44 protein-coding genes, 1 tRNA gene and 1 other RNA gene are annotated in these 44,334 nt (G+C 61.7%); 28 read left to right on the forward strand and 18 right to left on the reverse strand.

Annotated features, from left to right (window positions below; translation table 11 throughout):
- From WMO66_RS04975 to WMO66_RS04985, 3 genes are all read left to right on the forward strand, one after another.
- Positions 1-495: hypothetical protein (locus tag WMO66_RS04975; RefSeq protein ID WP_349135283.1), on the forward strand; the 495-nt coding region annotated here is incomplete at its 5' end.
- A gap of 65 nt (positions 496-560) precedes the next feature.
- Positions 561-2,837, forward strand: a complete 2,277-nt coding sequence (locus WMO66_RS04980) for an ATP-dependent Clp protease ATP-binding subunit (RefSeq protein WP_349135284.1) — start codon at positions 561-563, stop codon at positions 2,835-2,837.
- A 21-nt stretch (positions 2,838-2,858) separates the two neighbouring features.
- Positions 2,859-3,647 carry a Cof-type HAD-IIB family hydrolase gene (locus WMO66_RS04985; protein ID WP_349135285.1) on the forward strand — a complete coding sequence of 263 codons (789 nt, stop codon included), beginning with the start codon at positions 2,859-2,861 and terminating at the stop codon, positions 3,645-3,647.
- A gap of 266 nt (positions 3,648-3,913) precedes the next feature.
- Here the strand turns inward: WMO66_RS04985 and rnpB are convergent.
- An RNA gene (rnpB, locus tag WMO66_RS04990) (RNase P RNA component class A) lies at positions 3,914-4,260 on the reverse strand.
- A gap of 124 nt (positions 4,261-4,384) precedes the next feature.
- Here rnpB and murD point away from each other — a divergent pair.
- From murD to pcp, 4 genes are read left to right on the forward strand one after another with little or no spacing between them, the layout of a single operon-like run.
- Positions 4,385-5,740, forward strand: a complete 1,356-nt coding sequence (gene murD, locus WMO66_RS04995; protein WP_349135286.1) for a UDP-N-acetylmuramoyl-L-alanine--D-glutamate ligase — start codon at positions 4,385-4,387, stop codon at positions 5,738-5,740.
- Complete coding sequence (gene ispD / locus WMO66_RS05000) at positions 5,737-6,423, forward strand: 2-C-methyl-D-erythritol 4-phosphate cytidylyltransferase (RefSeq protein ID WP_349135287.1); 687 nt, start codon at positions 5,737-5,739, stop codon at positions 6,421-6,423. The genes murD and ispD overlap by 4 nt, the downstream gene beginning before the upstream one ends.
- On the forward strand, positions 6,420-6,890 hold the full coding sequence (ispF, locus tag WMO66_RS05005) for a 2-C-methyl-D-erythritol 2,4-cyclodiphosphate synthase (RefSeq protein WP_349135288.1): 471 nt from the start codon (positions 6,420-6,422) through the stop codon (positions 6,888-6,890). The genes ispD and ispF overlap by 4 nt, the downstream gene beginning before the upstream one ends.
- Positions 6,887-7,474, forward strand: a complete 588-nt coding sequence (gene pcp, locus WMO66_RS05010) for a pyroglutamyl-peptidase I (RefSeq protein ID WP_349135289.1) — start codon at positions 6,887-6,889, stop codon at positions 7,472-7,474. The genes ispF and pcp overlap by 4 nt, the downstream gene beginning before the upstream one ends.
- Before the next feature lie 6 nt (positions 7,475-7,480).
- Here pcp and WMO66_RS05015 read toward each other — a convergent pair whose 3' ends face one another.
- On the reverse strand, positions 7,481-7,912 hold the full coding sequence (locus WMO66_RS05015) for a hypothetical protein (protein ID WP_349135290.1): 432 nt from the start codon (positions 7,910-7,912) through the stop codon (positions 7,481-7,483).
- Between the two features lie 166 nt (positions 7,913-8,078).
- On the opposite strand from WMO66_RS05015, the gene WMO66_RS05020 reads away from it, so the two are divergent.
- Positions 8,079-8,633 carry a phosphoribosyltransferase family protein gene (locus WMO66_RS05020; protein ID WP_349135291.1) on the forward strand — a complete coding sequence of 185 codons (555 nt, stop codon included), beginning with the start codon at positions 8,079-8,081 and terminating at the stop codon, positions 8,631-8,633.
- 216 nt (positions 8,634-8,849) lie between these two features.
- On the opposite strand, the gene spoVAE is transcribed toward WMO66_RS05020, so the two are convergent.
- From spoVAE to WMO66_RS05040, 4 genes are all read right to left on the reverse strand, one after another.
- On the reverse strand, positions 8,850-9,203 hold the full coding sequence (gene spoVAE / locus WMO66_RS05025; RefSeq protein WP_349135292.1) for a stage V sporulation protein AE: 354 nt from the start codon (positions 9,201-9,203) through the stop codon (positions 8,850-8,852).
- 1 nt (position 9,204) lies between these two features.
- On the reverse strand, positions 9,205-10,212 hold the full coding sequence (gene spoVAD / locus WMO66_RS05030) for a stage V sporulation protein AD (RefSeq protein ID WP_349135293.1): 1,008 nt from the start codon (positions 10,210-10,212) through the stop codon (positions 9,205-9,207).
- A gap of 97 nt (positions 10,213-10,309) precedes the next feature.
- A complete protein-coding gene (locus WMO66_RS05035; RefSeq protein ID WP_349135294.1) occupies positions 10,310-11,167 on the reverse strand; it encodes a zinc ribbon domain-containing protein in 858 nt (285 codons plus the stop codon).
- Positions 11,164-11,766, reverse strand: coding sequence for a hypothetical protein (locus tag WMO66_RS05040; protein WP_349135295.1), 603 nt, complete (start codon positions 11,764-11,766; stop codon positions 11,164-11,166). Before WMO66_RS05040 ends, WMO66_RS05035 begins: the two co-directional genes overlap by 4 nt.
- Positions 11,767-11,935: 169 nt before the next feature.
- Between WMO66_RS05040 and WMO66_RS05045 the strand changes: the two genes are divergently transcribed.
- From WMO66_RS05045 to WMO66_RS05070, 6 genes are all read left to right on the forward strand, one after another.
- The gene (locus tag WMO66_RS05045) at positions 11,936-12,358 is read left to right on the forward strand and encodes a MarR family winged helix-turn-helix transcriptional regulator (protein ID WP_349135296.1); all 423 of its coding nucleotides are present in this window, start codon (positions 11,936-11,938) and stop codon (positions 12,356-12,358) included.
- A complete protein-coding gene (locus WMO66_RS05050) occupies positions 12,355-13,890 on the forward strand; it encodes a DUF1538 domain-containing protein (RefSeq protein WP_349135297.1) in 1,536 nt (511 codons plus the stop codon). Before WMO66_RS05045 ends, WMO66_RS05050 begins: the two co-directional genes overlap by 4 nt.
- The gene (locus tag WMO66_RS05055; RefSeq protein WP_349135298.1) at positions 13,887-14,549 is read left to right on the forward strand and encodes a P-II family nitrogen regulator; all 663 of its coding nucleotides are present in this window, start codon (positions 13,887-13,889) and stop codon (positions 14,547-14,549) included. The genes WMO66_RS05050 and WMO66_RS05055 overlap by 4 nt, the downstream gene beginning before the upstream one ends.
- Positions 14,550-14,658: 109 nt before the next feature.
- Entirely contained in the window at positions 14,659-16,155 is a 1,497-nt protein-coding gene (locus WMO66_RS05060) for a Y-family DNA polymerase (protein WP_349135299.1), read from the forward strand.
- Positions 16,156-16,165: 10 nt separating this feature from the next.
- Positions 16,166-16,588: a YolD-like family protein gene (locus tag WMO66_RS05065; RefSeq protein ID WP_349135300.1), complete on the forward strand. Its 423-nt coding sequence runs from the start codon at positions 16,166-16,168 to the stop codon at positions 16,586-16,588.
- Between the two features lie 15 nt (positions 16,589-16,603).
- Positions 16,604-17,017, forward strand: a complete 414-nt coding sequence (locus tag WMO66_RS05070) for a hypothetical protein (RefSeq protein ID WP_349135301.1) — start codon at positions 16,604-16,606, stop codon at positions 17,015-17,017.
- 273 nt (positions 17,018-17,290) lie between these two features.
- On the opposite strand, the gene WMO66_RS05075 is transcribed toward WMO66_RS05070, so the two are convergent.
- From WMO66_RS05075 to WMO66_RS05085, 3 genes are read right to left on the reverse strand one after another with little or no spacing between them, the layout of a single operon-like run.
- Positions 17,291-18,661, reverse strand: a complete 1,371-nt coding sequence (locus WMO66_RS05075) for a penicillin-binding transpeptidase domain-containing protein (RefSeq protein WP_349135302.1) — start codon at positions 18,659-18,661, stop codon at positions 17,291-17,293.
- Positions 18,654-20,390 (reverse strand): FtsW/RodA/SpoVE family cell cycle protein, encoded by a 1,737-nt coding sequence (locus WMO66_RS05080; protein WP_349135303.1) that lies wholly within the window; start codon positions 20,388-20,390, stop codon positions 18,654-18,656. The genes WMO66_RS05075 and WMO66_RS05080 overlap by 8 nt, the downstream gene beginning before the upstream one ends.
- A gap of 18 nt (positions 20,391-20,408) precedes the next feature.
- Complete coding sequence (locus tag WMO66_RS05085) at positions 20,409-21,734, reverse strand: AI-2E family transporter (RefSeq protein ID WP_349135304.1); 1,326 nt, start codon at positions 21,732-21,734, stop codon at positions 20,409-20,411.
- Positions 21,735-21,892: 158 nt separating this feature from the next.
- Here WMO66_RS05085 and WMO66_RS05090 point away from each other — a divergent pair, with 158 nt between their 5' ends.
- Both WMO66_RS05090 and WMO66_RS05095 read left to right on the forward strand, forming a co-directional pair.
- Positions 21,893-22,870 carry a helix-turn-helix transcriptional regulator gene (locus tag WMO66_RS05090; RefSeq protein WP_349135305.1) on the forward strand — a complete coding sequence of 326 codons (978 nt, stop codon included), beginning with the start codon at positions 21,893-21,895 and terminating at the stop codon, positions 22,868-22,870.
- A gap of 80 nt (positions 22,871-22,950) precedes the next feature.
- Entirely contained in the window at positions 22,951-23,607 is a 657-nt protein-coding gene (locus tag WMO66_RS05095; protein ID WP_349135306.1) for a hydrolase, read from the forward strand.
- Between the two features lie 102 nt (positions 23,608-23,709).
- On the opposite strand, the gene WMO66_RS05100 is transcribed toward WMO66_RS05095, so the two are convergent.
- From WMO66_RS05100 to WMO66_RS05120, 5 genes are all read right to left on the reverse strand, one after another.
- Complete coding sequence (locus WMO66_RS05100; protein ID WP_349135307.1) at positions 23,710-24,609, reverse strand: zf-HC2 domain-containing protein; 900 nt, start codon at positions 24,607-24,609, stop codon at positions 23,710-23,712.
- Positions 24,606-25,100: an RNA polymerase sigma factor gene (locus WMO66_RS05105; protein WP_349135308.1), complete on the reverse strand. Its 495-nt coding sequence runs from the start codon at positions 25,098-25,100 to the stop codon at positions 24,606-24,608. Before WMO66_RS05105 ends, WMO66_RS05100 begins: the two co-directional genes overlap by 4 nt.
- Before the next feature lie 172 nt (positions 25,101-25,272).
- A complete protein-coding gene (locus WMO66_RS05110; protein ID WP_349135309.1) occupies positions 25,273-25,566 on the reverse strand; it encodes a helix-turn-helix transcriptional regulator in 294 nt (97 codons plus the stop codon).
- A 276-nt stretch (positions 25,567-25,842) separates the two neighbouring features.
- A complete protein-coding gene (locus WMO66_RS05115) occupies positions 25,843-26,691 on the reverse strand; it encodes a DegV family protein (protein WP_349135310.1) in 849 nt (282 codons plus the stop codon).
- On the reverse strand, positions 26,688-27,140 hold the full coding sequence (locus WMO66_RS05120) for a MarR family winged helix-turn-helix transcriptional regulator (protein ID WP_349135311.1): 453 nt from the start codon (positions 27,138-27,140) through the stop codon (positions 26,688-26,690). The genes WMO66_RS05115 and WMO66_RS05120 overlap by 4 nt, the downstream gene beginning before the upstream one ends.
- A 231-nt stretch (positions 27,141-27,371) precedes the next feature.
- Between WMO66_RS05120 and WMO66_RS05125 the strand changes: the two genes are divergently transcribed.
- Both WMO66_RS05125 and WMO66_RS05130 read left to right on the forward strand, forming a co-directional pair.
- On the forward strand, positions 27,372-27,896 hold the full coding sequence (locus tag WMO66_RS05125; protein ID WP_349135312.1) for a spore coat protein CotJB: 525 nt from the start codon (positions 27,372-27,374) through the stop codon (positions 27,894-27,896).
- 2 nt (positions 27,897-27,898) lie between these two features.
- Positions 27,899-28,495: a manganese catalase family protein gene (locus WMO66_RS05130; RefSeq protein WP_349135313.1), complete on the forward strand. Its 597-nt coding sequence runs from the start codon at positions 27,899-27,901 to the stop codon at positions 28,493-28,495.
- A gap of 44 nt (positions 28,496-28,539) precedes the next feature.
- On the opposite strand, the gene WMO66_RS05135 is transcribed toward WMO66_RS05130, so the two are convergent.
- From WMO66_RS05135 to WMO66_RS05150, 4 genes are all read right to left on the reverse strand, one after another.
- Positions 28,540-30,276 (reverse strand): ABC transporter ATP-binding protein, encoded by a 1,737-nt coding sequence (locus WMO66_RS05135; protein ID WP_349135314.1) that lies wholly within the window; start codon positions 30,274-30,276, stop codon positions 28,540-28,542.
- The gene (locus WMO66_RS05140) at positions 30,273-32,006 is read right to left on the reverse strand and encodes an ABC transporter ATP-binding protein (RefSeq protein ID WP_349135315.1); all 1,734 of its coding nucleotides are present in this window, start codon (positions 32,004-32,006) and stop codon (positions 30,273-30,275) included. Before WMO66_RS05140 ends, WMO66_RS05135 begins: the two co-directional genes overlap by 4 nt.
- A gap of 356 nt (positions 32,007-32,362) precedes the next feature.
- Positions 32,363-32,438, reverse strand: a tRNA-Ala gene (locus WMO66_RS05145).
- Between the two features lie 159 nt (positions 32,439-32,597).
- Complete coding sequence (locus WMO66_RS05150) at positions 32,598-33,434, reverse strand: YihY/virulence factor BrkB family protein (RefSeq protein WP_349135316.1); 837 nt, start codon at positions 33,432-33,434, stop codon at positions 32,598-32,600.
- A gap of 97 nt (positions 33,435-33,531) precedes the next feature.
- Between WMO66_RS05150 and WMO66_RS05155 the strand changes: the two genes are divergently transcribed.
- The 10 genes from WMO66_RS05155 (at position 33,532) to WMO66_RS05200 (ending at position 44,223) form a co-directional block, all read left to right on the forward strand.
- A complete protein-coding gene (locus WMO66_RS05155) occupies positions 33,532-34,422 on the forward strand; it encodes a sugar phosphate isomerase/epimerase family protein (RefSeq protein ID WP_349135317.1) in 891 nt (296 codons plus the stop codon).
- Between the two features lie 60 nt (positions 34,423-34,482).
- Positions 34,483-34,962, forward strand: a complete 480-nt coding sequence (locus WMO66_RS05160) for a S24/S26 family peptidase (RefSeq protein ID WP_349135319.1) — start codon at positions 34,483-34,485, stop codon at positions 34,960-34,962.
- A gap of 10 nt (positions 34,963-34,972) precedes the next feature.
- On the forward strand, positions 34,973-36,865 hold the full coding sequence (locus WMO66_RS05165; RefSeq protein WP_349135320.1) for a polysaccharide biosynthesis protein: 1,893 nt from the start codon (positions 34,973-34,975) through the stop codon (positions 36,863-36,865).
- Between the two features lie 83 nt (positions 36,866-36,948).
- Complete coding sequence (gene rfbA / locus WMO66_RS05170; RefSeq protein ID WP_349135322.1) at positions 36,949-37,812, forward strand: glucose-1-phosphate thymidylyltransferase RfbA; 864 nt, start codon at positions 36,949-36,951, stop codon at positions 37,810-37,812.
- 9 nt (positions 37,813-37,821) lie between these two features.
- Entirely contained in the window at positions 37,822-39,657 is a 1,836-nt protein-coding gene (locus WMO66_RS05175) for a TIGR03960 family B12-binding radical SAM protein (RefSeq protein ID WP_349135323.1), read from the forward strand.
- A complete protein-coding gene (locus WMO66_RS05180) occupies positions 39,650-40,291 on the forward strand; it encodes a TIGR03936 family radical SAM-associated protein (protein WP_349135324.1) in 642 nt (213 codons plus the stop codon). Before WMO66_RS05175 ends, WMO66_RS05180 begins: the two co-directional genes overlap by 8 nt.
- Positions 40,292-40,313: 22 nt before the next feature.
- Positions 40,314-41,339 carry a tRNA preQ1(34) S-adenosylmethionine ribosyltransferase-isomerase QueA gene (queA, locus tag WMO66_RS05185; RefSeq protein WP_349135325.1) on the forward strand — a complete coding sequence of 342 codons (1,026 nt, stop codon included), beginning with the start codon at positions 40,314-40,316 and terminating at the stop codon, positions 41,337-41,339.
- 54 nt (positions 41,340-41,393) lie between these two features.
- Positions 41,394-42,524 carry a tRNA guanosine(34) transglycosylase Tgt gene (gene tgt, locus WMO66_RS05190; protein WP_349135326.1) on the forward strand — a complete coding sequence of 377 codons (1,131 nt, stop codon included), beginning with the start codon at positions 41,394-41,396 and terminating at the stop codon, positions 42,522-42,524.
- Positions 42,525-42,605: 81 nt separating this feature from the next.
- On the forward strand, positions 42,606-42,977 hold the full coding sequence (yajC, locus tag WMO66_RS05195) for a preprotein translocase subunit YajC (protein ID WP_349135327.1): 372 nt from the start codon (positions 42,606-42,608) through the stop codon (positions 42,975-42,977).
- 79 nt (positions 42,978-43,056) lie between these two features.
- Positions 43,057-44,223, forward strand: a complete 1,167-nt coding sequence (locus tag WMO66_RS05200; RefSeq protein ID WP_349135328.1) for a hypothetical protein — start codon at positions 43,057-43,059, stop codon at positions 44,221-44,223.
- The last annotated feature ends 111 nt before the right edge of the window (positions 44,224-44,334 follow it).

Consider the following 44,334-nt stretch of genomic DNA (forward strand, 5'->3'; position numbering starts at 1 on the left):
TATCGCACAGACAGCGAGGAAATTGCCGCCGAGTGCGCACTCGGCTCGGAAATGCCCTATGATATCGCCTTCGTGACGGACAGCGTCGTCTGCGCCGTTTCGGAGGACAGGGTCCGATTCTTTGCGGCAGACGGCACAGAGCGCGGCGCTTATGTCGCGGAGAACGGCCGCATCGCCGACTATCACTTTGGCGGAGACGGCTTTGTGACCGTGCTGGTCGATCCCTATGAGACCTCCAGCCGCGCAGAGCTCATCACGCTACAGCCGGACGGCAGCGTTCTGGCGCAGTTGTCGCTGAGCTTCATGCCGGTCAGCCTTTCGGCCTGCGGCAGCTATGTCGGCATTCTGACGGCTGAAAAAGCGCTGCTCTACACGAGCGCGCTGGAGCCCGTCGCCCAGACGGAGCAGGACGGCACGGCCGTCTGCATTCTTGCCCGTTCGGACGGAACGGCCCTGCTGGCCGGTACCGGAACGGCAAGCCTGTTCCTGCCGTAAGCAGGAAAACGCCCGCAATGCGGGACTTTTACGGAGGCGCGACTGCTTCCGGGAGGAGTGAGCTTATGAAACCTACCATCTGCAGCCGATGCAAGAAGAACATCGCTGTGATTTTTATTACGAAGGTCGAAAACGGCGTGAGCACGAACGAGGGCCTGTGCCTGAAGTGCGCCCGCGAGCTGAAGATCAAGCAAGTCGACGACATCGTCGAGCGCATGGGCATCACGGATGAGGATCTGGACAATCTCAACGGCGAGATGATGGCCATGATGCAGCCGGAGCCGGACGAGACCGACGAGGACGACATCGGCAGCCGCACGGCGACATTCCCGCACATGAACCGCCTGTTCGGCAATCAGGGCGAGGTCGCCCCGCGCGAGGAGCCGAAGGAGACGCAGAACGGCAAGACGGAAAAGCCCAAGGTGAAGAAGCACAAGTTCCTCGACACTTACTGTCTGAGCCTCACGGGCCGTGCCCGCGCCGGTGAGCTGGACAAGGTCGTCGGCCGCGAGGTCGAAACGGAGCGTGTGGTGCAGATCCTCAACCGCCGTCAGAAGAACAATCCCTGCCTCATCGGTGAGCCGGGCGTCGGCAAGACGGCCATCGCCGAGGGTCTGGCGCAGCGCATCGTCGCGGGCGATGTCCCGTTCAAGCTGCGCGACAAAGAGGTCTATCTGCTCGACCTGACGTCGCTCGTCGCCGGAACGCAGTTCCGTGGCCAGTTTGAGAGCCGCATGAAGAGCCTCATCGCCGAGATTAAGGCCTGCGGCAACATCATTCTTGTCATCGATGAGGTTCACAACCTTGTCGGCGCGGGCGATGCCGAAGGCTCCATGAACGCCGCCAATATTCTGAAGCCTGCGCTGTCGCGCGGCGAAATTCAGGTCATCGGCGCAACGACGTTTGCCGAATACCGCAAATACATCGAAAAGGACTCCGCGCTCGAGCGCCGCTTCCAGCCTGTCACAGTCAATGAGCCGTCGCTGGAGGAGGCCGTCGCCATCCTGCGCGGCGTGGCGCATTACTACGAAGTGTTCCACGGCGTGACCATCCCGCCCGAAATGGCGCGGCAGGCCGTCGTGCTCTCCGAGCGCTATATCACGGACCGCTTCCTGCCGGACAAGGCCATCGACCTGCTTGATGAGGCTTGCTCCGATCTGAACCTGCACAGCAAGGAGATCTCCGATCTGGCCGAAAAGCGCAAGGAGCGCGACGACTACCAGCTTGAGATCAAGATGCTGACGGAGGACACGGAACAGCAGGACAATTTCGAGCGTCTGGCCAAGCTGCGCAGCAACGTCTGCCGCCTCGACGCCGAGATCGCCGAGCTGGAGGCGAAGCCCGCGCCCGTCCTGACCATGGAGAACCTTGCGCGCATCATCGAGCTTTGGACGAAAATTCCCGCCAGTAAAATTCGCGCGCAGGAATATGCCCAGCTGCGTGAGCTCGAGGACCGGCTGAAGCAGCACATCATCGGACAGGACGAGGCCGTCCATGCCGTTGCCGCCGCCATCCGCCGCAACCGCGTCGGCATCGCCGTGAAGAAGCACCCCGTTTCGTTCATCTTTGTCGGCTCGACCGGTGTCGGCAAGACGGAGCTGGTCAAGTGCCTCGCAAACGAGCTGTTCGACTCCGTCGATTCGCTCATCCGGCTGGATATGTCGGAGTACATGGAGCGCCACTCCGTCTCGAAGCTCATCGGCTCGCCCCCCGGCTATGTCGGCTATGACGAGGCGGGCCAGCTGACGGAAAAGATCCGCCGCAAGCCCTATTCCGTCATTCTGTTCGACGAGCTGGAAAAGGCTCACCCGGACGTGCTGAATATTCTGCTTCAAATTCTGGATGACGGCCGCATCACCGATTCGCAGGGCCGCGTCGTGAATTTTGAAAACACCGTCATCGTCATGACGTCCAATGCGGGCTCCGACCGGCAGGGCGGCTCCGTCGGCTTCGGCCGCACGGCGACCGAGCAGGGACGCGACAAGGCCATGAAGGCCCTGTCCGAATTCCTGCGCCCGGAATTTCTCAACCGCGTCGACGAGATCATCTGCTTCAACCGCCTCTCGGAGGAGAACTTCCGCGGCATCGCCGCCATCATGCTCGGTGAGCTGAAAACTGCCCTTGAAGAGCACGGCGTGGCGCTCCGTTGGGATGAGAGCGTCATCGACTACCTCGTACAGAAGTCCTATACTCTGACCTACGGCGCGCGCAACCTGCGCCGCACCATCCAGAAGGACATCGAGGACGTCGTCGCCGAAAAGCTCATCGACAGCTATGAGAACCCCATCACGGCGATCGGCCTGCAGGCGCAGGACGGCAAGCTGGAGCTGTCCTGCCTGTAAGCCACAGAAAGAGAGAACACGATGATCCGCGCTGTTTTTTTTGATATCGACGGCACGCTGGTCTCGCTGAAGACCAAGCGCTGCCCGGATTCCACAAAGGCGGCCATCCGCGCCCTGCGAGAGAAGGGCATTCGCGTCTATGTGGCCTCCGGCCGCTCCCGCTTCGAGCTGGAGGAGCAGGAGATGCTCCGCGGCATGACGTTTGACGGCTATCTGACCAACAACGGCCAGATCGTCTATGACGGCAGCTGGAACCTGCTGCGCACGGTGGCAATGGTTCCGGACGAGGTCCGTGCCCTTGTGGACTACTGTGACGAGCGTTCGCTCCCGCTGTGGCTCGTCAGCGAGCAGCGCTCGCGCTTCAATTACCATTTCAACGACCGCGTGCCGGTCGTTATGGCAGAGATCCATACGGAGATCCCGGAGCGCTGCGACCTGCATACCATGCTGCAGGAGCCGGTCGTCAAGGCCGTCATGTTTCTGACGGCGCAGGAGGTCCGCGAAGGCCCGCTGTCGTTCATGCCGCATGCACGCTCGACGCAGTGGTTCATCCATGGGCAGGATATCATCCCTGCCGAGGGCGGCAAGCTGCCTGCGATGCGCTTCATGGCTGAGGCGAACGGTTGGACACCGGACGAGCTGATGGCCTTCGGCGATTCCGAAAACGACAATGAAATGCTCCGCTATGCGGGTACTGGCGTTGCCATGGGCAATGCGCTCGAGGAGACGAAGGCCGCCTCTGACTATGTCACGGACGACTGCGACGACGAGGGCGTGGCCCATGCGCTGGCACATTTCGCGCTGATCTGAGAGAATCGACCATGATGCACCGGAGCATCTCAGCATATGCGGTGTATAACGGCCTCGCAGAGTTCGCCGCCCGCAGGCGGCGAATCAATTGAAATCATTTTCTCCGGCGGCGTGTACGTCGGAGAAAATACAGCTCAGTCCGCCAGTGTGCGGATCGCCCGCCTCCGGCGGGCGATCGTGCGCGCAGCGGACTGCAATCCTTTGCCGGAAAATCGAATGATTTTCCGGCAGGCAAAAAAATGACGCCTCTCGGCGTCATTTTTTCATGTTTGATTGGGACTATAAGCCGGGTTCTGTGATCGACAGCCATCTATCTCGACGCAGCGTTGCCGCTGCGCTCAAGCCACCCCCTCGGAAGCGGCCGGGCAGGCCATATGCTTCCTCCACGGTGTTGCACCGGATAGAGTTTACAGCGCCGCAATGTTCCCATGCGGCGGGTGAGCTCTTACCTCGCCTTTCCACCCTTACCCCGCGAGCGGGGCGGTATTTCTCTGTTGCACTTTTCCTGAAGTCGCCTTCGGCGGGCGTTACCCGTTATCCTTGCCCTGTGGTGCCCGGACTTTCCTCACATGGGCGCTTTTCAGCGCAGATGCGCGGCTGTCCGTCCCAGTCGTGTTTATTTTACTTTATTTTGGCGGAAATGTCAAACGGATTGCAAAATTTATCCCGAGCGGATATAATATGGGAGTAGTTCAACGCCTGCGCCGCGCGGCGCAGGGGAAAGAAGGACATAGATCATGACTGTAACGGAATATTTCACCCGGCTGCAGGGGAAGCGCGTTCTGGTGCTTGGCCTCGGTGTAAGCAACCGGCCGCTCGTGCGCCTGCTGCTGCGGTTTGCCATTGACGTCACGGGCTGCGACCGCACGCCGCGGGAGAAGCTCGACCCGGAGGTGCTCGAGCTGGAGCGCCTCGGCGCGAGGCTGCACCTCGGCGATGATTATCTGACGGGCATCTCCGGCGATGTGGCCTTCCGCACACCCGGACTGCACCCGGGAAAGCCGGAGCTGCAGGCGCTGCGTGCCGCAGGGACGCAGTTTACCTCGGAAATGGAGGCCTTTTTCGAGGTCTGCCCCTGCAGGATCATCGGCGTGACCGGCTCAGACGGCAAAACGACGACAAGCACGCTTATCTCCGAAATTCTGAAGCATGCAGGCCATCGCGTCTGGACCGGCGGCAATATCGGAACACCGCTGCTCGATCAGGCGGAGCACATGACGCCGGACGACCTCGTCGTGCTGGAGCTGAGCTCGTTCCAGCTTATGGACCTTCGCCACAGCTGCCACATCGCCGTCGTGACGAACCTTGCGCCGAACCATCTCGACGTACACCGCGACATGGCGGAGTACATCGACGCAAAAAAGCATATTTTCACCCGCCAAACCGCGCAGGACGTGCTCATTCTGAACGCGGACAACACCATCACGGCCGGGTTTGCACCGGAGGCCGCCGGAGAGGTTCGGATGTTCTCGCGGCAGACCGTCCCTGCGCACGGCGCGCGCTTCCGGGACGGCGTGATCCGGCGCGACGGCGTACCCGTCGTGCGGCAGGAGGAGATCAAAATTCCCGGCCTGCACAATGTGGAAAACTACATGGCAGCCATCCTCGCGGTCGAAGGGCTGGCCTCGGATGAGGATATCCGCTATGTCGCGCGGAACTTCGGCGGTGTGGAGCACCGCATCGAGTTCGTGCGCGAAAAGGACGGCGTAAAGTTCTATAACGACTCCATCGCCTCGTCCCCGAGCCGTACCATCGCGGGCCTGCGCAGCTTCTCCGAGAAGGTCATTCTTATCGCGGGCGGCTATGACAAGCACATTCCGTATGACGTGCTCGGCCCGGAGATCGCAGCGCACGTCAGGCTCCTCGTCTGCACCGGCGCGACCGGCCCGAAGATCGCAGCCGCGGCCCGCGCCGTTCCGGATGCGCCGGAGGTTCTCGAAATTCCGGATTTCTATGATGCCGTTCACGCCGCTGCGCAGCAGGCAAAGCCCGGTGATATCGTGCTGCTGTCCCCGGCGAGCGCCGCCTTTGACCGCTTCAAGAACTTTATGGTCAGAGGCGCGGAATTCAAGAAAACGGTGATGGCGCTGTGAGCGGGGGAGATATCCGCTGCTCGGCCGTTATCGTCGCAGCCGGCAGCGCGCAGCGCATGCAGGGCATCGACAAGCTCCTGGCACCGTTGGACGGCGTGCCCGTCCTGCGTCGGACGGTCGAAGCACTGGCATCTGCGCCCGAGATCACAGAGCTGATCGTTGTTACGCGTGCAGACCGCTTGGAGGCCGTGCAGGCCCTGTGCGAAGGACTTTCCAAGCCCGTTTCCGTCGTTCCCGGCGGGAAAACGCGGGCGGAATCCGTCCTGTGCGGCCTTTCTGCGGCAGCCATGCCCTATGCCGCCATTCATGACGGTGCGCGTCCGCTCGTCACAAATGAGGTGATCGCGCAGGCCATTGCCGCCGCCGTCTCCTGCGGGGCTGCAGCGCCAGCCGTCTCCGTTCACGACACCATCAAGCGCGCCGAAAGCGGCCTTGTGCTTGAAACGCCGGACCGCAGCACGCTGTTTGCCGTCCAGACGCCGCAGGTCTTCCGGACGGAGGAAATTCGCTCCGTGCTCCGCTGGGCCATCGCGCAGGGGCTGCCGCTCACGGACGACTGCTCCGCCATGGAAGCGGCCGGAAGGCCGGTGCGCCTGACGCCCGGCGATGTCGAAAATTTGAAGATCACAACACCGGTCGATCTGCGCATCGCAGAGGCGATCTGGAAGGGGAGAACGACATGAGGATCGGACATGGATATGATGTACACCGCCTCGTTCCGGGGCGCAAGCTCATCCTCGGCGGCGTGGAAATTCCGTTCGAGCGCGGGCTGGACGGTCACTCCGATGCGGACGTGCTCACGCACGCTCTGATGGACGCCCTGCTCGGCGCAGCCTGTCTCGGCGACATCGGCCTGCTGTTCCCGGATAACGACCCGCAGTACAAGGGCATTTCGAGCCTTCTGCTGCTGGAGGAGGTCGTGCGCCGCGTGCATGCGGCGGGCTTTGCCGTCGGCAACGCCGATATCACCGTCCTATGCCAGCGGCCGAAGCTCCGGCCCCATATTCCCGCCATGCAGGAGCGCCTGCGCGCCCTGCTCGGCACGGAGACCGTTAATGTCAAGGCGACGACCGAGGAAGGCCTCGGCTTTACGGGCAGCGGCGAGGGCATCGCCTGCCACGCCGTGTGTCTGCTGGAGGAATGCACATGAAAACGCTTCTGATCACCGGCTTTGAGCCGTTCGGCGGCGAGACGATCAACCCGGCATGGGAGGCCGTGAAGGCCCTGCCGGAGCAGATCGGCGGCTGGCAGCTCCGGAAGCTGCAGATCCCGACCGTCTTCAGCCTTGCGGCTGCAAGAACGCTCGCCTGCGCGGCGGAGTGCCGCCCGGATGCGGTCCTGTGCATCGGGCAGGCGGGAACGCGCAGCGCCGTGACGCCGGAATATGTCGGCATCAACCTGCGCCACGCGCGCATAGCGGACAACCTTGGAAATCAGCCGCAGGACGAGCCTGTCGTGCCCGGCGGCCCCACCGCCTACTTTGCAACGGTCCCGGTGCGCGCCATGACAGCCGCCATCGAGGCGCAAGGCATCCCGGCCGCCGTGTCCTACACGGCCGGGACCTATGTCTGCAATGACCTGCTGTACACGCTCCTGCATCACTATGCCGGAACGCCGGTCCGCGCCGGGTTCATCCATGTGCCCTTCCTGCCGGAGCAGGCCCCGCAGGGCGTGGCCTCCATGCCGCTTGCACAGATGATCCGCGCACTGGAGGCGGCCGTCTCCGCGCTCTGAGCCGGCTCAGAGAAAGTGCTTCATTTCCTCGATATTGGCCTGCTCCGTCTGCAGCAGCCGCGTGGACAGGGACGAGACCTTCGGGTCCAGCACGCCCATGGCGCGCAGGTTCTGCATACTCTTGACCATGCCACGCGTATTGCCCTGCACGAGCATCTCGGCGATTCTCGCCGTCGTGTTCCGGCTACTGCGGACGCGCAGCTTCGCCGTGAGCATGGAGCCGTATTTTGCCAGCGGATTCACGCCGCTTAAGCGCACGCCGCGCTCGCGCAGCAGGCGGTCCGCCTCGGCGTAGATGCTGTCATATTCCTTCCATTGGCTCCGCAGCGCGCTCTGCATGGCGGGATTCTGCGCCTCCGGCAGCACGGCGCGGATGCCGCTGCAGCCCATTTCCGTGCTCTGCCGGATGGAGCGGAGCATTTCGATCTCATTTTGCATGCTTTATCACCTCGCGCATAGCTTTCCACGAAAATTCCCGCCCATTCTCCGGAAAACCCAACTTTTTTTCTGCAAAGAAGGGCTCGGCATTGACAAGATTCGGGAATCGCGCTATAATATTCAAGTGCTGTTGCGCAGCAATTGGAAGTAAAAAGGAGAATGTCCGATGTATCATACCATGACAATTGCGGGGGTCCAGCGGGATCTGCCGATCTGCAAAGTTTCTGACGACCTCTATATTGGTGCATTTGTGATTTTCGGCGACGTCGAGCTGACGGTCAAGACGGCTGAGGCGCTGCTGAAGAAGGCGCCGGAGTACGACTATATGATCTCTGCCGAGGCCAAGGGGATCCCCCTGATCTATGAGATGGCCCGTCAGAGCGGCCAGAACAAATATTTCCTCGCGCGCAAGGCGCCGAAGCTCTATATGTCCGGCGTGTTCGATGTGAAGGTCAACTCCATCACGACGGCCAAGGAGCAGCATCTCTACCTCGATAAAGCCGATGCCGAGCTCATGCGCGGCAAGCGCATCCTTATCGTCGACGACGTTATCTCTACCGGCGAGTCCCTCGCCGCTGTTGAGAAGCTCGTGGAAGAGGCGGGCGGCATCATCGCAGGCCGTATGGCCATCCTCGCCGAGGGCGACGCCCAGAACCGCGACGACATCATCTACCTTGAGAAGCTGCCGGTGTTCCACGCAGACGGCACGATCAAGGAATAAGCAGAATTACATTGCCGCCGAACCCGAATGGGCTCGGCGGCATTTTGCTGCTTAGCGGCGGTTCTCGTTCTGATTCTGCTGCTGGCTCTGCTGTTGATTCTGCTGGTTTTGCTTCTGATTCTGCTTCTGGTTCTGATTGCGGTTTTCCATGGTGGAAAAGCCTCCTGAATTTTGATTTCGCGGTTTTGCCGCGGCATTAGTATAACCGCCGCGGCTTCATTTATCCTTCGGCTTGAAAATGAGACTGGCAAGCAGGCCGAAGATCACGGCCGCCGTGATCCCCGCGGCAGAGGCAGTCAGGCCGCCCGTCAGGATGCCGAGCGCGCCGTCCTCGTCCACTGCTTTTTTGACGCCGCGGGCCAGCGTATTGCCGAAGCCCGTCAGCGGAACGGTCGCGCCCGCGCCCGCAAAATCGACGAGCTTGTCATACAGCCCGACGGCACCAAGCAGGACGCCCGCTACAACATAGGCGACCAGAATGCGCGCCGGTGTCAGCTTCGTTCGGTCGATGAGGATCTGGCCGATGACGCACAGCAGGCCGCCGACCAGAAATGCTTTGAGATAGTCCATGTCAGCTCCTTTCCAGAACGGCGGCGTGGCAGACGGCAGGGATCGACTCGCCCTGCTGGGTGGACAGCGGAGAGAGCAGCGCGCCCGTTCCGCAGAACAGCAGGCGGCGCAGCTCGCCACGCTCCATCCGGGAAAGCAGCGGTCCGCAAAGAACGGAAGCGCTGCACCCGCAGCCGGAGCCGCCGCAGTGCACGTCCTGCCGCCTTGTATCGAAGATCATCACGCCGCAGTCCTGCACGTCTGCGTGGATGCCGTCCTTCTCGAGAAGTCCGTGCAGAATTTCGCTGCCGAGCCTCCCAAGGTCACCTGTGATGATCACGTCATAGTCCTCCGGCGCACAGTGCAGGTCATCAAAATGTGCGTGCAGTGTCGCAAAGGCTGCCGGGGCCATGGCCGCCCCCATGTTGTTCGCATCGCAGATGCCGCGGTCGACGATGCTGCCGATCGTGGCGGCCGTGATGCGGATGCCGCGTTCCCCGCCGCCGAGCAGGACTGCGCCCGCGCCTGTGACCGTCCACTGCGACGTCGGCGTGCGCTGCCCGCCATAGCCTAGCGGGAAGCGGTACTGCCGCTCGGATGAGGCGAAATGCGACGAGGTCATGGCCAGCGCCGTGCGCGCGTAGCCTCCGCTGACGGACATGGCTGCAAGCAGCAGGGACTCCGCCATCGTCGAGCACGCGCCGTAAAGACCCAGCGTCGGCACGCCGCGGTTGCGCAGGCTGAAGCTCGAGCCGATGCACTGATTCAGCAGGTCCCCGGCAAAGGCCGCGTCAAGATCCGCATCGGTCAGCCCGGCCTTCTCCAGCGCCAGCTCCAGCGTCATCTGCTGCATGCGGCGCTCGGCCCGCTCCCAGCTCTTTTCGCCGAATGTCGTGTCCTGCACCGTTGCCGTAAACTGATCGCCGAGCGGCCCCTCGCGCTCCTTTTTCCCGGCGACGGAGGCGAAGCCGCGCACGACCGGCGGCTGCGGAAAGCGGATGCTCTGCCGCCCCATGTGATTCGTTCCCATGAACGTTCCTCCGATCATTTGATTCGGATATAGTATGCCGTTTTCGTGCGAAAAAATTGCGGTGCAAACACAACGTTCACACCGCAATTTTGACAAATCATTTTTCGGGCTTCTGCAGCAGCGGCCACAGGCGGAGCAGCAGGAGAGCCAGCAGCACCCGGATCGCCGCCCACACCAGCAGGCTCAGCACGGCAAGCAGCCGCCCGCCGCCGCGGCACAGGCCATCAAAGAAGGCCAGCGGGAAAAAGCCGGAGAACAGGCTCTCCGAAAAAAGGCCGGAGAATGCGCCGAGCACCATGGCAAGCGCAAGAAGTACATTGATGCCGAGCATCACGCAGCAGGGACCCGTGCCCTGCTTTTCGCGCAGGGTGCGCCAACCGAGAGCCCGCAGAAAGCGGCGGCTTACGCAGAAATACACCAGACTGATCGCCCAGATGATGAGCAGACCGATATAGCCGCTCAGCACGCGCGACCGCGCAAAGTCCGGCAGGTGGAAGGGGAAGAGATATAGGTGCAGCGGCAGGCACAGGACCGTCAGTAGCACGAATTCCATCCAGGCAGCCGCACGAAACGCACGATAGGCCGTCAGCGGAACAGGCTCTTCCTTCCGCGCCGCGCGCCATGCCAGCCACAGACCGGCGCACAGGGCAGCGGACGGCAGGAAGAAGAAAAACGCCGCGCCGCCGAACAGGCGGCCGTCCTTCGGCAGCAGAACGCCGACAGAGGCGGCAAGCTCGTGGAAGCCGTGCTGCATGGCGGGGAACAGCAGTGTCAGCAGCAGGAACAGGACAAGGCCCGCCGTGGAGACCGCCGCCGTGAGCAGACACAGGCGGGATGCAGCCACATGCTGCAGACGCAGGGGAACGGGCTGCGGGCCCTCCGGCAGCGTTGCGCCGCAATGGCGGCAGAGGCGGGCGTCAGCGGCATTCTCGGTGCCGCACTGCGGGCAGGTCATGATGCATTCTCCTTTCCCTCGGGCGGCGCGATGCGGACGGCCCGGAGCGACTCGCCGGGATACCAGCCCTCGGGCATGGCAAGGGCAGCCAGCTCGTCCGTCTGGCAGGCAATGTAGTGGATCGTCCGCGTGGATTCCTCCAGCAGGACATATTCGGAGTTGTCCGTGTCGTGGAGCATCCAGATATAGGCGGGCAGGCGGAAGAGCGTCGTGTCATAGGTTGCGCCGAGCGCCGCGAGGCGATCGACCTCCGCCTGATAGTCCGCGGCGGAATAGCGGCAGGACAGGCGCGTGAACAGCTCGTCCTGCAGGAGCGTATAGCGATAGAGGTGGTGGTAATCCCGGTCCTGCGCACGCTGCAGCAGCGCATCGGGCGGGAAGATCGGGAAGAGCTCCTGCATGCGCGGCGGCGCAGCGCTCTGCGTACCGTCCGCATCGCCGGTAGAGGTCAGGTTGGAGAGCAGGTCAAAAACGGCGCTGCCGTGCCAGGTCTCGCCGCCGGTATTGCCGTAATCGGCCAGATCCGTCGTCTGCACGATGGCGCAGCCGCTCAGCAGGACAGCAAAAAGCAGCGCAAGGGCAAGCAAGCATTTTTTCATGGAAGGCCTCCTCCACCGATATATTCTCCGGTTCTTCTCTGCTAGTATACCATATGGGCAGAGGAAAGTCAAATGTCGCTGCAGCGGTGAAAAAGGCTTGCCTTTTCGGGTTTGGTATGGTATTATATTGCTAATAGTGTTAGCAATATAAGGAGAACCAACAAAGACCATGGACTATTCCGCACTTGCAGCCGAGCTGCTGTCGTTCCGGACGGCGCTGCACCATCTTCCTGCCGTCCGCGGGCTGGACGAGATGTCCGGCGGCGAATATTTTGTCCTGCATTTCCTGCTGCGCCACGGCGGAACGGCAGGGCCGTCCGAGCTGAGCCGCTCTCTGTATGCCAGCTCCGCGCGCATCGCCGCCCTGCTGAAGCATCTGGAGGCCAAGGGCTGGATCGTCCGCACGCCGGATGCTGACGATGAGCGCCGTGTGGACGTCGTCCTCACAGAGGCCGGCGCTGCATGCATCCGGGAGCAGCTGGGCGCGGTGCTGGATGAGGTCTCCGTCCTTCTGTCGGCGCTCAGCCCGGAGGAGGCGGCGGAATATGTCCGACTGCAGCGCAAGCTGCTCGAGAAGGGAGGAACCGTTTGAAAAGACCCATCGACTGGCGGGAGGACCGCTCTGCCGTGCGAGAAAAGGTCGCCGAATCGGCACGCTGTGTGCTGCCGATCGTTCTGATCGTCGTTCTGCTGTGTCTGACTGCAGCGCCGATGAAGCCGGACCTGCTCCTGAGTTTTCTCATCGGCGGCGTGATGCTGGTCGTCGGCATGGGCCTGTTCTCGCTCGGCGCGGAGCAGTCCATGACGCCCATCGGCACCAAGATCGGCACGGCGCTTACGCGCACGAAGAATCTGCCGCTCATCCTCGGCGTGAGCTTCGCGCTCGGCTTTGCCATCACCGTGGCCGAACCGGACCTGCAGGTGCTGGCCGAAACCGTGCCGCACATCAGCAGCACAGTGCTCCTGCTGACGGTCGGCGTGGGCGTCGGCCTGTTTATGGCCGTGTGCATGCTGCGCATCGTCACGGGCGCGAACCTGCGCTGGCTGCTGATCGGCTGCTATGCGCTCATCTTCCTGCTGGCCGCCTTTTCAGACCCCGATTTTCTCGGTATCGCCTTTGACTCCGGCGGCGTGACGACCGGTCCAATGACCGTGCCGTTCATCCTCGCCATGGGCCTCGGCGTGTCGAATATCCGAAGCGACCGCCGCGCGGAGGCTGACAGCTTCGGCCTTGTGGCGCTGTGCTCCGTCGGGCCGATCCTCGCGGTGCTGATCCTGGGCTTTTTCTATCAGGGCAGCGACGCCGTTGCCGACCTCAGCTCGGCCTCATTCGGCAGCTCGACTGCCATCGGCGGCGCGTTCCTCGCCTCCGTTCCGCTCTACCTCAGAGAAATGGCGATCTCCATGCTGCCGATCGTGGCGATCTTCTTTCTGTTTCAGCTCACGCTGCTGCGCCTGCCGGGCCGCAGCCTTGCCAAGATTCTTATCGGCATTCTCTATACCTATGTTGGCCTTGTCCTGTTCCTCACCGGCGTGAACGTCGGCTTTTCGCCGCTCGGCGCGGAGCTGGGCGCAGAGCTGGCCGTGCACGGCTGGCTGCTCGTTCCGCTCGCCATGGTGCTCGGCTGGTTCATCATCTCGGCCGAGCCTGCTGTCGGCGTGCTGGAAAAGCAGATCGAGAGCGTCAGCGCGGGCGCGATCCCCGGCAAGGTCATCCAGCGCAGCCTCTCCGTCGCCATCGCGCTGGCCATGGGCCTATCCATGCTGCGCGTGCTGACGGGAATCTCCATTCTGTGGTTCCTCGTGCCCGGCTACGGCATCGCGCTGGCGCTGTCGTTCTTCGTGCCGGACATCTACACGGCCATCGCCTTCGACTCCGGCGGCGTGGCCTCTGGCCCAATGACGGCAACATTCATGCTCCAGTTCGTCATGGGCGCAAGCAGCGCGCTCGGCGGCAACATCCTGCGCGACGCCTTCGGCGTGGTGGCCCTTGTCGCCATGATGCCGCTGCTGTCCATTCAGGCCGTTGGCTTCCTCTATGAGCGCCGCGCAAAGCGCGCAGCCGTGGCCCCGGAGCACTACGGCGACTTCGACATTGTGGAGCTTTGGGAGGATGCGGCATGAATTATGTGATCTCCATCATCGCGCCGGAGCGGCTCGAGATCCTCACGGACCTGTGCGAAGGGCTCGGCCTGCCGCTGACCGTCACGCTCCATGGGCGCGGGACAGCCGTGCAGAGCATGCTCGACCTGCTCGGCATCGAATCGAATGAACGCCGCGTTGTACTGACGATCGCCGACGCGGAAAAGACGGCAGCGCTGATCGCCGCGCAGAAGCGGCGGCTGCACATCGGCGTGCCGGGGCACGGCATCGTCATCGCCGTGCCGATCAAAAGTGTAGGAGGAGGAAATACGGTGGCATATCTGAACGGCGGGAGAAGCCCGAAATACACACCGGACCTGAGCTGCGCCTATGAGCTGATCATCGCCATTGCAAACGAGGGCGGCACGGACGCCGTGATGAACGCGGCGCGCGCAGCCGGAGCCAGAGGCGGCACGGTCCTTCACGGCAAGGGGACCGGCGCAAAGGGCGCACCGAAATTCTACAACATCTCCATCGCGGCGGAGAAGGAGGTCATCCTTATTGTCTCTGCAGCGGAGCAGAAGGCCGAGATCATGCGCTCCATTCTGCGCAAGGCAGGACCGGACAGTGACGCGGGCGCCATCGTCTTCTCGCTCCCGGCCTCGGCCGTGGCGGGCTTCGGTCTGCTGGAGGAGAATTGAACTTTAATGTATGCATCGAGCCGTGGCGTTTCGCCACGGCTCTTTGTGCAGGTGTTGTAATCTCCGGGCCGCTATGGTAAAATAACAGAAAACAACGGGGGAGGAAACGATGAAGCAGCGCACCTATCTTGCCATTGATCTCAAATCGTTTTACGCCTCCGTCGAGTGCCGCGAGCGGGGGCTGGACCCGCTGAACACGAATCTCGTTGTGGCGGATGAGTCGCGGACGGACAAGACGATCTGCCTTGCCGTCACGCCGACACTCAAGAGCTATGGCATCTCCGGCCGCGGGCGGCTGTTCGAGGTGCGGCAGCGCGTCCGCGAGGTCAATGCCTGGCGGCAGGCCCGCGCGCCGGGCAGAACGCTGACCGGCAGCTCGCATCAGTTTTCCGCGCTGCAGCGCGACCCTGCGCTGGCGGTGGACTTTGTGATCGCGCCGCCGCGCATGGCCTATTATATGGAATACAGTACGCGCATCTATGAGATTTACCGGAAATATATCGCACCGGAAGACATCGTCGTCTATTCCATCGACGAGGTCTTCCTCGATGTGACGGACTATCCTTATGACTGCACCGCCCATGAGCTGGCGCAGACCATCATCCGCGACGTGCTCGAAACGACCGGCATCACGGCGACGGCCGGCATCGGGACGAATCTCTTCCTCGCCAAGGTCGCCATGGACATCGTGGCAAAGCACATCCCGCCCGATGAAAACGGCGTTCGCATCGCGGAGCTGGACGAAATGAAATTCCGCAGGGAGCTCTGGGCGCACCGGCCGCTGACGGACTTCTGGCGCGTCGGCCGCGGCATCGCCCGCAGGCTCGAGGCGCACGGCATGTTCACGATGGGGGACGTCGCGCTTTGCTCCGAGCAGAACGAGGAGCTGCTCTACCGCCTGTTCGGCAAGAATGCGGAGCTGCTCATCGACCACGCGTGGGGCTGGGAGCCCTGCACCGTCCCGTCCATCAAGGCCTACCGCCCGTCCGAGAACAGCCTGAGCTCCGGGCAGGTGCTGAGCTGCCCCTACGAGGCGGCAAAGGCCCGGCTTGTTTTGCGGGAAATGGCGGATCAGCTCTCGCTGGAGCTGGTGGAAAAGGGCCTCGTGACGGACCAGGTCGTGCTGACAGTCGGCTATGACATTGAAAATCTGACGGACCCAGCCCGCCGCACGGCCTATTCCGGCCCGGTGGAGCAGGACCGCTACGGGCGGCGCGTGCCGAAGGCCGCGCATGGCGCGCAGAAGCTCGACGCACCGTCGTCCTCCACACGGCGGATCATGGAAGCAGCCTCCGCCCTGTTTGACCGCATCGTAGACGGCGGGCTGCTCGTCCGGCGCATGTATCTCGTCGCCGCGCACATCGTCCCGGAGGACGAGGCGCAGCCGGAGGAGATGGAGCAGCTGGACCTGTTCACCGATCTTGCCGCCGTGGACGCCCGGCGCGAGGCGGAGCAGGCGGCGCTGGCGCGCGAAAAGAAGCTGCAGGAGACGACGCTGGCCATCAAGAAGAAATTCGGCAAAAATGCCATTCTCAAGGGCATGAGTCTGGAGGAAGGCGCAACGGCCCGCGAGCGAAACGCCAGGATCGGCGGGCATAAGGCATGAGGAGGAATACATGACCGGAAAATATGACGCGATCCTGCACCTGCCGCACCATGTCTCCAAAAAGCACCCGCCCATGCCAATGGCCGACCGCGCTGCGCAGTTTGCGCCGTTTGCAGCCCTGACCGGCTACGACGCGGCCATCCGGGAAAACGCGCGCCTCACGCAGGAGCGGATCGACCCCGCAGAAGCGGAGCTTGCCGCGCTGGACCGGCGCTTCCGTCTGCTGCAGGAGCATCTGGAGGAGCAGCCGGAGGTACGCCTGACCCGGTTCCGGCCGGATGAACGGAAATCCGGCGGAGCCTACGAGACCGTCAGCGGGATCGTGAAGCAGATCGATTCCATTGCACGCCGCATCCGCCTTCTGGACGGAACGGACATTCCCATGGACGATGTACTGACGCTGGACGGCGCGCTGTTTGATGTTTTGGATTAAGGGAGAGAGAAAATCATGAAAGAGCTGATGAAAACAAACGTCTATGACGTCGGGGAATCGGTGCTGATCGTCGGCAGCTGCCTGCCGGACATGGAGCCGGAGGGCTTTGCGCAGCTGCGCGCGGAAGCCGACCATGTTTTCGAACTGTGCCTTGAGCAGACGCATATCAACATGGCCATCACGAAGATCAGCGCCATGCTCTACACCGGCAAGATCCGCACGCTGCGCTTTGCGACGGTCGACCGCTCGCCGCACTGCGTGCAGATGCACTACATCCAGAACGAGCTGCGGCGGATGATGGACCTCTCCGCCGTGACGATCGAAAATTACGTCGTGGAGAACGGGAAGCTGACGAAGCTCTCGCCGGAGCTCATCTATCTTTCCAAGCACCTCGGTGAGCTGTCCCGCCGGATGGGCGAAAATGTATAAAAAATCCGCAGGATGGGATTTTTCCCATCCTGCGGAGCGAGACTATCAAAAACCTGCCTAGCCGAAAGTCTCGGAGGGAAGGATAGTGTGAAAGGAAACCGTCAGGGTTTCCTTTCGCGTTAAATAACCCGCCGCGCGGCAGAATTGCAAAATAATGATACAAAAATTCATTTTGCAATTCTGAAAGCAGCTTGTCAAAAAAGCCCAAAGGGACTTTTTTGACAAGCTGACTCCGCAGGATAGGAATTTACCCATCCTGCGGAGCTTTTTTGCTTAATCGGCGTCCATGGCGACCACACAGGCGCTGAGCACCTGGCTGAGGATCGGCGTGCAGACGGACGCGCCGCCGCCGCCCTCCTCGACCACGACGATGAAGGCGAGGGGATAGTCGCTGTCCTGCAGGAAGCCTGCAAAGACAGCGTTGGCAGCCTTCCCGCCGCCGTTTTCCGCCGTGCCGGACTTTCCGCCTGCGTATAGTCCGGCGAAGTTCCACTCGCCGTAGACGTTGACGACGGCATTGTGCATCATGTCCGCAAGGCGGTCGGCCGTCGTGCTGTCGAGCAGACGTCCTGTGGAGCTTGTGGAGGCCTTGTACTTGACCGAATCACCGTATGTGACCTCCTTTACGAGGTATGGCTCTGCGGCGGAGCCGCCGTTTGCGATCGCGCCCATATAGGTCATATACTGACAGGGGTTGATCTGGTCCGTATACTGGCCGATGCCGGCCCATGCCAGCTCGGATTCCGCCGCATTGGAGACATCAAAGCTTCCGGCGGCCGTCGTCGTGCCGTCAAAGCTGTAGCGGCGCGTGACGCCGACCTGCTCGGCATAGCGCATCAGCGTCTTTGGGCCGAGCTCAGCTGCGATCTCGCCGAAAACGACGTTGCAGGAATGGGCCAGCGCCTCTTCAAAGTTCAGCGTGCCGTGCACGCCGTTGCACTGGATGGTCTCGCCGCCGATGACGGCGCTGCCCTCGCAGGTGAACGTCCGGGATCCGATATCCGGGATCTCATCCAGCGCGGCCGCAGCCGTGACGAGCTTGAAGACGGATCCGGGCGTATAGGTGGCGTGCAGGAAGCGGTTGACATACACGCCCTCGTAGGTCTCGGGGCTGCCCTCCACGTCCGGCACATCGTCCGGGTCGTAGGTTGGGGAGGAGACGGCGCAGAGGATCTCGCCCGTCTTGTAATTATAAACGCCGACGGTTCCCTTGCGCCCGTCGAGCGCGGCCAGCGCCGTGCGCTGCACGTCTGCGCTTACGGTCAGCATCATCTGACCCTCGCGCTTGCCGGTGGAATAGGTGCCGTTGATGCGGTCGAAGCCGACAAGCTCCGAACCGTATTCCTGCAGCAGGAACGGCGTGATATTGCCCTCACGGTCGCCGAGCAGGTGCAGCATGCTGCGGCGCAGCGAGGCACTGTCGGCATAGGACTTGCCGTTCGTGGCATCGAGCACGACGGTGCCGCCGCGGTCGACGATCTTGCCGCTGTTCATAACGCCGTCCGTATAGACATGGGGGCTGTTCTGGAACGTGACCCAGTCCGGTGAATCGATAAAGTAGCGCACCACGATCACGCCCATGCCGAGCAAAAGCATCCCCGCCAGCGCAAGTGCGAACCACGCGCGTTTTGCAAGCTTATTCAAGCGGCTCCACCTCCTCTGCCTTTGCGGTGCGGACCGCGAAGCTGGCGTTCTGGCGCGTGTCCGCCGCCTTGAGGAAGGCGATCAGGCCCCACGAGGCCAGCATGCTCGAGCCGCCGTTGGAAAGGAACGGGAACGTCACGCCGGTCAGCGGGAGCAGGTCCATCGTGCCGAACACGTTCAGAATGGTCTGGATGGTCAGGATCGCCACGGCGGCGCAGGCAGCAATGGTATAGAAGCTGCTGCGGCCGACCTTGGCCGAGCGGACGGTAAACACCGCAAGGATCACGATGACCGCAACGGCGCATAGGCCGATGATAAGGCCCCATTCCTCACAGAGGAAAGCAAAAACGAGGTCCGTATCCGCCGCAAAGACATATTTGAGCCAGCCGTTGCCCGCGCCGAGGCCAAACAGGCCGCCGGAGGCGATGCACATCATCGCGCGCGTCTGCTGGTAGCCGCCCGCAGAGGCATATTCCCACGCATGGCCCCATGTTGCAAAGCGGCGCAGGATATGCGGCCGGAAGCGAACGGCCAGAACGCCTGCAAAACCCGTGGCCGCGCAGGCCAGCGTGACCGTGGCGAAGCTGCCGGAACGCAGGAAGGCGATGACGAGGAACGCAACGAAGAAGATGAGCGCCGTGCCGAAGTCGTTCATCAGGGCAAGGCAGCCGCAGATGGCGGCGGAATAGACAATGAACAGGAACAGGTTCCGCTTCGTTACGATGCGGTCCATCGTGGATGCGCCGACATAGAGGAAGCAGAGCTTGACCAGCTCGGACGGCTGGAACGAGATGCCGCCAAGCGAGATCCAGTTGCGCGCGCCGTTGTTCTCCTGCCCGAACACCAGATTGACGAGCAGCAGGAGCATGCCGCCGACGGCGGCCAGATAGCGAAATTTCTTCGCGCGGGACAGGTCGCGCAGCGACCAGCCGATGATCAGATAGATCACGATGCCGCCGAGCAGGCAGATGAGCTGCTTTGTAAGATTGGCTGGGTTATCCGAGGCGATGACGGCAAAGCCGAGCGTACTGAGGAAAAAGGCCAGCGTTTCCACCTCGTAGCCGCTGCGGCGCATCATGCGCAGCACGGCAAACAGCAGCCAGCCCACAGCCAGCAGGCCGAGGAAGCTCAGCACGACCGTTTGGGCCGTTTCGGCCTCCGCGCCCATCCAGAGCTGCAGCGTCGTCAGGAGCTGGAAGACCGTCAGCAGAAACAGGGTCAGCGCAGGGGAGGACTGGTGGGCCGGGCGCGTGCGGCTGGCAAGCTGCTCCTCGAGCTCGGACTGCGTGACGGGTGCAAGCACCATGTCCACGCCGCCGAGCGAGATGGTATCGCCGTAGTTTACGGCAGCCATCTGGACCGGCTCGCCGTTGAGCGTGACTGCGCCGCGTGAGCCGATGTCCGTGACGGACCAGCTGCCGTCATCATAGCGCGTGAGGACGGCGTGCGTGCGCGAAACGGTCGGGAAGTCCACGACGATGTCGCAGCCCTTCGCGCGGCCGAGGATATTCTCCCAGTGTGTCAGAGGGAGCTGATTGCCGTCCGGCATGACGAGCCATGCCCACGTCTCCGGCTCCCGCCGGAATTTCAGCAGCGGCCGGGCACAGCGCCACAGCAGCAGCACGGCCAGCACCGGCGCAAGGTAGCGCCACACGGTGCAGAACACCGAGACAAAGCCGGAGCCGCTTCCCTGAAAGTATTCGGCGGCAGAGGCAAAAAATGCGTCCATGGATTCCTCCTTTCCGGCTCAGCCGGGGATATCGTCATAATCCGGATCGTCGATCTCCATATCGTCGTCCGGGTCGATCTGTGTTTCGTAGGCAGGCTCCTCGGCAGCGCTCGTGTAGCTCGGCTCCGTCACAGGCGGCAGGTCGTCCACGGTGCGGATCGTATAGTACAGGCTCGTCTGCAGGGGATGGCGCTTACGGGCAAGGCGCTTGTTGACGCGGTCACCGATGACGGTGTAGAGCACGGCAAAGACCGGCACGCCAAGAAGCATCCCGGCAAAGCCGAAGATACCGCCGAAGACCAGAATGGCAACGAGCACCCAGAAGTCCGAAATGCCGAGCTTTTCACCCAGAATGCGGTTTTCGATGATGTTGCCGTCGACCTGCTGCAGAATGAGGATGAAAATGCAGAAATACAGGGCGTTGACGGGCTTGTCAATCATCAGGAGCAGGGCCGAGGGCACCGCGCCGAGGAAGGGGCCAAAGAAGGGAATAATGTTCGTCACGCCGACGATCGTGCCGATGAGCGCCGCATAGGGCATGCCCATGAACAGCACGCCGAAGTAGGTGATGACGCCGACGAGCACGGCGTCGATGATCTTTCCCATAACATAGCCGCCGAAGATGCTGTTCGTCCGGCGGGCCAGCTCCAGCAGGCGATCGGCATGCTGGCGACTGAAGACCGCCACGGTGACCTTCTTGGCCTGCGCACAGAGTTCTTCCTTAAAGATCAGGATATATACGGCCGCGACGATGCCGAGCAGGATATTGAAGATGACCATCACAACGCTGTAGACCGAGCTCGTCAGGCTCGTGACGATCACGCTGTAATCGAGCTTCTTCAGCCAGCCGATGACCATCTCCAGCGGGTCGCCGACGGTTTTTTCCAGGAAGGACTGGATGTCACTGTTCGTGAAAATGCCGCGGAACCACTTGCTGATGGTCGCATAATAGCTTTCGAGCTTTTCGGGCTGCAGCAGCTCCTCGATGCTTGCAATCAGGTTCGGCACGATAAGAGCGATGAGTGCATAGACCGCGAGGCAGAACACCAGCACGGCAGCGCAGATCCCGGTGATCTTGCTGATGCGCGCGGCCATCCGATCGCTGAGGTTCCGCTTGGCAAGCAGCCTGTCCATGATCCGCTGCGTGACCTTCATAACGGGATTCATCAGATAGGCAAACAGGCAGCCGTAGAGCAGAGCGGCGATGATGTTGAGGAATTCGACGATCAGATCATAAAAGCCGCGCAGGTTGGAGAAAACGAGCCAGAACAGTCCGGCGGCGACAATCACAAGAAAGGCCGTGAGACCCCATTTGACATATTTTTCATTGCGATTCAGCTTCATAGCGTATCCTCGTGTCATGATATTCTATTCTAGGATACCACGAAGCGGCGGAATCGTCAAGCAGAGAAGTCCTGCGGGAAATTTTTTTCCATTTCCCAAAACGGGGCTTGCAATTTATGGCGCCGGTGTGGTATGTTGACAGCAGAGGTGAGAGTACCATGGCAAAATCGGAACGGCAGAAGCTGAAGCTCCTCATCCTTCGCGATTATCTGCGCAGCCACACGGACGAGCAGCACCCGGTGTCCATGCAGCAGATTCTTGCCGCGCTGGAGGGCGAGGGCATCCGTGCGGAGCGCAAAAGCGTCTATGATGATCTGGACACCCTGCGCGATTACGGCATGGAAATTCGCAAGGTCAGCGGCAAAAACGGCGGCTATTATGTGCCGGAGCGTGATTTCGCCCTTTCAGAGCTGAAGCTGCTCGTCGACGCCGTGCAGGCGGCGCGGTTCCTCTCCGAAAAGGAGTCCATGGCCCTGATCCGCAAGCTCGCCGCCCTCTCGAGCGCGCACGAAGCGGAGCTGCTGCGGCGCGAGGTCGTCGTTACCGGCCGCGCCAAAAGCGGCAGCGAGGACGTCTGCCGCAATGTCGATACGCTGCATGCGGCCATCGCCGGGAACAGCCGCATCACGTTCCGCTATTTTGACTGGGATCTGCAGGGCCGGCGCCGCTTCCGGCCGAAGACCTATGAGGCAAGCCCCATCGCGCTGTGCTGGGAGGACGAGAACTATTATCTCGTGGCCTACGGCGCGCCGCACGGCCTGACGCACTACCGCGTGGACAAGATGACGGAGATCACGGCGACGGGCGTCCCGCGCGAGAGCAACGACGAGACGCGCTCCTTTGACCCGGCCGTCTATTCCCAGCAGGTGTTCGGCATGTTCCGCGGGGAGCAGTGCCGCATGAAGCTGCGGTTTGAAAACTCGCTGGCAGGCGTTGTGCTCGACCGCTTCGGCCGTGACCGCCTGCTCGTGCCGGACGGGCCGGACCACTTTGTCTTTCAGGCGGATATCTCCGTTTCACCGACGTTCCTCGGCTGGCTTGCAGGCTTCGGCGGCCGGGCGGAGATCGTGTTCCCGGCGTCGGCGGCGGAAGCCTACCGCGATTTTCTGCGCCGTGCGCTTTCCGCAGCAGAGTAAGGCAGAACGGAAATGATTTGTTCTCAAAGTATTCATAATTTCGTGGTATACTGGCAAAAAAGAGACAGGAGGACTCTTGTATGGAAAAGCAGCCCCCCAACATCGACAGCCGCCTGCGCCACATTCTGCGTATGCCGCAGGAGATCTATCAAGCAAGCGGCATCATCGTCAACGGCCGAAGGCTGAAGAGCTTCGTATTCACGACCGATCTGGCCATCATCCGCAACTGCGACGCGGACGCCGTATTTGCCGTCTATCCATTCACACCGCAGCAGGCCATCAGCGACGCGATCATCAAATATTCCTATGTCCCCGTATTCTGCGGCGTCGGCGGCGGCACGACGCGCGGCCTGCGCACGGTGCAGCTTGCGCGCGACGTCGAATCGCAGGGCGCGATGGGCGTTGTGCTCAATGCGCCGATCAACAATCTGAATCTCCGCGCGGTCTCCGGCGTGATCGATATCCCGACCGTCATCACCGTGACAAAATTCGGCACGGACTTCGAGGCGCGCATCGAGGCCGGAGCCTCCATTCTGAACATCGCAGCCGCTGCGCAGACGCCGGAGCTTGTGCGGGAGGCCCGCAAGGCCCTGCCGGACGTGCCCATCATCGCAACGGGCGGCAAGACCGGCGAGAGTATCCTGCGCACCATCGAGGCAGGTGCAAACGCCATCACCTATACGCCGCCATCGACGTATGAGCTGTTTCAGGAAATGATGAAGGGCTATCGCGAATAAACAAGCCAATTTTTTTGACAAGCTGAGGACCGCTGCGCGACGCAGCGGTCCTTTCCATATTTGTATTTTGATACTTCTGCAGCAGCGCTTCCTGAGCGGGTATCAGGCGCGCTTTCTGCGCTCGAGCGCGTCGCGGATCAGCCCGTGCAGGAGCAGCAGCGCACAGTACAGCAGCAGCGCCGCGCAGAACACAAAGACAAAATCATGCGGCAGAGAATAGGTCGTGGCAGTGAGCCCCAGAAGAGTGACGTGCGCCAGCAGATAGGCGACCGGCAGCAGGATCACGCGCTCCGTCCAGACGCAGGCTCGCGGCTTTTTCCGGACAAAAATACGGACGAGCACAGCGGCTGCCAAAACGATCAGGGCTACAAAGGCATAGTAATTGAGCGTCAGGGACGGCAGGGCGATCATGCCGCCGGAGGCCATCGGCTTTCCCGCGAGATAAACGGCCTCCGTGCCGTCGTTTTCGCTATAGAGAACGGTGAGCGGCTTACCGCCCTCCGCCTTGAGCCGGGCGGCCTGAGTATGCGGGCCGGAGAACCAGCGCTCCCAGAGCGTCGACCAGGCCTCCACAAGGCAGATCTCGCGCAACGGATCGTCCGGATCGACAAAGCGCTCCGTCGAGACGTTGGCGACATCAGCACGGAACGTAAGCTCCAGCGCTCCCGCATCCTCCGTCACCTGCACAAGATCGTCCGTATAGGGGAAATAGATCGGAGCATTCAAAATGCCGGCTGCGGATATCACGGCCGTCAGGACAAACAGAGCCGTCATCACGATGATTTGCAGGCGCTTGCGCGCCAGCCTTTTCTGCAAATGCTGCAGGGGCGCGGCGTCCGGAGCGGGCTGCAGGGCAGGCGGGGCCTGTGTCTCCTGCAGGGCGGCGCGGCAGTCCGCGCAGGTGCGCAGGTGCTTTTCTACAAAGACAGCGGTCTCCGGGCTCGTAAGCCGCTCGGCATACAGCGGGAGAAGGTCCCGCACAATGCTGCATTCCTGATTCATGTTGATCCCTCCATGTTTTTTCGGATGATGGTTTTGGCGCGATGATAGGTCACGCACGCCCAGTTTTCCGATTTGCCGAAAAGCTGCCCAATGGTCCTGAAGCTCAGACCGCCGAGGGCCCGCCAGAGGAAGACCTCCTTATACGGCTCCGGCGCGCTGTGGAGCGCGGCCCGGATGCGTGCGGCATCGTCCCGGTCTGTGAGCTGCTCCTCCAGACTCGGGGCGGAAGCGGGGAGTGCTTCCATTTTCCCGTCATCCAGCAGCTCGATGCGGCCCATGCGCTTCTGCTCGGTATAGAAGCAGTTCTTCGCGATCTGGCAGAGCCAGACGCGGATATCGCAGGCCCCGCGGAAGCCGGGAAGTGCGCGCATGGCGCGGCAGAATGTTTCGCTCGTCAGCTCTTCGGCAAGCTGGGCATCGTGAGAAAGGGCAAGCAGATAGCGGTAGACATCATCAAAATAAATGCGGTAGATCTCCGCAAGCTCTGACACGGCGCCACCTCCTTTCTGCCAATAAGACCGCGCCGGAGAGAAAATCTTACAGGAATGCGATAAAATTTTTCGCTGCGAATGGTGCCAGCCCCGTTCAGGCTGCAAAAAGGTCCGCTGTCAGGCATAACAGCGGACCTTTACATGCATTTGCGTTCTATCCCGTTTTCAGAAATCAGAAGCGGATGCGACCACCGATGAGGCGACCGGTAGCGGCAAGACGCTCGGCATCACGGCCACGCGGCTCCAGAACGCCATGAGCGCCCAGGACCATGAGGATAGCCAGATAGGTGTCCCAACCGAGGGGAACAGAGCCGCGCTCCATCTCGGAGATCTTCTGACGGCTCTTGCCGACGGCATCACCGAGCTCTGCCTGAGACATCCGCATCTTCTTGCGGTAGGCGGGAATCTCCTGGACGAGAGAACTGATCAGTTCACGCTGCTGTTCGGACTGTACAAACTGAGGCATAACTTTCCCAACTTTCTTTTTAAATTTCAGCCGCCTGCCAACGGCCGATTCCTGTAACAGGAAATTCAGCTCTGTGTGGAAGAATCCATGATTCCTGCTTACATGCTCAATATATCATACTATGTTCCGTTTGTAAACAGGATTTTGCAAAATATTTTGAAATAATTCCATGTAGCCTGCCCAAAACCGAACTGCATGAAACGTTTCAAATTTTACATACGCCGTATTGACGTCAATTGTACAAAAGCATGTCAGTTTGTTATAAATTGACTGCACTCAAACACCGTTCTTGAAGAACGCGACCGCTACGACACCCGGCCCCGTATGTGTGCCGATCACACTGCACAGCAGCGTCTGCTCCAGACTGCCGCAGTGATCGCGCCAGAGCGCCGCGCTGTCCGCCACATATTTCTGCAGCAGGGCATCGCTCAGGCCGGTGTAGCCAAGCAGGATCGGCAGGGAAAAGTCGATGCCGCCGCTCTCGCGTACCTTCTGCACAAGCAGGTTGTTGCCCTGCTTCGAGCCGCGCGCCTTGCCGATCATGGTCACGGCCCCATTTTCCAGCGTAACGACCGGCTTGATGCCGAGCAGCCCGCCCGCGAGCGCCGCCGTGCGTGAGATGCGCCCGCCGCGGCGGAGATACTCCAGCGTATCGAGCAGGCCGAGCAGGCAGATGTCGTCCCGCTTTTTCGTCAGCAGCCCGGCAAGCTCGGCGGCGGCCATGCCGTCCGCCGCCCATTCCAGCGCCAGCTCTGCCAGAATGCCGGATCCGATGGCGGCGCTGCGGCTGTCAACAACATAGATATCCTCATAGTCTGCCGCGGCAATGCAGGCGCTCTGATAGGTCCCGGACAGCTCGGCAGAGATGGTGATGACTACGGCGCTCTCTCCGGCCTGCCGGACGGCCTCAAATTCTTTGACAAAGGCCGCCGGAGTGGCCTGGCTCGTCGTGGGCAGCACGTCGGACTCGATCAGCCGCTCATAAAAGCGCCTGCGGTCGATGGTAACGCCATCAATAAGCTCTTCGTCCCCGAAATGCACCGTCAGCGGAACGGCGCGCACCTGTGCGCGGCAGCGCTCCGGCAGATCGACGGTCGAGTCGACAAGAATGCGGACGGGTTTCATAGGGTATCCTCCTGTTCTGCGGCGCACAGCCGCTCCAGATTGCCGCAGATCAATTCCAGTGCGGCATACATTTTGCTCCGCTGCTCCTCTGTCAGGCCCATGCTGGCAGCGTCCTCCATCGAGGCAATGCGTGCCTGCAGGGCGGCGAAGACCTCGCGCCCACGGTCCGTGAGATACAGGGGACTACGGTAGCGGCGCGATACGGCCTCCGTGGTCACATAGCCGTTTTGCAGCAGAAATTCCAGTGTCCGCGAGACGGCGGCCTTGTCCTCATCGCAGCGCTCGGAAAGCTCCGCCGCCGTCTGGGGGCCGTCCAGCCCGAGATAGTACAGGCACGAGACATGTGGGCCCTTCAGACCGAAGAGCGCCATTTCCTCCGCCTTCAGGCGGCGGATGCAGCGGCTGATGCGCGCGATGCGCTGCGTAAAGACCCCATAGCGTTCTACCATGGTGTTCCTCCATTTCGATATGTTGATTTATCAACTTGTCTGCAGAGTATAGCACAAACTTATTGATTTGTCAACATTCGGGGCAGCACCGCACAATTCAGCAAGAGCATTCGGCGAAAAATGTCCGGCGAAGGCCAAAGGTGAATTATGCGGTGTTGCCCAAAGTGTAGGAACGTGCCGAACGAGCGCGGCATACCATGGGATGAGTGCGAAATAAAGGAGGAATCATATTTGGAATTCAGAACGCAACCCATGATCGAAGCGGCGCTCCGCGAGGCGCGGCAGGAGGCCGCGCAGGAAGCGCCGCAGCCGGAGCGCACGGAACAGCAGGATGCCGCCTGCGGCATGCTTCCGGCCTGCGCGCCGCTGGCAAATCCCTTTGTCCCGTTCCAGAGGGATGATCCGCCCGTCTATACAGCGGCGGTCGGGGCCGTGCGCGGTACCCTGTTTCCGGGGCTGGACCTTCCGCTGCGCGGGCAGGAGAACAGCGGCGAGCTGAGCGGTACGCTGCAGCGCGATCTGCAGGCGCTGGGCTTCGCCGTGGTGGAGCTTGGCGAATACCTCGATACGCATCCCGGCGATGCCAGAGCGGCGGAGCTGTTCCGCTCCTATTCTGGGCTTTATGCGCAGGCGGCAGCCGCCTGGGAGGCCGAGAACGGCCCCATCGTCCAGCGCAGCGCCGTGGGCGAGTCCGGTTATGACTGGCTGCGCGGCCCGTGGCCGTGGCAGTACGCTGCAAACGACGGGGAGGGCTGACGATGTTTGTCTATGAAAAGAAGCTGCAGTATCCGGTGCGGATCAAAAACACGAACCCGAAGCTCGCGAGCATCATCATCTCGCAGTACGGCGGCCCGAACGGCGAGCTTGGCGCGGCGCTCCGGTATCTGTCCCAGCGCTATTCCATGCCGTTTGACGAGCAGCGCGGCCTGCTGACGGATATCGGCACGGAGGAGCTCGGGCATCTGGAGATGGTCGGCACGATCGTCCACCAGCTCACGCGGAACCTGACGGAGGAGCAGCAGCAGGAGAGCTCCTTTGCGCCGTATTTCGTCGATCACACAGCTGGCGTCTATCCGCAGGCGGCCTCCGGCGCGCCCTGGTCAGCCGCAACGATGCAGGTCATGGGCGACCCCATCAGCGATCTGTGCGAGAACCTTGCGGCCGAGCAGAAGGCCCGCTCGACGTATGACAACATTCTGCGCCTGTCGGACGATCCGGATGTGAACGACGTCATCCGCTTCCTCCGCGCGCGGGAGGTCGTGCATTTCCAGCGCTTCGGCGAGGCGATCGAGAAGCTGCGCGAGCACCTCGACCGCAGGAACGTATATCTCTACAATCCGGCGATCGAGGCATAAAAATTGCCCGGCGGGAGCATCCGCTCCCGCCGGGCAGGGTTTTTTCAAATATCGAACTGACTGCGGTACAGCTCGGCATAGAAGCCGTTTTTCTCCAGCAGGGTCCTGTGGTTGCCCTGCTCGATGATGTGGCCGTCTTTCATCACCAGAATGACGTCCGCCTCGCGGATGGTCGAGAGGCGATGGGCGACGATGAAGCTCGTGCGGCCCTGCATCAGGCGGTTGAAGGCCTCCTGGATCTTGATCTCCGTGCGCGTGTCGATGGAGGACGTCGCCTCGTCGAGGATGAGCATCGGAGGCAGGCAGAGCATGACGCGCGTAATGCACAGCAGCTGCTTCTGCCCCTGGGACAGGCCGCCGCCGTCCTCCGTGATCGGCGTGTCATAGCCCTGCGGCAGGCGGCGAATGAAGCCGTGCGCATGCGAGGCCTTTGCCGCGGCGATGACCTCCTCGTCCGTTGCGTCCGGCTTGCCCATGACGATATTCTCGCGGATGGTACCGGTCTTGAGCCAGGTGTCCTGCAGCACCATGCCGTAGGACGTGCGCAGGCTGCCGCGCGTCAAATCGCGGATATCCTCGCCGCTCACGCGGATGCAGCCGCTGTCAACATCGTAGAAGCGCATGAGCAGATTGATGATCGTCGTCTTGCCGCAGCCGGTCGGGCCGACGATGGCGATACGCTGGCCGGGCTTCGCGGCAAGATCAAAATGCTCGATCAGGTGCTGCTCCGGGACGTAGGAGAACGAGACGTCCTCCAGCGCAACGCTGCCGTCGGGGTCCGTGAGCGTCTTCGCATCGGCGGGCTCCGGGGTCTGCGGCGTTTCCTCGATGAGCTCGAAGATGCGGTCGGCGCAGGCCAGCGCATTCTGCAGCTCCGTTACCACGCCGGAAATTTCGTTGAAGGGCTTCGTATACTGGTTGGCATAGCTGAGGAAGCTTGTCAGCTGGCCGACGGAGATGCCGCCGTGCACGGCGCTGAGCGCGCCCGCCACGCAGACGCCCGCATAGACGAGCGAGTTGACAAAGCGCGTGGACGGATTCGTGATGGACGAGAAGAAAATGGCGCGCAGCGAGCACTTGCGCAGCCGCTCGTTGACCTCGTCAAAGCGGCCCTGTGCGCGTTCCTGATAGCCGAAGGCCTGCACGACCTTCTGATTGCCGACCATCTCATCAATGATGCCGGTCTGCCCGCCGCGGGCGGCGGACTGCTCCTTGAACATGGCGTAGGTCTTGCGGGCGATAAAGCTCGCAACGAACAGCGACACCGGCGTGATGACCACGACGACGAGCGTGATGAGCGGATTCATCCACAGCATGAACAGCAGCGTGCCGACGATGGTGAGCACGCCCGTAAAGAACTGCGTGAAGCCCATGAGCAGGCCGTCGGCGAACTGGTCGACATCCGCAATCATGCGGCTGACGATCTCGCCGTAGCTGTGCGCATCGATGTAGCGCAGGGGAAGGATCTCCAGCCGCGCAAAGGCATCGCTGCGGATATCGCGCACGGTGCGGTAGGTGATGCGGTTGTTGCAGGCGTTCATGATCCACTGCGACAGCGCCGTTGCGCCGATGAGGATGCCCATTTTGAGCAGCAGACGGGCGATGATGGAAAACTCCACCTGCCCCGGCGCGACGATGAGGTCGACGGCCTGCCCGATGAGGATCGGCAGATACAGCGTCATGGCTACGGTCAGCGCGGCAAACAGCAGAGACAGAATCAGCAGCAGCCAGTATTTTTTCAGATAGCGCAGGAGCTTGCGCATGGTATTTTTCTTTTTCATGCGTTCTGCGCCTCCTTCGGGAACTGGGAATAGTAGATCTCCTGATAGACCGGGCACGATTCGAGCAGCTCGGCATGTGTGCCCTGCCCGACGAGCGCGCCGTCATCCAGCACAAGGATCTGATCGGCATACTGGATGGAGGCCGCGCGCTGCGACACGAGGAACACGGTGACATTCGCGTCGTGAGCGCGGATGGCCTTGCGCAGGCGCGCGTCCGTGGCATAGTCCAGCGCGGAGGCGCTGTCGTCCAGAATGAGAATTTCCGGATCGCGCACGAGCGCGCGGGCGACGGTCAGGCGCTGCCGCTGGCCGCCGGAGAGGTTCTTGCCGCCCTGCGCGACCTCGGCATTCAGCCCGCCCTCGCGGGTTGAGACAAATTCTGCCGCCTGCGAGGTCTCGAGCGCGACCTGAAGCTCGGCCTCCGTTGCGTCCTCCTTGCCCCAGCGAAGATTCTCCGCGATGGTCCCGGCAAACAGGACGGCCTTCTGCGGCACGATGCCGATCTTGCTGCGCAGCTGCCCGGCAGGATAGTCGCGCACGTCGACGCCGTCGACGAGGATGCGCCCGGCCGTCGCGTCATAGAAGCGGGGAATGAGATTGACAAGCGAGGACTTGCCGGAGCCCGTGCCGCCGATGATGCCGACGGTCTGGCCGCGCCGCACGCGGAAGCTCAGGCCGGACAGCGACTCTGCGCCCGCGCCGCCGTAGCGCAGCGCGACATTTTCGAACACGACTGCGTCCTGTGCAGTGGGATCATCCTGAGCGGGCTCGCCCGGGAACGTCATACTCGAATTCTCGTCAAACACGCTTTCGATGCGGCGGGCGCAGGCAGCCGCCTTCGTGATCGTAATGATCAGGTTCGCGAGCTTGATGAGCTCGACCAGGATCTGGGACATGTAATTGACGAGCGCCACGACCTGGCCCTGCGTCAGCGCGCCGCGCTCGACCTGCCACGCGCCCGTCCAGATCAGGGCGACGATCGCGCTGTTGATGAGGACGTAGGTCAGGGGGTTCATCAAGGCGGAAATGCGGCCCACAAAGAGCTGCAGACGCGTCAGGCTCTCATTCTCCTCTGCAAACTGTGCCGTCTCCTCAGCCTCCTTGTGGAAGGCGCGGATGACGCGCACGCCGCTGAGATTCTCGCGTGTGCGGCGCAGCAGGCGGTCCAGCCCGGCCTGTGCACGGCGGTAGAGCGGCATGGTCAGCAGCATGATGCCGAACACGACGACGGACAGCAGGGGAATGGCCACCGCAAAGACGAGCGCAGAGCGGACGTCGATGGTAAAGGCCATGACCATCGCGCCGAACACGATAAACGGTGAGCGCAGGAACAGGCGCAGCACCAGATTCACGCCGGACTGCAGCTGATTGACGTCGCTCGTCATACGCGTGATGAGCGAGGCCGTGCCGAGATGGTCCATCTCGCTGTAGGACAGGCTCTGGATATGGCGGAACAGAGCGGATTTCAGCCCGGCCGCAAAGCCGACGGCGGCCTTCGCCGCGAAATACTGCGCCGTGATGGAGCAGATGAGGCCGATGAGCGCCAGACCGACCATCAGCAGCACCATACGGACGATGTAATGAACGTCGCCCGTGGCGATGCCGACGTCGATGATCTTCGTGACGACAAGCGGCACGAGCAGCTCGAACGAAGCCTCGAGCAGCTTGAACAGCGGCCCTAGAATGCTCTCTTTTTTATAATCCTTCAAATAGACCAGCAGCTTTTTCATGCTTCACCTCACGCCCCGCAGGGCAAATGTTTTTCCCAAATATTTAGTATAGCATATCCGCCGCAGTTTGAACAGACCCACTTCCGGCAAAAGCAGCCTCCCTGCAGGAGGCCATCGACCACATGAAGAAGCTGAAAAAATATCTGGAGTAAAAGAAAACCGGGCTCCCGGGGAAGGGGAGTCCGGCGTGATTATTTCTTCTTTGACAGATGCCATAACTTCTTCCTTCCCGCAGTAAGAAAAGGAGAAATTGAGAAGGTCTGTTGTCCATTTGTTGTCCAAGGTGAAAACGCCCAGTACAAAACAGACTGAAAAGTATAGAAAAACACTCGATTTCAAGTGAAATCGAGTGTTTTTGGTGGAGATAAGCGGGATCGAACCGCTGACCTCTTGAATGCCATTCAAGCGCTCTCCCAGCTGAGCTATACCCCCATATGAACTTTTCTTGTGTCGTTTCCCTCAGTGCACGGGTATTATATCAAACCTCCCGCCAAATTGCAAGTACTTTTTTCAAATTTTTTGATTTTTTTCGGCAGGAAAATTTGACGTCAGAATACAGATTCAAAAGTTCATATTAAAACGATATATTTCCTATTTCCCTTGCTGCGATCTTCGCTCGAACAGCAGGCAATTGAGCACGCCGCCATAGAACAGAATGGACATGCACACATAAAGCCACAGCATGGCCATGGCGATGCCGGCAAGGCTGCCGTAAAACACGGAGTAGGAGCCGAAGTGCTGCACATAGACGGAGAACAGCGATGAAAACACCAGCCAGCCGAGCGAGGCACCGGCTGCACCCGGCAGCGCGCGGAGCAGGGGAATGCGGCGGTTCGGGAAAACGCACAGGATCGCCCAGAACAGCAGCGTCAGCAGGGCAAACAGCACAAGGCCCCGGAAGCGAAGCACGCGCGACAGCAGGCGCAGGATCGGCACATGCTTTCCGGCGATCCACGCGGTAAGCTGGCTGCCGAAGACATGCAGCACCAGCGTCAGCAGGAGGGCGGCAAGCAGCAGCACGGTATAAAGCACGCTGACCAGCCGCGTATAGACATAGCCGCGGCTCTCGCGTTCACCGTAGATCGCGTTCAGGCCGGTCTTGATGCAGTAAACACCACGGGAGGACGACCAGATGGCCATAATGGCCGAAACCGGGATAAGCGTGAGGGACGAATTGCTCCCGAGGTCCCGGATGACCCACTCCAGCGCAGGTTCAAACACGGAAGGGATCACGCCGTGCAGGGCAGAGAGCAGGTGCGCCTCCGTCAGGCCGGTGTGCGGCAGCAGCGCCAGAACGAGCAAAATTGCAGGGAAGACGGACAGCACCAGATAAAACGACGCATTTGCGGCATAGAGCGGAACGCGGAACAAAGCGATCCGGCGGATGAAGCGGACGGGAGCCGCGAGCCGATCTGGCATTCTTTTCATTTTATATCTCCCTCCGGCGAAGTTCATTTGACAAAGAAACGGAACGATGGTATACTGAATTGGAAAAAGAGAATGCGGCAAAGGAGGCACGGACATCGTGCATTTCATCAGCAGCGCCATGGCAAGCTTCTGCCTGGAGACCACCGTCGAGGATGCGATGCAGACGGTGCGGGACGCGGGGTTCGACAGCCTCGATTTCCCGCTGAGCGTATACAGCCGCCCGCAGGACGCGCCGCTGCGCGGAGACAACTGGCGCCAGTGGGCGCGCGGGGTGCGCCGCACGGCGGACCGGATCGGGCTGCCCATCACGCAGGCACACGCCTCCTGGGAGCAGGCCATTCCGGACGACCTGCACTACGAATCACCTTATGAAATCTATGAGCGGACGATGGAGGCCTGCGCCATCCTCGGCTGCCGCCAGCTGATCTTCCATCCGGTGCTGTATCTGCACCGCATGCCGGACCGCAGCCTCTGGCCGCGCATCCACGACTGGAACGTCCGCTGGTTCCACGAGCTTTTGCCGCTGGCGGAGAAGTTCGACATTGTGATCAATCTGGAAAACACGTTCGACTATCGCCATCTGCAGCAGCCGGGCGACGCGCCCGTGCCCTACACAACGGCGCAGGACATGCTGGAGCTCGTCTACGGCATCGGCTCGAACCGTGTGCAGCTGTGCCTCGACACCGGCCATGCCCACATCAGCGGGCAGGACGTGCCGGAGATGATCCGTGCGTGGCGCGGCAATCTGGCCACGCTGCATCTGAACGACAACTACGGCCTGATCCGGCCGGTCTTTGAGGACCTGCATCTGTTCCCCGGCTACGGAACGCTGGAGTGGAAGCCGATCTTCGACGCCCTGCGGGACATCCGCTTCCGCGGTGTCCTGAACATTGAGCCGGTCGTGGAGCTGGCGCGTATGCCGCGGGCCGTCCGCATCATCCAGCTGCGGGCCGCAGCCCAGACGCTGCAGGTGCTTGCAGAATTATAATCCTAGTATACCACAAACCGGTGCGGAAGAAAAGCGGTTTGCGCAGAGGGGGCGCGGCGAGTGGAGAAAAATACGCATACGCCGCGTCCGCTGCATCTTGCACAGGCGGAGCCTCTGCTGCGGGAGCGGCTGGAAGCAACCGTCATGCTGACCGTGACGGGCGGAAGCATGCTGCCGCTTCTGGCCGGCGGCCGTGACCGCGTAACGCTCGGCCCCGTGCCGGAGCGTCTGCGCCGGGGTGAGGTCCTGCTCTACCGCCGCGCCGACGGCAGCTATGTGCTGCATCGCCTGACCGGCTTCGGGCAGGACGGCACGCTCGTTTTCTGCGGGGACCGCCAGACCGAGCCGGAGCGGGGGATCCGGCCGGAGCAGGTCATCGCGCGGGCTGTGGCCTTCGAACGAAAAGGACATTTTTTTACGCGCAGGGCGCCCGGCTACCGGGTCTACTGCGCGCTGTGGCCGCGCCTGCGCTGGTGCAGGCAGGCGATCTTCCACCTGCGGGCAGTCCTGCCGGGGAACGGCAGGAAAGGGCAGAAATGAGAGAGAGTCTATGAAACAACGCAAATCCGAAATCAACTGGAAGCTCGTCGTCCGCGTCGCATGCCTGATGCTGCTCGACGTCATGCTGCTGTATCTGGCATGCCTGCTGGCGCTGCTGTCGCGATTCGACCTCAGTATCCACACACTCATGCGCGACAGCGGCTTTTTGCCTGCACTGCATGCGGCTTTCCCGTGGGTGGCGATTGGCATGATCGCCCTGTTCATCCCGCTGAAGCTCTACAGCAGCCTCTGGGAATTTGCCGGGGTCGAGGAGCTGCTGCACATTCTGTGTGCCTGCTTCCTGTTTGCCGCCGCGACGCTGCTGCTGATCCTGTTCGGCGTGCTCGACCTGCCGCGCAGCTTCCCGGTTCTGGCCGGGCTGTATCTGGTGGCGCTGCTCAGTGCATCACGCTTTTCCTATCGTCTCATCCGCACGATCCTGCACCGCTCCGGCAGCGAGAAGCGCAAGAAGCGCACGATGCTCATCGGTGCAGGCAGTGCCGGCATGCTCGTGCTGCGGGAATTCCAGACGAGCGAAAATTCCCAGAACAACGTGGTGTGCGTCATCGACGACGACCGCGACAAGCTCGGCAAGTACATTCGCAACGTCAAGATCGCCGGAACGCGGGACGACATTGTCGCACTGGCACAGTCCCGCCGCATCGAAGAGATCGTGCTGGCCATTCCGACGGCAGCCGTGCGCGAACGGCGAAATATTCTGCAGCTTTGCCAAAAGACAGGCTGCCGCCTGAAGATCCTGCCGGGCATTTATCAGCTGGCAAACGGCGAGGTCAACATCCAGAAGATCCGCAATGTGGACGTGCAGGACCTGCTCGGCCGCGACTGCGTGGGGGTCGACCTCTCCCAGATCGCGGGCTACCTGTCCGGCAAGACGATCCTCGTCACGGGCGGCGGCGGTTCCATCGGCAGTGAGCTCTGCCGCCAGATCGCGCGTCATACGCCGAAGCGCCTTGTGTTGCTGGATATCTATGAAAACAACGCCTATGCCATCGAGCAGGAGCTGCACCGCACACACCCGGAGCTGGACCTTGCCGTGTGTATCGTCTCCGTGCGCGACGAAATGCGGGTCAGCTCCCTGTTTGCGCAGTACCGGCCGGACATCGTGTTCCACGCTGCGGCGCACAAGCATGTGCCGCTGATGGAGGGAAGCCCGAACGAGGCCATTAAAAATAACGTATTCGGAACGCTCCATGTGGCGCAGGCTGCGGACCGCTACGGCACGGAGACCTTCGTGCTCATCTCGACGGATAAGGCCGTGAACCCGACGAACGTCATGGGTGCGAGCAAGCGCGTCTGCGAGATGATCGTGCAGACCATGGCGGAGCGCTCCAAAACAAAATTCGTGGCCGTGCGCTTCGGCAATGTCCTCGGCAGCAACGGCAGCGTCATCCCGCTGTTCCGGCGGCAGATCGAGGAGGGCGGCCCCGTAACCGTGACGCACCCGGACATCATCCGCTATTTTATGACGATCCCTGAGGCGGTATCCCTCGTGCTGCAGGCGGGCGCTTATGCCGGCCGCGGCGAGATTTTCGTGCTGGATATGGGCGAGCCGGTCCGCATTGACGATCTGGCCCGCAACCTCATCCGCCTTTCCGGCTTTGAGCCGGATGTGGATATCGAGGTCCGCTATACCGGCCTGCGCCCCGGTGAGAAGCTCTATGAAGAGATGCTCATGCAGGAAGAGGGGCTTCGCTCCACGCCGAACCATCTGATCCATATCGGCCGTCCGCTGGACATCGACGTTCCTGCCTTTGAGCGGCAGCTCACGGCCCTTGCAGCGGCCTGCCGGGAAAATTCACCCGCGATCCGGACGCTGCTGGCGCAGGTCGTGCCGACCTATCACCCGGAGGCAGGCGGAAGACCGGCCGCGAACGTGTCATAAGTGCCGGGAGGAAACACAACGGTACGAGCGCCGGGATACCCCGGCTTGCATATCATATTCAACATCATAGGGAGGACATTCGGATGAAAGGTATCATTCTCGCTGGCGGCAAGGGCAGCCGCCTGTACCCCATGACCCGCGCCGTTTCCAAACCCCTGATCCCGATCTATGACAAGCCGATGGTCTATTATCCGCTGAGCGTGCTGTTGATGGCGGGCATCCGCGACATCATGCTCATCACGGCTCCGGCGGACTGCGAGTCCTACCGCCGCCTGCTGGGAGACGGGTCTCAGTTTGGCATCCATGTGGAATACGGCGTGCAGCCGGTCGCCCGCGGCATTGCGGACGCTTTCCTCATCGCCGAGGAATTCATCGGCGGCGCGCCGTGCTGCCTTGTGCTGGGCGACAACATGTTTCACGGCGCGCAGCTCGAGCAGCTGCTCCGTGCCGCCGCTGTCCGGACGGAGGGCGCGACGGTCTTCGGCTATCCCGTGAAGAATCCGAGTGCCTACGGCGTCGTGGAATTCGACGCACAGGGTCAGGTCCTTTCCATCGAGGAAAAGCCGGAAAAGCCCAAGTCCCGCTATGCCGTCCCTGGCCTGTATTTCTATGACGGCGACGCGGCAAAGCTGGCGCACACCCTGCAGCCGTCCGCCCGCGGCGAGCTGGAGATCACGGCCCTCAACGAGCTGTATCTGCAGCAGGGGAGGCTCCATGTGGAGCTGATGGCCCGCGGCATGGCCTGGCTCGACACCGGCACGCCCGAGGGCATGCTCAATGCCGCGCAGTATGTAGAGGCCGTGCAGTCCCGGCAGGGACTTTATATTGCCTGTCCCGAGGAGATCGCCTGGGAGCAGGGATTCATTTCAGATGAGGAGGTCGCAGCACGGGGGCAGGAGCTCCGCATGACGGAGTATGGCCAGTATCTGCTGAGTCTCGTCAAGTAAGGAAGCTTTATGACAGAAAAGTTGGAACGCATCCTGCCCACCGTACAGAAGCCTGCGCGCTATGTGGGCGGGGAATATGGACAGACAATGAAGGACAAGCGCAGCGTTGAGCTGCGCGTTGCCTTCTGCTTTCCGGATACCTATGAGATCGGCATGTCTAATCTCGGCATGCGCATCCTCTATGCGGTCATGAACCGCATGGAGGGCGTGTGGTGTGAGCGCGTCTTTGCCCCGTGGGGTGATATGGAGGATGCCATGCGCGCAAACGGCCTGCCGCTGTATGCGCTTGAGAGCGGCGACCCGGTGTCGGAGTTCGACCTCATTGCCTTTACCATCGGCTATGAGATGAGCTACACGAACGTGCTCAATATGCTGCGCCTGTCCGGCGTGCCGCTGCATGCGGCCGACCGCACGGGGCTGGAGCATATGGTCTTTGCGGGCGGCGCATGCGTGTATAACCCGGAGCCGTTGGCGGATTTCATCGATTTCTTCTCCGTCGGCGAGGGCGAGGAGAGCACGCCGGAAATTCTGGAGCTCTATCGCCGCGCCAAACGCGAGGGCTGGAGCAGATCGGAATTTCTCCGCGCCGTGGCGCAGATCGAGGGCGTGTATGTGCCGTCGCTGTACCGCCACGAGTGGAATGCCGACGGCACGCTGGCCTCGGTCACCCCGCTGGACGGCGCGCCTGCGCGCGTGACAAAGCGCATCGTGCAGGATCTGGATACGGCGCTCTATCCGACGGACGGCATCGTCCCGAATACGGAGATCGTCCATGACCGCTCGAATCTCGAGGTCATGCGCGGCTGCATCCGCGGCTGCCGCTTCTGCCAGGCGGGCTATACCTACCGCCCGGTGCGGCCCCGCTCGCCCGAGACGCTGCGCCGTCAGGCCATTGAGTCTCTGGAAAATTCCGGCTGCCATGAGATCACGCTTTCCAGCCTTTCAACATCCGACTACCGCGGCCTGCCGGAGCTGGCAGATGCCATGCTCGATTACTGCGCGCCGCGCAAGATCAATCTCTCGCTGCCGTCGCTGCGCGCGGACAATTTTTCCCGCGATCTCATGCTGCGGCTGCAGCAGGTGCGCAAGAGCGGCCTGACGTTCGCGCCGGAGGCCGGTACGCAGCGCCTGCGCGACGCCATCAATAAGAATGTCACGGAGCAGGAGATCCTCGATACCTGCGCCATCGCCTTTGAGGGCGGCTGGAACAATGTGAAGCTCTACTTCATGCTCGGCCTGCCCACGGAAACGGACGAGGATGTGCTCGGCATCGCGAAGCTCGTCTATGAGATTCTGAAAACGTGGCGCGAGCACGCCAGCAACAAAAAGCGCGGCGTGCGCATCCATGTGGCGACGGCCTTCTTCGTGCCGAAGCCGTTCACGCCCTTCCAGTGGGAAAAGCAGATCACGCCGGAGGAGTATCTCCGCCGCGCTCGCCTGCTCAAGGACAATATGCCGTCGAAGAGCATCGAGTATAACTGGCATGCCGCCGACCTGAGCCGCCTTGAGGCCGTTCTGGCCCGCGGAGACCGCCGCCTCGGCCCCGTGCTGGAGGAGGCCGTGCGCCGCGGCGCGCGGCTGGACGGCTGGGACGAATACTTCTCCTATCAAACGTGGCTGGACGCTTTCGCAGCCTGCGGCGTCGATCCGGAGTTCTATACGACGCGCGGCTTCGGCCTGGACGAGCTTCTTCCGTGGGACACGATCTCCGACGGCGTGAGCACGGGCTGCCTGCTGCGCGAGCGCGAGCGTGCCTACCGCTCCGAAACGACGCCCGACTGCCGGACGGCCTGCAACGGCTGCGGCGCGAACCGCCTTTTGAAGGGAGGGCGCTGCGATGCATAGGATCCGCTTTGAAAAAACAGGCCGCGCGATCTGGATGTCGCATCTGGACCTGATGCGGCTCATGCAGCGCGCGTTCCGCCGGGCCGGTGTGGTGCTGCACCATTCGCAGGGCTTCACTCCGCATGCCTATGTGTCCATGCTGCTGCCGCTGAGCGTCGGCATGGAGAGCGTGTGCGAGCTCATGGAATACGAGCTGGACGGCGAGCTTGCCGTCACGCCGGAAGCACTCAACGCCGTCCTGCCGGAGGGCGTGCGGGTGCTGGAGGTCTATGAAAGCACGCGCAAGGCCCGTGAGCTGCGCCGCCTGCGTGCGCTCCTCACGCTGGAATATGACGGCGCTGTGCCGGAGCCTGCCGCGATCACAACCCTGCTGGAGCGGCCGGAGCTCGTGGTCGAAAAGCGCACGAAGCGCGGCATGGCTGAGACGGACATCCGCCCCATGCTGCATGCCTATCATGTGGAGGCTGCGCCGGGCGCGCTGCTGCTGACGTGCGAGGTCAGCGCGCAGGAGCCGTCGCTCAACCCCATGCTGCTTGCCGCCGCCATCGAGCGCTATCTGCCGGAAGCAAAGCCGGACTTTGTCCGCTGCCGCAGACTCGAAATGCTCGATGAGCAGGGCGAGGTATTCCGTTAATGCTTGGAAAGGGACGAATTTCTTGAAAACCAGTGATTTTTACTATGATCTGCCGCAGGAGCTCATCGCACAGACACCGCTGGAGCGGCGCGACAGCTCCCGCCTGATGGTGCTCCACCGGGAGACCGGCGAGCTGGAGCACCGGCATTTTTATGATATCGTGGACTACCTGCAGCCTGGCGACTGCCTTGTGATGAACGATTCGCGCGTGCTGCCCGCGCGCCTGCTCGGCCACCGCGTGCCGACGGGCGGCGCCGTGGAGCTGCTGCTCCTGCAGGACAAAGGCGGCGGCGTCTGGGAATGCCTCGCCAAGCCGGGCCGCAAGCTGCACCCCGGTGCGGAGCTCTCGTTCGGCGACGGCGCGCTCACCGCGACGGTCACGGCCGAGGAGGAGGGCGGCAACCGCCTGGTGCAGTTCCACTATGAGGGGATCTTCCTCGAGCTGCTCGAGCGCCTCGGCAAGATGCCGCTTCCGCCCTATATCCGCGAGGAGCTAGCCGACGGTGAGCGCTATCAGACGGTCTATTCCCGCGTCACCGGCTCCGCCGCCGCGCCGACGGCCGGACTGCACTTCACAAAGGAGCTGCTGCAGCGCATTGCGGACAAGGGCGTTTCGCTTGCCTATATCACGCTGCATGTGGGCCTCGGGACGTTCCGTCCCGTCAAGGCCGACGAGATCACGGAGCACCATATGCACAGCGAGTTCTGCATGCTCTCCGCTGAGACGGCCGAGGTGCTCAACCGCACGCGGCAGAACGGCGGCCGCATCATCTGCGTCGGCACGACATCCTGCCGGACGCTGGAATCGCTGGCCGAGCCGGACGGCACGTTCACGGAAAAGAGCGCCTGGACGGATATCTTCATCTATCCCGGCTATCAGTTCCGTGCGATGGACGCGCTCATCACGAATTTTCACCTGCCAGAGAGCACGCTCATCATGCTGGTGTCCGCCTTTGCGGGCTATGACCATGTCATGCACGCCTATCACGAGGCCGTAAAATCGCGTTACAGATTTTTCAGCTTTGGCGACGCCATGTTCATTGAGTAATTTCACATTATTTTTATTTAGCTAAATGCAATCACGCTTGTGTGGGAGTTTACCATGTTTCAACTGTTAAAAACCGAAGGGAAGGCGCGGCGGGGCGTATTTACCTGCGCGCACGGCACGGTGCAGACGCCCGTGTTCATGAACGTCGGCACGCAGGGCGCCATCAAGGGCGCGCTGAGCGCGGCGGACCTCAAGGCCATCGGCTGTCAGGTCGAGCTTTCCAACACCTACCATCTGCATCTGCGCCCCGGCGACCGGCTCGTGCACGATCTGGGCGGCCTGCACCGTTTTATGACGTGGGACGGCCCGATCCTGACGGACTCCGGCGGATTTCAGGTATTCTCGCTGGCAAGCCTGCGCCGGATCAAGGAGGAGGGTGTGTATTTCGCCTCGCACATCGACGGCCACAAGATCTTCATGGGCCCGGAGGAGAGCATGCAGATCCAGTCGAACCTCGGCTCGGATATCTGCATGGCCTTTGACGAGTGCATCGAGAATCCCGCGCCCTATGACTATGTAGCCCGCTCCGTCGACCGCACCTATCGCTGGCTCGTCCGCTGCAAGGCGGAAAACGCCCGCCTGAATGCCCTGCCGGACACGGTGAACCCGCAGCAGATGCTCTGGGGCATCAACCAGGGCGGTACCTACGCCGACCTGCGCATCCGCCACATGCAGCAGATCGCCGAGCTGGACCTTCCGGGCTATGCCATCGGCGGCCTTGCCGTCGGCGAGAGCACGCAGACGATGTACGACATCATCGACGCCGTCGAGCCCTATATGCCGAAGGACAAAACGCGCTATCTCATGGGAGTCGGCACACCGTCGAACATCATTGAGGGCGTCGCCCGCGGCGTAGACTTCTTCGACTGCGTCATGCCCGCGCGCAATGCGCGACACGCGAAGCTCTTCACCTGGGAGGGCGCCATCAATCTGAAGAACGCGAAATACGAGCGCGACATGCAGCCCATCGACCCGGCCTGTGACTGCCCGGTCTGCCGCCGCTATTCCCGCGCGTATCTGCGCCATCTGTTCAAGGCAGAGGAAATGCTGGCCATGCGGCTTTCCGTCATGCACAATCTGTATTTTTACAACAAGCTGATGGAACGCATCCGTCAGGCGCTGGACGAAGGCCGGTTCGAGGAATTCCGCCGGACATACTCCGAGCGGCTCGACCGCCGCATCTAAAAAAATTCATAATATTTTTCTTGCAATGGCAGCTATGTGCCTGTATAATAAAAACAATGTGAAAAACTGGAGGAAAATCCTATGGACTACAGCATGATCCTTATCCTTGTCGTTATGGTCGCGGTGTTCTACTTCATGATCATCCGCCCCGAGAAGAAGAAAAAGAAGGAAGAAGAGAACCTTCGCAATTCTCTGAAGGAAGGCGACAAGATCACGACCATCGGCGGCATCGTCGGTAAGATCGTCGACATCAAGGGCGACAATATCGTCATCGAGACCAGCATGGACCGCGTCCGCATGGAGCTGGCCAAGTGGTCTGTTATGACGAATAACACCGCACAGGAGGCTGCGCAGAAGGCCCGCGCCGAGGCGCAGGCTGCCGCCAAGGAGAAGGCCGCCGCCAAGAAGGCCGAAAAGGAACGCAAAAAGAACGAGAAGAAGAACGGCCTGTAAACGGCAATTCCGATCTCAGGATAAAACGGAACTGCCGCAGCGCATGCAGCAGGTCCTTCCTATATTTGGGGGAAACCAAATGGACTATGCAGAGCTGTACCTCTGGGACATCCCGGTCGTCTGGAGCAAGCCGGAAAGCGGGGACCGCGAGCTGATTTCCCTGCGCGACCGCACGCCGCGCATCGCGGCAGAGGGCTGCGACATCGAAGCGCTCATCCACAGCGAAATGGGGCGGCAGATGGTGCTGCAATTTGAAGACTACATCCGCTACGGCGACGAAATGGATCCGGCCTATGTGCAGAAGTGGCACGCGCAGGGTCTGGACAAGCAAGTGATGGAGCGCAATGACTTCTATCACCGCTGGGCGCTGTTCACGCCCGTTTCGGCACGAGAAAAAAGCTCCCGCCGCTACCCGCTGCTGTTCGTGCTCCACGGGAGTAGCATGCCGATCAATTGGGAGGAGTGCTCCGGTTTTCTGCCCATCGCAGCGCGCGAGGAGCTGATCGTCTGCATTCCGCAGGATCACTCGCTCCAAAATCTCCTGCGTCTGTATGACATTCTGACGCGGGACTACCCGGTCGACCCCGGCCGCGTGTACTGCACGGGCTATTCGCAGGGGAGCGCGCAGACAAATGCCCTGCTGTTCGCCCGGCCGGAGCTTCTGGCTGCAGCTGCGCCGTGCGGATGCCTTGCCGGGCCGTTTTCCATGGGGATGGAGCCGGAAGAGCGCGTGCAGCACGCGGCTCAGGTGCGCGTCCCGATCCTGACCGTCTGCGGCCAGCAGGAGGGCCTATATCTTGTGCCTTATTATGAGGATGCGCCGCAGCGCGGCATGTATGACGCGCGCCGCACGAATCCGCGCGGACGGGAGACGGCACGCAACCGCCTGCCGGTGCAGGCCCCGAATGCCGCATACAAGGTCGAATCACTGAATCTTCGCCTGCGTTCCTGTAACTGCCCCGAGGTCACGCTCGAGGAGGTCCTCGCCTGTGCGGAGAGCGAGGATCTCGTCTGCCGCCGCATCGGCATGCCGTTCTCCAAAACCGAGGTACGGCGCATTTACGGCTGCGACCACTACATCGGCACGGTGACGGACCGCTATGGAGACGACACGCTGCAGATCGTCTCCGTGGACAATTTCCCGCATTGGCCCGCGCCGTCCATGGCGGAGCTTGTGTGGGAATTCCTGCGCCACTATTCGCGCGATACGGAGACCGGCGCTCTGCGGGATGACCGGAAGTCCTAACAGAAAGGCATGCTCTATAAAAACCGGGACGGCGGAAATGCGGGTGGTCGTAAGACAGTTTCAGTCCCGGCAGTAATGTCTGCCGGGACTGTTCTTGCACATATTAAAGCC

Origin of the sequence: Faecousia intestinalis, from assembly GCF_040096185.1 — a bacterium.
GTDB lineage: Bacteria > Bacillota > Clostridia > Oscillospirales > Oscillospiraceae > JAZOXB01.

Bases quoted from the DNA above. Each gene is read 5' to 3' on its own strand.
- WMO66_RS05080 (WP_349135303.1), bottom strand. From the start codon at position 20,390: ATGGACGCATTTTTTGCCTCTGCCGCCGAATACTTTCAGGGAAGCGGC.
- tgt (WP_349135326.1), top strand. From the start codon at position 41,394: ATGTTTCAACTGTTAAAAACCGAAGGGAAGGCGCGGCGGGGCGTATTT.
- WMO66_RS05120 (WP_349135311.1), bottom strand. From the start codon at position 27,140: ATGGTAGAACGCTATGGGGTCTTTACGCAGCGCATCGCGCGCATCAGC.
- yajC (WP_349135327.1), top strand. From the start codon at position 42,606: ATGGACTACAGCATGATCCTTATCCTTGTCGTTATGGTCGCGGTGTTC.
- WMO66_RS05140 (WP_349135315.1), bottom strand. From the start codon at position 32,006: ATGAAAAAGCTGCTGGTCTATTTGAAGGATTATAAAAAAGAGAGCATT.
- WMO66_RS05130 (WP_349135313.1), top strand. From the start codon at position 27,899: ATGTTTGTCTATGAAAAGAAGCTGCAGTATCCGGTGCGGATCAAAAAC.
- WMO66_RS05090 (WP_349135305.1), top strand. From the start codon at position 21,893: ATGGCAAAATCGGAACGGCAGAAGCTGAAGCTCCTCATCCTTCGCGAT.
- spoVAD (WP_349135293.1), bottom strand. From the start codon at position 10,212: ATGGGAACGAATCACATGGGGCGGCAGAGCATCCGCTTTCCGCAGCCG.
- WMO66_RS05065 (WP_349135300.1), top strand. From the start codon at position 16,166: ATGACCGGAAAATATGACGCGATCCTGCACCTGCCGCACCATGTCTCC.
- WMO66_RS05135 (WP_349135314.1), bottom strand. From the start codon at position 30,276: ATGAAAAAGAAAAATACCATGCGCAAGCTCCTGCGCTATCTGAAAAAA.
- WMO66_RS05035 (WP_349135294.1), bottom strand. From the start codon at position 11,167: ATGACCTGCCCGCAGTGCGGCACCGAGAATGCCGCTGACGCCCGCCTC.
- WMO66_RS05115 (WP_349135310.1), bottom strand. From the start codon at position 26,691: ATGAAACCCGTCCGCATTCTTGTCGACTCGACCGTCGATCTGCCGGAG.
- WMO66_RS05150 (WP_349135316.1), bottom strand. From the start codon at position 33,434: ATGAAAAGAATGCCAGATCGGCTCGCGGCTCCCGTCCGCTTCATCCGC.
- WMO66_RS05070 (WP_349135301.1), top strand. From the start codon at position 16,604: ATGAAAGAGCTGATGAAAACAAACGTCTATGACGTCGGGGAATCGGTG.
- WMO66_RS05085 (WP_349135304.1), bottom strand. From the start codon at position 21,734: ATGAAGCTGAATCGCAATGAAAAATATGTCAAATGGGGTCTCACGGCC.
- WMO66_RS05165 (WP_349135320.1), top strand. From the start codon at position 34,973: ATGAAACAACGCAAATCCGAAATCAACTGGAAGCTCGTCGTCCGCGTC.
- ispF (WP_349135288.1), top strand. From the start codon at position 6,420: ATGAGGATCGGACATGGATATGATGTACACCGCCTCGTTCCGGGGCGC.
- WMO66_RS05060 (WP_349135299.1), top strand. From the start codon at position 14,659: ATGAAGCAGCGCACCTATCTTGCCATTGATCTCAAATCGTTTTACGCC.
- WMO66_RS05175 (WP_349135323.1), top strand. From the start codon at position 37,822: ATGACAGAAAAGTTGGAACGCATCCTGCCCACCGTACAGAAGCCTGCG.
- WMO66_RS05200 (WP_349135328.1), top strand. From the start codon at position 43,057: ATGGACTATGCAGAGCTGTACCTCTGGGACATCCCGGTCGTCTGGAGC.
- WMO66_RS05045 (WP_349135296.1), top strand. From the start codon at position 11,936: ATGGACTATTCCGCACTTGCAGCCGAGCTGCTGTCGTTCCGGACGGCG.
- WMO66_RS05110 (WP_349135309.1), bottom strand. From the start codon at position 25,566: ATGCCTCAGTTTGTACAGTCCGAACAGCAGCGTGAACTGATCAGTTCT.
- WMO66_RS04980 (WP_349135284.1), top strand. From the start codon at position 561: ATGAAACCTACCATCTGCAGCCGATGCAAGAAGAACATCGCTGTGATT.
- WMO66_RS05015 (WP_349135290.1), bottom strand. From the start codon at position 7,912: ATGCAAAATGAGATCGAAATGCTCCGCTCCATCCGGCAGAGCACGGAA.
- WMO66_RS05040 (WP_349135295.1), bottom strand. From the start codon at position 11,766: ATGAAAAAATGCTTGCTTGCCCTTGCGCTGCTTTTTGCTGTCCTGCTG.
- WMO66_RS05020 (WP_349135291.1), top strand. From the start codon at position 8,079: ATGTATCATACCATGACAATTGCGGGGGTCCAGCGGGATCTGCCGATC.
- WMO66_RS05095 (WP_349135306.1), top strand. From the start codon at position 22,951: ATGGAAAAGCAGCCCCCCAACATCGACAGCCGCCTGCGCCACATTCTG.
- WMO66_RS05100 (WP_349135307.1), bottom strand. From the start codon at position 24,609: ATGAATCAGGAATGCAGCATTGTGCGGGACCTTCTCCCGCTGTATGCC.
- spoVAE (WP_349135292.1), bottom strand. From the start codon at position 9,203: ATGGACTATCTCAAAGCATTTCTGGTCGGCGGCCTGCTGTGCGTCATC.
- rfbA (WP_349135322.1), top strand. From the start codon at position 36,949: ATGAAAGGTATCATTCTCGCTGGCGGCAAGGGCAGCCGCCTGTACCCC.
- pcp (WP_349135289.1), top strand. From the start codon at position 6,887: ATGAAAACGCTTCTGATCACCGGCTTTGAGCCGTTCGGCGGCGAGACG.
- WMO66_RS04985 (WP_349135285.1), top strand. From the start codon at position 2,859: ATGATCCGCGCTGTTTTTTTTGATATCGACGGCACGCTGGTCTCGCTG.
- murD (WP_349135286.1), top strand. From the start codon at position 4,385: ATGACTGTAACGGAATATTTCACCCGGCTGCAGGGGAAGCGCGTTCTG.
- WMO66_RS05055 (WP_349135298.1), top strand. From the start codon at position 13,887: ATGAATTATGTGATCTCCATCATCGCGCCGGAGCGGCTCGAGATCCTC.
- WMO66_RS05180 (WP_349135324.1), top strand. From the start codon at position 39,650: ATGCATAGGATCCGCTTTGAAAAAACAGGCCGCGCGATCTGGATGTCG.